Source organism: Halarchaeum grantii, assembly GCF_014647455.2.
Taxonomy (GTDB): domain Archaea; phylum Halobacteriota; class Halobacteria; order Halobacteriales; family Halobacteriaceae; genus Halarchaeum; species Halarchaeum grantii.
Window position 1 is genome coordinate 1 of the sequence record NZ_BMPF01000008.1, and the last position, 57453, is coordinate 57453.

General features: G+C 69.3%; 50 protein-coding genes (1 of these 50 only partly in view). 29 read left to right on the top strand and 21 right to left on the bottom strand.

The window, feature by feature from the left end:
* Window positions 1–122 precede the first annotated feature (122 nt).
* Both IEY12_RS15120 and IEY12_RS15125 read left to right on the top strand, forming a co-directional pair.
* Complete coding sequence (locus IEY12_RS15120; protein ID WP_188884487.1) at window positions 123–317, top strand: HVO_2922 family protein; 195 nt, start codon at window positions 123–125, stop codon at window positions 315–317.
* 175 nt (window positions 318–492) lie between these two features.
* Entirely contained in the window at window positions 493–1839 is a 1347-nt protein-coding gene (locus tag IEY12_RS15125; RefSeq protein ID WP_188884488.1) for a sodium/calcium exchanger protein, read from the top strand.
* A 112-nt stretch (window positions 1840–1951) separates the two neighbouring features.
* Here the strand turns inward: IEY12_RS15125 and IEY12_RS15130 are convergent, their stop codons facing one another.
* Together IEY12_RS15130 and IEY12_RS15135 are read right to left on the bottom strand one after the other, a co-directional pair.
* Complete coding sequence (locus tag IEY12_RS15130; protein WP_188884489.1) at window positions 1952–3025, bottom strand: succinylglutamate desuccinylase/aspartoacylase family protein; 1074 nt, start codon at window positions 3023–3025, stop codon at window positions 1952–1954.
* Window positions 3026–3050: 25 nt separating this feature from the next.
* Complete coding sequence (locus IEY12_RS15135; RefSeq protein ID WP_188884490.1) at window positions 3051–3341, bottom strand: hypothetical protein; 291 nt, start codon at window positions 3339–3341, stop codon at window positions 3051–3053.
* A 287-nt stretch (window positions 3342–3628) separates the two neighbouring features.
* Between IEY12_RS15135 and IEY12_RS15140 the strand changes: the two genes are divergently transcribed.
* Entirely contained in the window at window positions 3629–4270 is a 642-nt protein-coding gene (locus IEY12_RS15140; RefSeq protein WP_188884491.1) for an NAD(P)-dependent oxidoreductase, read from the top strand.
* An 87-nt stretch (window positions 4271–4357) separates the two neighbouring features.
* Here IEY12_RS15140 and IEY12_RS15145 read toward each other — a convergent pair whose 3' ends face one another.
* Window positions 4358–6625 carry a hypothetical protein gene (locus IEY12_RS15145; RefSeq protein ID WP_188884492.1) on the bottom strand — a complete coding sequence of 756 codons (2268 nt, stop codon included), beginning with the start codon at window positions 6623–6625 and terminating at the stop codon, window positions 4358–4360.
* A gap of 121 nt (window positions 6626–6746) precedes the next feature.
* Window positions 6747–8234, bottom strand: a complete 1488-nt coding sequence (locus IEY12_RS15150; RefSeq protein WP_188884493.1) for an aldehyde dehydrogenase family protein — start codon at window positions 8232–8234, stop codon at window positions 6747–6749.
* Between the two features lie 165 nt (window positions 8235–8399).
* Here IEY12_RS15150 and IEY12_RS15155 point away from each other — a divergent pair, with 165 nt between their 5' ends.
* From IEY12_RS15155 to IEY12_RS15165, 3 genes are all read left to right on the top strand, one after another.
* Window positions 8400–9395: an aldo/keto reductase gene (locus IEY12_RS15155; RefSeq protein WP_188884494.1), complete on the top strand. Its 996-nt coding sequence runs from the start codon at window positions 8400–8402 to the stop codon at window positions 9393–9395.
* Between the two features lie 43 nt (window positions 9396–9438).
* Window positions 9439–10320 carry a hypothetical protein gene (locus tag IEY12_RS15160; RefSeq protein ID WP_188884495.1) on the top strand — a complete coding sequence of 294 codons (882 nt, stop codon included), beginning with the start codon at window positions 9439–9441 and terminating at the stop codon, window positions 10318–10320.
* Between the two features lie 104 nt (window positions 10321–10424).
* Complete coding sequence (locus IEY12_RS15165) at window positions 10425–11933, top strand: phosphoenolpyruvate carboxykinase (ATP) (protein WP_188884496.1); 1509 nt, start codon at window positions 10425–10427, stop codon at window positions 11931–11933.
* A 270-nt stretch (window positions 11934–12203) separates the two neighbouring features.
* On the opposite strand, the gene IEY12_RS15170 is transcribed toward IEY12_RS15165, so the two are convergent.
* Complete coding sequence (locus IEY12_RS15170; protein WP_229871455.1) at window positions 12204–12983, bottom strand: SDR family NAD(P)-dependent oxidoreductase; 780 nt, start codon at window positions 12981–12983, stop codon at window positions 12204–12206.
* A gap of 176 nt (window positions 12984–13159) precedes the next feature.
* Window positions 13160–13888, bottom strand: a complete 729-nt coding sequence (locus tag IEY12_RS15175) for an IclR family transcriptional regulator (RefSeq protein ID WP_188884497.1) — start codon at window positions 13886–13888, stop codon at window positions 13160–13162.
* 118 nt (window positions 13889–14006) lie between these two features.
* Between IEY12_RS15175 and IEY12_RS15180 the strand changes: the two genes are divergently transcribed.
* Together IEY12_RS15180 and IEY12_RS15185 are read left to right on the top strand one after the other, a co-directional pair.
* The gene (locus tag IEY12_RS15180) at window positions 14007–15047 is read left to right on the top strand and encodes an NAD(P)-dependent alcohol dehydrogenase (RefSeq protein WP_188884498.1); all 1041 of its coding nucleotides are present in this window, start codon (window positions 14007–14009) and stop codon (window positions 15045–15047) included.
* A gap of 1 nt (window position 15048) precedes the next feature.
* The gene (locus IEY12_RS15185; protein WP_188884499.1) at window positions 15049–16518 is read left to right on the top strand and encodes a rhamnulokinase; all 1470 of its coding nucleotides are present in this window, start codon (window positions 15049–15051) and stop codon (window positions 16516–16518) included.
* On the opposite strand, the gene IEY12_RS15190 is transcribed toward IEY12_RS15185, so the two are convergent.
* A complete protein-coding gene (locus IEY12_RS15190; RefSeq protein ID WP_188884500.1) occupies window positions 16503–17279 on the bottom strand; it encodes an SDR family NAD(P)-dependent oxidoreductase in 777 nt (258 codons plus the stop codon). The genes IEY12_RS15185 and IEY12_RS15190 overlap by 16 nt on opposite strands.
* A 98-nt stretch (window positions 17280–17377) precedes the next feature.
* On the opposite strand from IEY12_RS15190, the gene IEY12_RS15195 reads away from it, so the two are divergent.
* The 11 genes from IEY12_RS15195 (at window position 17378) to IEY12_RS15245 (ending at window position 29445) form a co-directional block, all read left to right on the top strand.
* Entirely contained in the window at window positions 17378–18403 is a 1026-nt protein-coding gene (locus IEY12_RS15195) for an alcohol dehydrogenase catalytic domain-containing protein (protein WP_188884501.1), read from the top strand.
* Window positions 18404–18479: 76 nt separating this feature from the next.
* Window positions 18480–19907 carry an ABC transporter substrate-binding protein gene (locus IEY12_RS15200; RefSeq protein WP_188884502.1) on the top strand — a complete coding sequence of 476 codons (1428 nt, stop codon included), beginning with the start codon at window positions 18480–18482 and terminating at the stop codon, window positions 19905–19907.
* 22 nt (window positions 19908–19929) lie between these two features.
* Window positions 19930–20871 (top strand): carbohydrate ABC transporter permease, encoded by a 942-nt coding sequence (locus IEY12_RS15205; protein WP_188884503.1) that lies wholly within the window; start codon window positions 19930–19932, stop codon window positions 20869–20871.
* Entirely contained in the window at window positions 20871–21719 is an 849-nt protein-coding gene (locus IEY12_RS15210; protein ID WP_188884504.1) for a carbohydrate ABC transporter permease, read from the top strand. Before IEY12_RS15205 ends, IEY12_RS15210 begins: the two co-directional genes overlap by 1 nt.
* Window positions 21720–21774: 55 nt before the next feature.
* On the top strand, window positions 21775–22944 hold the full coding sequence (locus IEY12_RS15215; RefSeq protein WP_188884505.1) for an ABC transporter ATP-binding protein: 1170 nt from the start codon (window positions 21775–21777) through the stop codon (window positions 22942–22944).
* Window positions 22941–23594 (top strand): class II aldolase/adducin family protein, encoded by a 654-nt coding sequence (locus tag IEY12_RS15220; RefSeq protein WP_188884506.1) that lies wholly within the window; start codon window positions 22941–22943, stop codon window positions 23592–23594. Before IEY12_RS15215 ends, IEY12_RS15220 begins: the two co-directional genes overlap by 4 nt.
* 193 nt (window positions 23595–23787) lie before the next feature.
* On the top strand, window positions 23788–24942 hold the full coding sequence (dgoD, locus tag IEY12_RS15225) for a galactonate dehydratase (protein ID WP_188884507.1): 1155 nt from the start codon (window positions 23788–23790) through the stop codon (window positions 24940–24942).
* Between the two features lie 82 nt (window positions 24943–25024).
* A complete protein-coding gene (locus IEY12_RS15230; RefSeq protein WP_188884508.1) occupies window positions 25025–26146 on the top strand; it encodes a hypothetical protein in 1122 nt (373 codons plus the stop codon).
* A gap of 235 nt (window positions 26147–26381) precedes the next feature.
* On the top strand, window positions 26382–26837 hold the full coding sequence (lrp, locus tag IEY12_RS15235; RefSeq protein WP_188884509.1) for an HTH-type transcriptional regulator Lrp: 456 nt from the start codon (window positions 26382–26384) through the stop codon (window positions 26835–26837).
* A 53-nt stretch (window positions 26838–26890) separates the two neighbouring features.
* Window positions 26891–28354, top strand: a complete 1464-nt coding sequence (locus tag IEY12_RS15240; RefSeq protein WP_229871458.1) for a DUF7125 family protein — start codon at window positions 26891–26893, stop codon at window positions 28352–28354.
* Window positions 28354–29445 (top strand): ATP-binding response regulator, encoded by a 1092-nt coding sequence (locus IEY12_RS15245; protein WP_188884510.1) that lies wholly within the window; start codon window positions 28354–28356, stop codon window positions 29443–29445. The genes IEY12_RS15240 and IEY12_RS15245 overlap by 1 nt, the downstream gene beginning before the upstream one ends.
* Window positions 29446–29487: 42 nt before the next feature.
* Here the strand turns inward: IEY12_RS15245 and IEY12_RS15250 are convergent, their stop codons facing one another.
* Window positions 29488–30159 (bottom strand): AIM24 family protein, encoded by a 672-nt coding sequence (locus IEY12_RS15250; RefSeq protein ID WP_188884511.1) that lies wholly within the window; start codon window positions 30157–30159, stop codon window positions 29488–29490.
* 156 nt (window positions 30160–30315) lie between these two features.
* Here IEY12_RS15250 and IEY12_RS15255 point away from each other — a divergent pair, with 156 nt between their 5' ends.
* Entirely contained in the window at window positions 30316–31653 is a 1338-nt protein-coding gene (locus IEY12_RS15255) for an RNA-guided endonuclease InsQ/TnpB family protein (RefSeq protein WP_188884512.1), read from the top strand.
* Between the two features lie 204 nt (window positions 31654–31857).
* Entirely contained in the window at window positions 31858–32247 is a 390-nt protein-coding gene (locus tag IEY12_RS15260; protein WP_188884513.1) for a DoxX family protein, read from the top strand.
* Between the two features lie 87 nt (window positions 32248–32334).
* Here IEY12_RS15260 and IEY12_RS15265 read toward each other — a convergent pair whose 3' ends face one another.
* The 3 genes from IEY12_RS15265 to IEY12_RS15275 all read right to left on the bottom strand — a co-directional run bounded on the left by IEY12_RS15265 (window position 32335) and on the right by IEY12_RS15275 (window position 35076).
* Window positions 32335–32766 carry a GtrA family protein gene (locus tag IEY12_RS15265; protein ID WP_188884514.1) on the bottom strand — a complete coding sequence of 144 codons (432 nt, stop codon included), beginning with the start codon at window positions 32764–32766 and terminating at the stop codon, window positions 32335–32337.
* Complete coding sequence (locus tag IEY12_RS15270) at window positions 32766–34196, bottom strand: sulfatase (RefSeq protein ID WP_188884515.1); 1431 nt, start codon at window positions 34194–34196, stop codon at window positions 32766–32768. Before IEY12_RS15270 ends, IEY12_RS15265 begins: the two co-directional genes overlap by 1 nt.
* A gap of 172 nt (window positions 34197–34368) precedes the next feature.
* Window positions 34369–35076, bottom strand: coding sequence for a TVP38/TMEM64 family protein (locus tag IEY12_RS15275; RefSeq protein ID WP_188884516.1), 708 nt, complete (start codon window positions 35074–35076; stop codon window positions 34369–34371).
* 356 nt (window positions 35077–35432) lie between these two features.
* Between IEY12_RS15275 and IEY12_RS15280 the strand changes: the two genes are divergently transcribed.
* Window positions 35433–36650, top strand: coding sequence for a glycosyltransferase family 2 protein (locus IEY12_RS15280; RefSeq protein WP_188884538.1), 1218 nt, complete (start codon window positions 35433–35435; stop codon window positions 36648–36650).
* Window positions 36651–36746: 96 nt separating this feature from the next.
* Here the strand turns inward: IEY12_RS15280 and IEY12_RS15285 are convergent, their stop codons facing one another.
* A complete protein-coding gene (locus tag IEY12_RS15285; protein ID WP_188884517.1) occupies window positions 36747–39032 on the bottom strand; it encodes a hybrid sensor histidine kinase/response regulator in 2286 nt (761 codons plus the stop codon).
* Window positions 39033–39593: 561 nt separating this feature from the next.
* Between IEY12_RS15285 and IEY12_RS15290 the strand changes: the two genes are divergently transcribed.
* From IEY12_RS15290 to IEY12_RS15300, 3 genes are read left to right on the top strand one after another with little or no spacing between them, the layout of a single operon-like run.
* On the top strand, window positions 39594–39869 hold the full coding sequence (locus tag IEY12_RS15290; RefSeq protein ID WP_188884518.1) for a DUF8044 family membrane protein: 276 nt from the start codon (window positions 39594–39596) through the stop codon (window positions 39867–39869).
* A 2-nt stretch (window positions 39870–39871) separates the two neighbouring features.
* The gene (locus IEY12_RS15295; protein ID WP_188884519.1) at window positions 39872–40930 is read left to right on the top strand and encodes a DUF4350 domain-containing protein; all 1059 of its coding nucleotides are present in this window, start codon (window positions 39872–39874) and stop codon (window positions 40928–40930) included.
* Complete coding sequence (locus IEY12_RS15300; protein ID WP_188884520.1) at window positions 40923–41894, top strand: AAA family ATPase; 972 nt, start codon at window positions 40923–40925, stop codon at window positions 41892–41894. Before IEY12_RS15295 ends, IEY12_RS15300 begins: the two co-directional genes overlap by 8 nt.
* A gap of 3 nt (window positions 41895–41897) precedes the next feature.
* Here the strand turns inward: IEY12_RS15300 and IEY12_RS15305 are convergent, their stop codons facing one another.
* From IEY12_RS15305 to IEY12_RS15315, 3 genes are read right to left on the bottom strand one after another with little or no spacing between them, the layout of a single operon-like run.
* The gene (locus IEY12_RS15305) at window positions 41898–42776 is read right to left on the bottom strand and encodes a DUF7982 domain-containing protein (RefSeq protein WP_188884521.1); all 879 of its coding nucleotides are present in this window, start codon (window positions 42774–42776) and stop codon (window positions 41898–41900) included.
* Entirely contained in the window at window positions 42769–43248 is a 480-nt protein-coding gene (locus tag IEY12_RS15310; protein WP_188884522.1) for a DUF8163 family membrane protein, read from the bottom strand. The genes IEY12_RS15305 and IEY12_RS15310 overlap by 8 nt, the downstream gene beginning before the upstream one ends.
* The gene (locus IEY12_RS15315) at window positions 43245–44669 is read right to left on the bottom strand and encodes a DUF58 domain-containing protein (protein ID WP_188884523.1); all 1425 of its coding nucleotides are present in this window, start codon (window positions 44667–44669) and stop codon (window positions 43245–43247) included. Before IEY12_RS15315 ends, IEY12_RS15310 begins: the two co-directional genes overlap by 4 nt.
* Before the next feature lie 146 nt (window positions 44670–44815).
* Here IEY12_RS15315 and IEY12_RS15320 point away from each other — a divergent pair, with 146 nt between their 5' ends.
* Window positions 44816–46885 (top strand): DUF4129 domain-containing protein, encoded by a 2070-nt coding sequence (locus IEY12_RS15320; RefSeq protein WP_188884524.1) that lies wholly within the window; start codon window positions 44816–44818, stop codon window positions 46883–46885.
* Window positions 46886–46933: 48 nt separating this feature from the next.
* Window positions 46934–47920 carry a DUF1616 domain-containing protein gene (locus IEY12_RS15325; RefSeq protein WP_188884525.1) on the top strand — a complete coding sequence of 329 codons (987 nt, stop codon included), beginning with the start codon at window positions 46934–46936 and terminating at the stop codon, window positions 47918–47920.
* Between the two features lie 25 nt (window positions 47921–47945).
* On the opposite strand, the gene IEY12_RS15330 is transcribed toward IEY12_RS15325, so the two are convergent.
* The 5 genes from IEY12_RS15330 to IEY12_RS15350 all read right to left on the bottom strand — a co-directional run bounded on the left by IEY12_RS15330 (window position 47946) and on the right by IEY12_RS15350 (window position 53229).
* Window positions 47946–48233, bottom strand: a complete 288-nt coding sequence (locus tag IEY12_RS15330; protein WP_188884526.1) for a hypothetical protein — start codon at window positions 48231–48233, stop codon at window positions 47946–47948.
* A gap of 289 nt (window positions 48234–48522) precedes the next feature.
* The gene (locus IEY12_RS15335; RefSeq protein ID WP_188884527.1) at window positions 48523–49149 is read right to left on the bottom strand and encodes a metal-dependent hydrolase; all 627 of its coding nucleotides are present in this window, start codon (window positions 49147–49149) and stop codon (window positions 48523–48525) included.
* Between the two features lie 81 nt (window positions 49150–49230).
* Window positions 49231–50055: a COG1361 family protein gene (locus tag IEY12_RS15340; protein ID WP_188884528.1), complete on the bottom strand. Its 825-nt coding sequence runs from the start codon at window positions 50053–50055 to the stop codon at window positions 49231–49233.
* The gene (locus tag IEY12_RS15345) at window positions 50048–52522 is read right to left on the bottom strand and encodes a tubulin-like doman-containing protein (RefSeq protein WP_188884529.1); all 2475 of its coding nucleotides are present in this window, start codon (window positions 52520–52522) and stop codon (window positions 50048–50050) included. Before IEY12_RS15345 ends, IEY12_RS15340 begins: the two co-directional genes overlap by 8 nt.
* Window positions 52523–52683: 161 nt before the next feature.
* A complete protein-coding gene (locus IEY12_RS15350) occupies window positions 52684–53229 on the bottom strand; it encodes a hypothetical protein (protein WP_193718050.1) in 546 nt (181 codons plus the stop codon).
* A 96-nt stretch (window positions 53230–53325) separates the two neighbouring features.
* Here IEY12_RS15350 and IEY12_RS15355 point away from each other — a divergent pair, with 96 nt between their 5' ends.
* Window positions 53326–55245: a M48 family metalloprotease gene (locus IEY12_RS15355; protein WP_188884531.1), complete on the top strand. Its 1920-nt coding sequence runs from the start codon at window positions 53326–53328 to the stop codon at window positions 55243–55245.
* Here the strand turns inward: IEY12_RS15355 and IEY12_RS15360 are convergent.
* Window positions 55242–57062, bottom strand: coding sequence for a M48 family metalloprotease (locus IEY12_RS15360; RefSeq protein ID WP_188884532.1), 1821 nt, complete (start codon window positions 57060–57062; stop codon window positions 55242–55244). The two genes, IEY12_RS15355 and IEY12_RS15360, sit on opposite strands and share 4 nt — an antisense overlap.
* 107 nt (window positions 57063–57169) lie before the next feature.
* Between IEY12_RS15360 and IEY12_RS15365 the strand changes: the two genes are divergently transcribed.
* Window positions 57170–57453, top strand: partial view of a hypothetical protein gene (locus IEY12_RS15365; protein ID WP_188884533.1) — the 5' portion only. It continues 136 nt past the right edge of the window; the window shows 284 of its 420 coding nt (coding positions 1–284); it begins with the start codon at window positions 57170–57172; its stop codon lies off the right edge, out of view.

Below are 57453 nucleotides of genomic sequence, written 5' to 3' on the forward strand. Positions count from 1 at the left end.
TTTCGACTTTACTACCCTCGAGCGACAGCTGTGTCGTTCGGGGGTGGTTTGCATTCCTCCGAGCGGTAGCTGTCGCGATTCGTGGGGTGGCTATTACTGTCTGCCGTGTGAAGCGTGTCTCGATGGCTCCGAACGCGACGTTCGAGTTGTATCGGGATGCCGCAGACGAGTGGCGGTGGCGACTCGTCGCGACGAACGGGAACATCATCGCGGATAGCGGGGAGGGGTATCGCTCGAAGCAGGGTGCGGAGCGCGGTATCGCGAGCGTGAAACGCACGGCCCCCGACGCCGATATCGAGGAGGTCGGGGACGAGTGAGGGGCGGTTGCGGGACGCGTGTTCGCAGCCGCGAGCCACGCTGTCGCTCGCGTCGGCCGTGCGTCCCGCCCAGCACCGTATTTTGCACGTACAGCCCTCGATAGGGTGGATATCGACGACGTCGGCGATATCTTGTGAATTATGGGTGATCAGGTTGTCTGGTCAGAGTGAACGAATGCGCTCTTGGGTCCGTCATCCGTTGGTCGCGGTCGGTTTCGCGCTCGCCGTCACACTCCCGTGGATCGGGTTAGTGCTCTCGGCCGGAGGGTACAGCGCGATTCATCCGGGTGAGAACATTTCGGCTGTCATGGCTGTCGCCGTCGCGGGGGTCGCGATCCTCGGTGGGGCGTTCTTGCTGGCGTGGGCGGCGGAGATCGCGGAGAAGGACGTTCCGCGCGCGTTCGCGATCGCGGTGTTGGCGGTGTTGGCGGTCGCGCCGGAGTACGCGGTGGACGCGCTGTATGCGTGGCGCGCCGGTGCGGGGGACGCCCAGGCCGCGAATCTGGCAGTCGCGAACATGACGGGGGCGAACCGCATCCTCATCGGACTCGGGTGGGCGGGAATCGCGCTGTTCAGCATCTATCGCGCGACGCGGACGTCGGATCCGGCGATACGGCGCCGCGAGGGGACGCTCACGGACGCCGTGACGCTCGATCGGGACATCTCCATCGAGATCACGTTCCTGCTCGCGGCGACTGCGTTCGCGTTCTTCGTCCCGCTGAATGGCGGTATCGGCCCGCTCGACACGCTCTTTCTGGTGGGTCTCTACGTCTGCTATCTCGTCGTGGTGGTTCGCGGTGACGTGGAGGAACCGGAGGCACACGTGGGGGTCCCGGCGTACTTCCAAGGTCTCGCGAGGGTGCCGCGGGTGCTCTTCGTTCTCGCGGGATTCGCGTTCTCGGGTGCGATAATCTTCACTGCGGTGCATCCGTTCGCGGAGGGCCTGGAGACGCTCGGCCTCCAGTACGGTATTCCGGAGTTCTTCATGATCCAGTGGGTCGCACCGCTCGCCTCGGAGAGTCCGGAGCTCGTCATCGTGGCGTATCTGGTGAATAAGGCTCGCTCGACGGCCGGGTTCAACGCGCTGATATCCTCGAAGCTGAACCAGTGGACGCTGCTGATCGGCACGCTCGCGGTGGTCTACTCGATTTCGGCGGGAGCGATCGGAACGCTGCCGTTCGACGGGAAGCAGGCGGCGGAGATCTGGATCACGGCCGCGCAGAGCCTCTTCGCGGTGGCGATCCTGACGAACTTCGAGATCAGCGTCCGTGAGGCGCTCGTGCTCTTCGGGTTGTTCGCCTCACAGGTGCTCGCGGAGTTCTACGTGATTCGGACGTACGCGGAGCCGACGGCGACGTCGATCAGCGTCACGATCCTCTACGCGTACACGGCGCTCTATCTCGTGCTCGCGGTGTGGCTGTTCGTGAAGCGTCGGGAGAGCGTCCAGCGCCTCCTCCGGCGAACGCTCTCGGACGTTCGGGGGGCGTTCAGTTCGAGTGGCCGGCCGGAGCACTCCGAGTGAGGCGTGGGTGGACTGCGGTGGGCGTCGTGGCGTTTCGCGTTCCCCGTGGTCGGTCGATGGGCTGGCTTCGGGACCAGCGTCGCGTCTCGAGCGAGGCGTCCGCGCGCCTCGCTCATTCGGCTTCTTCGTCGTCGGCCATCCAGCGCTGGCCGTAGGAGCGGTAGCCGTCGAACTCGCCCTGCGTGATCTCGCGCTCGATCTCTTCGCGGGTTTCGGGGGTGATACGGACGAGGTGGCAGATGGGGTGGCCGGGGAGCGCGACGGGGTTCTCGAGGACGCCGACGATGAGGCCGGTGAACGGCGCTTCGACGACGTGTTCTTCGTCCTTGAAATGGTCGGAGATCGTGCAGATGGGGTCGCCTTCGTGGACGAGCGGGCTGGGCCCCCACTGCATCTCGACGAGGCCGCCGGTGTCGGCGCGGATCCAGCGTTTCTCTTCGGTGGGACCCATTACTTTCCGCCACGATGGCTCGCTCACGTCGCCGTCGGGGTAGACGCCGTAGTCGGCGAGGACGTTCTCGACGCCGTCGAGGGCTTTTTCGATGAGTGCGGGTTGGAAGCGGTGGGCTTTGCCCATCTCGATGGTTATCGTGGGGGTACCGTTCCGGGTGGCGACGGCGCGTAGCGACCCGTCGTCGCCTTCGCCGGAGAGGATGACGTTGGTGCCGAAGACTTCGGCGAGATGCTCGACGTCGGGGTTGCCGACGTCGGCGCGCGCGTGGTACATGGTGGTGCGGTTGCGCGTAGAGGTGTGGAAGTCGAGGCCGAGGTCGCATTTGCTGATGAACTGCTGGTAGACGTGGTGAGCCATGCGCCCGGCGGTGTTGGAGCGTTCCTTCCCGGGGAAGGAGCGATTGAGGTCTTGGTCGTAGATGGGGAGGTAGCGCTGTTGGGCCTGATAGCCCGGGACGTTGACGACGTGCAGGAGGACGAGGGTGCCGTGGATCTCGTGCGGTGTGTAGCGGTCGGCGACTTCTTGGAGGACTTTGACGCCGTTGAGCTCGTCGCCGTGGACGGCGGCGGTCATGACGACGTGGGGGCCGTCGTGTTCGCCGTTGATGACGGTGACGGGGATTTCGACGGCGTCACCGAGGTAGGTCTCGCCGACTTCGTAGCGGAACTGTCGTTTCTCGCCGGGATCGACGGCGGCGTCGTACTGGAAGGACTCGGGGTCGGTCTCGCTCATGTGTCGAGATAGGGCGCTCCCTGCATTAGTCTCGCTGCCCGTGCGGTCGATCCGGCGAGTCGTCGGGTGGGGGGATGACGGTTTCGTCGAGGCGCTGGAGGACGTCCGCGCTGACGACGTCGAGGAGGGTGGCGGCTTCCTCGTCGGGGTCGTCGATATGGAGGACGCCGTCGAGGAAGCGCCGGAGGGTCTCGTACTCCTCGTGGAGGGCGGCGGGCGAGCGCTCGACGGCGTCGGCGAGCGCGCCGGTTCCGACGCGCTCGTCTGGGTCGTCGGTGAGCCGATAGACGGCGCGCAGGTAGTGGTGTGCGTCCACGGGGAGTCACGTCCGGTGGATGGATTCGGGAATCGTTTGGTCGGGCATCGCTATCCGGAATCACCGCTGTGGGTAGTGGCCGGTGGGCCGGCGGCGGGGCTGTCGCGGCGGGTGCGTGGTCGGCCGTGTCGGTCGCTTCTCGCCATGGGATTTAGGCTAGCCTAATACTGTATAACTCCTTCGGGTTTTAGGCCACCCTAAAAATGTCCGTGTCCGGCCGGCTGTGAAAACGAGCGAGGCAGGCCGTTTGGCAAAGCGCTATCAGGTTCTCCACGAAACAGTCACGTATGGACACACTCCTCTTCGGTGCGAGCGGTCGAATCGGCCAGCGCGTCGCGACCGAACTGCTCTCTCGCGGCCACCGTGTTACCGGTGTCTCCCGGTCGGGAAGCGTCGACGGTGTCGAGGACGAGGACTTCGTCGCCGTCGCCGGTGACGCGCGCGACGCCGACGACGTGACGAAACTCGCGACGGGCCACGATGCCGTCGCGTCCGCGCTCGGGCCGAGCGGCGAGGAGGACCCGGCCGTCCTGCCGGAGATGATGGCCACCGTCGTCGAGGGCATGGAGCGGGCGGGCGTCGAGCGCCTCGTCTGGACGGGCGGCGCCGGCGGCCTCAAGGTCGGCCCCGACACTCGCCTCGTCGAGACCGACGAGTTCCCCGAGGAGTGGGAGGCACTCGCGCGCGAGGCCATCGACGCCTACGACGTCCTCGAAGCCGAGGGCGACGACCTCCGCTGGACGTACCTCGCCCCGGCCGCGATGATCGAACCCGGCGAGCGAACCGGCGACTACCGGACCGCCGCGGGCGAACTCGTCGCCGACGAGGACGGCGAGAGCTACATCTCGATGGAGGACTTCGCGGTCGCGCTCGCCGACGAACTCGAGGAGGGCAACGCGATTCACACCTACCTCGGCACCGGCTACTGAGAGCGGACACCGCGAGGAAAGATCCGCAATCCGGTTTTTCGCGACAGCGCGAGAGACCCAGCGACGTGACGGGCGTCGACCGCCGCGTCAGTCCTCCTCGGGCGTGAGTCCCTCACGGATTCCGCGAACGATGGCCTCCAAGTCCTCGGAGTCGGCGTCGATGTCGAGGTCGAGCGAGAGGGCGTGTGGCTGTGTCGCCGGTTCGGAACCGTCGGTGCCGCCGTCGTCCCCGGACGCCCGCTGTGCGACGGCCTGTGCCCGCTCGGCGGCCTCACGCGCGTCGCGTGCCGCCTCCTTGGCCTCGACGGCGGCCTCCGCGACGGCTTCGACGAGTTCTTCGGTCGACTCGACGTCCGCGAACTCCTCGACGGCCGGTCCCTCCCCGCCACCGCCGGATTCTTCGTCGGGGCTCTCATCGGCCGCTGCCTCGTCGGCCGCCGCTTCGCCCTCGGTGGCCGCCTCTGAAGCGGCCTCCGCTTCCGCAGCGCCCTCTCCTTCGGCGGTCTCACCGCCCTCCTCGGCCTCTTCGCCGGACCCAGCTGCTTCCCCGGTCTCGTCTTCGGCTCCCTCGGTGGCCGCTTCGTCCTCGGCCTCTCCCTCGTCCGCGTCGCTGACGTCGATGGTGATGCTGGGGCCGGACTCGATGTCGATGTGGACGGTTTCGTCGTCCTCGCCCAGCGATATCGTCCCGCCGTCGGTCATCGGGCTCTCGACGCCGCCGTCGGTTTCGAGGTCGGAGTCATCCGGCGACGACCCCTCTCCGGTTTCGAGTCGGACGCCCTCGGGGAGGTCGACGTCCGCGACGTCGACGTCGCGGTCGACGCGAATCTCGGCGCCGGAGTCCTCCCCGACGTCGATGGTGAGGCCGGGTTCGCCGTCGAACGTGATCTCTATCTCGCCGTCGTCACCCACGAGCTCTCGCGTCATCTCCTCGGCGGCCCGTTCGACGTCGTCCGCCGTCCCGTTCGTCGCCTCAGCGAGCGCTCGCTCCGCGAACTCGCCCGACTCCGAGTGCTCGTCGCCATCGCTCGCGGTCTCGGCGTCCGCGGCCGCGGCTTCATCGGGTGCCGGTTCCTCGACGGCCGATTCGGCACCGTCCGCCGCCTGTGCCGCCGTCTCCTCGCGCTCCTCGCTGTCCTCCGGCGTGACGCCCGCCGTCGCGGTGATTCCGCGCTCGGCGTACTGGGCGATGTCCTCGACCGCCTCGGCGGCGTCCGCGGCCGTTTCGGCCGCCCGCTCCACCTCGTCTGCCGTTTCCTCCACGACATCGTGCGCCGTTTCCTCGGCGGTCTCCCGAGCGATTTCCTCCGCCACGTCCTGTGCGACGCCGCCGGCGCGGCGTTGGGCGGCCTCTTCGGCAACCTCCCGGGCGGCGGCCTCGGCCGTCTCGCGGGCGGTCGACTGCGCGACCTCGCTGGCGACGTCCCGGGCCTCCCGCGCTGCGACCTCCTCGGCGACCTCGCGCGCGGCCGCCTGTGCCGTCTCCTCGACGGCCTCGCTATCGACGGCTTCCGCGACCTCGTTCGCCGTTTTCGCGGCGTCTTCGGCCGTTTCGGCCGCCTCTTCGACGTCGTCGGCCGTTCCCTCGACGACACGTTCGGCCGTCTCCGTGGCGACGTCCTCGGCGACGTTGCGGGCCGTCTGCTCGGCGGCCTCGGTGGCCGCTTCGTGCGCGACGTCGCGCGCCGCTTCCGCCACCGTCCGCTCGGCCACGTCCTCGATGGTCCGCTCGAGCGTTTCGAGCGCCTCCGGTGGCTCTGTGGCCGTCGCCTCCGCCCCGCCGGCCCCCTCGGCCTCGGTCGCTTCTTCGTCGACGGCCTCGCCGGGCCCCGTATCGCCCTCGCCCGACTCGACCTCGCGCTCGGGGAGGCGGTAGCGGCCGTCCGCGTCGCGCTCGAGGAGGCCCGCCCACTCGTAGAGGTCGAGGAGCGTCCCGATGCCGGTGTCCACGCGACTCGTCTCGAGGTCGTGCTCGGCGAGGTCGGCGACGATAGGTGCGAGGACCCCCTCGTCCATCGGGTTCCCTTCGAGGACGCCCCGGACGTCCTCTGTGAGCGCCCAGTCCCGGAGGAGCTCGCGCGCTCGCGCACTCGCGACCTCCTCGTCTCCGTCGCGCAGCGCCGCTGCCAGCTCCTCGCCAGCGTCGGTCAGGCGGTGTTTCTGCCGATGCGGTTCGAGCACGCCGATCTCCTCGAGGAACCGGGTCTGCCGTCCGACGGCGTCGCTAACGCTCGTTTCCTCCTCGACGTCCGACGTGTACTGTGGCTCCTCGTCGGCCCCGACCGCTCCCCAACCGGCGATGACCTCCTGAAGCGTGTCGAGGCTGACACCCTTCGGGATGTGGTGTCCGGACATGAGTGATAGGTTCGGTGAAACTACGCAAAAATGATGTGGCCGTCCGACGCCGCGAGGTGTGTGTCGGCCGCGACCGGCCGCCGCGGAGGCGACGCGCTCTCCGACGACTATCGCGTCCGCGTCAGAACGGGTAGTCGCGCGCGTCGTGCTGGATGCTGATCCACTTCGTCTCCGTCACCTCGTCGAGGAAGGCGTCGCTGTTGTAGTGGCCCATGCCGGAGGCGCCGATGCCGCTGAAGGGGACGTGGGCCTCGTCGTTGATGGGCTGGTCGTTGATGTGGACGTTCCCGGTCTCCATGCGGTCGGCGATGTCCTTCGCGACCTCGAGGTCGCCAGCGTGGACGGCGCCGGAGAGGCCGAACTCGGTGTCGTTCGCGAGCTCGACGGCCTCGTCGACGTCGCTGAAGGGGATGACGGGCGCGATGGGGCCGAAGTGCTCGTTCGCGGCGGCGGGCATGTCGTTCGTGACGCCCGAGAGCACGGTCGGCTTCACGACGAGCGAGTCCTCGACGCCGTCGAGGTCCTTCGTCTCGCCGCCGGTTTCGAGCGTCGCGCCGGCCTCGACGGTGTCCGCGACGTAGTCGAGCATCTCGTCGCGCTGGCTCTCGCTGATTATCGGGCCGACGACGGTGTCGCCGTCGTGCGCGCTCCCGACGGGGAGCTCCTCGGCGCGCTCGGTGAGGCGCTCGACGTATTCGTCGTAGACGTCCTCGTGGACGATGTGGCGATTGATGGAGATGCAGACCTGGCCCTGGTGGACGAACGAGCCGAAGGTCGCGCCGTCGATGGCGCGGTCGAGGTCGGCGTCAGCGGTGACGACGTGCGCGTTGTTGCCGCCGAGCTCCATCGCGGGCACCGCGAGGTTCTGCGCGGCGAGGCCGGCGACGTGCTGGCCGACCTCGGTCGAGCCGGTGAACGCGACGACGTCGCTCTCCGGGTGGGAGGCGACGCGGTCACCGATGTCGGAGCCCTTCCCGGTGACGACGTTGATGACGCCGTCGGGGAGGTCGGTCTCCTCGAAGAGCTTCGCGAAGAGCAACCCGCCCGAGACGGGGGAGTTCGTGGAGGGCTTGAGCACCACCGCGTTGCCGGCGGCGATGGCGGGCGCGACGGCGCGCATCGAGAGGTTCAGCGGGAAGTTCCACGGTGAGATGACGGTGACGACGCCCTTCGGGCCGCGCTGGAGGACGTTCTCCTTCCCGGGGATGTTGGAGGCGGCGTGCTCGCCCTTCAGGCGTCGGGGGAGCGTCGCGGCCTCGCTCGCGTGGTCGCTCGCGATCTGGATGGACGTCTCGCCCATGATGCGCGAGCCGCCGACCTCGTGTTCGAGGACCTCGATGATCTCCTCCTCGTGCTCGTGGAGGGCGTCGTGGAACTGCTCGATGACGGCTTGACGCTGTGCGGGCGGGGCCTCCGCCCACTCGTCTTGGGCGTCGGCGGCGACCTCGTAGGCGCGGTCGACGTCGGCCTCGGTCGCGGCCGCGACCTCGGTGACGGTCTCGCGCGTCGAGGGGTCGTCGACGGGGATGGTCTCGCCGCTCTCGCTCGGCGTCCACTCGCCGTCGATGTAGAGCTCGTCCCAGTCGGCGTCGGGTGCGATTTCGCTCATCTCTACGTGACCGAACGGCCCATTCACGGAAAAGGTGCGAGGTGGAAGCACACGCCACCGATACACACGACGCGGCGAGGAGCACCGATACTCCGGTATTCGGGTGTGTCAGCGACATCACCCGGGAGACGTAGGCTTTTGTCGCGCCGTCGGCCACCTGCGGGCATGGACGAACGACCCCTCGGCAGCACCGGCATGGACGTCACGGAAGTCGGCCTCGGCACGTGGAACGTCGGCCCCGTCTGGGGCGACGTCACGGACGAGGCGGCCCGCGAGGCGATTCGGACGGCGCTCGACGCGGGGTCGAACTTCCTCGACACCGCGGAAGTGTACGGCGACGGGCGCGCCGAGCGCCTCATCGGCGACGTCCTCGACGAACGGGATAGCGGCGACGAGCGCGTCTACGTGGCGACGAAGGCCGCACCGGACGCGGACGAACGGCACTCCGAGAGCGGCCTCCGTGAGTCCGTTCGCGGGTCACGCGAGCGCCTCGGCGTCGACACGCTCGACCTCGTCCAGCTCCACTGCCCGGAGACGGCGGCGTTCTACGAGCCGGAGACGTTCGCGGTCCTCGAGGATCTCAAGGCGGAGGGCGAAATCGCACACGCCGGCGTCTCCGTCGAGCGCGTCGAGGAGGCGCTGAAGGCCATCGAGTACGACGTCGTCGAGTCCGTCCAGATCATCTTCAACCCGCTCCGCCAGCGGCCCGCCGAGCGCTTCTTCGAGCGCGCGAAACGTGCGGACGTCGGCGTCATCGTGCGCGTCCCCCTCGCCTCCGGGCTGCTCGCGGACGCCTTCGACGGCGCCGAGGACTTCGAGGAGGACGACCACCGGCACGCGGCCGCGACCGAGGGCGTCGAGGCGGGCGTCGGCCGGAAGGGCGGCGAGACGTTCGCGGGCGCCCCCTTCGACGCCGGCCTCGCCGCCGTCGACGACATGCGACGCCTCGTCCCCGAGGAGGCGACGATGGCGCAGTTCACACTCCGGTGGATCCTCGACCACGACGCGGTGTCGACCGTCATCCCGGGGAGCACGTCGTCCGAGCACGTCGCGCAGAACGTCGCAGCCGCCGACCTCGACCCGCTCAGTCACGAGACGCACGGCGCGGTCCGCGACGCCTATGAGGCGCACGTGAAGGAGTACGTCCACCACCGCTGGTAGGCGCGGCCGAAGATTGAGGGGGCGCGCTCGCACACGTCCGCGTGTGTCCGCGCCCTCCACGCCGGACGACGACCGCGATGCGTCGTCAGACGACCACGACCCAGCATCGCCCGCCGACCACACGCCGGAGTCGCGCCCGGACCCCTCGAGTTCCACTCACTCCCCGGATCCGCCCGACGGCCGGCTCTCGCGCGCGCTCGAGACAACGCGACGCTCGCTCCCCCTCGCAGTCCTCCCCTTCCTCGCGTCCGTGCTCGCGCCCGCGAAGGTCGCGACCGTGCTCTCCTCGACGATGGACGCCGGCGTGACGTTCTCGTTCCCGTCCGGGCTGCCGACGCTCTGGTCGTTCGTGCAGGCGAACGGCATCACGCTCTCCGGCCCGGGCGGTCTCGCGCTCGCGACGTGGCTCCCGCTCGCCGCCGTCGGCCTGCTCGTCTCCGCCGTCCTCGAGGCGGCGTTCGTCGGCGGCATCTCGAACCGCGTCGACGGCGAGGACGCGTCGCTCGCGGCGAACGCACGGCGCTACGGGCCCCGGATGGTCGGCGTGAACCTCGTTCGGTTCGCCGTCGTCCTCGTGGCGCTCCCGTTCGCGCTCCTCGGTCCACTCGTCCTCCTGCCCGTTCTCGTCCTCGGCTACCTCACCTACGGACTGCCGTTCGTCCTCGTCGTCGAGGACGTCGGTGTCGGCGCAGCGCTCTCCCGGTCGGTCTCCGACGCGGTCGCCGGCGGGGCGTACGCGCGGTTCGGCGTCGCGTACCTCCTCGCGATGCTCGTTCCGTCCTTCGTGCTGACGGTGGTGGTCTACGGGTCGGGACTCCTCGGCGTCGTTCTCGGGGCGGCACTGGTCGCCGTGCCCGCCGTCTTCGTCGTCGCGTACGGCGTCCTCGTCTTCCGCGCACTCGCGTCGCCGAACGGGGCGCCGTGAGTCACTGAGAGTATTCGACGATTGACGACCCATCTGTTCGACAAACTTTACTACACATCCAGTTAGCACACTTTTATACCCTATTTTCGCCATCTGTCTACATGATGCCACGGCAGACGTCGGCGACGGAGCAGTTTGTCGCCTCGCTCCCCGACCCGGAGCGGGCCGATAACGTGGTGTACAACCCCACGACCGACGAGCTTCGGGCGTACTCCGAGCACCTCGAGACGACGACGGAGTTCGGCTCGCCGTCCTACGTCAGCGAGGACCGCTCGCGGAAGTCCGAGCAGACGAAGAACACGGTCGACGACGCGTTCGACGACGCCGACGAGGCGCTCGTCGCGGACGTCACCGACGCCGCGTCCGAGACCGACCTCGTCTGCGTCGACCGGCGGGTCGGACGCCACCCCGAGCACTCCTACGTCTGTCGCTACTACGTTCCCGAGGAGTACGGCCGCATCGCGCTCAGCCTCTGCAAGCTCCTCGAGCCCGCGCCCGAGGGCGCCGAGCCGGACTTCTACACCGTCCAGCTCCCCGACTGGGAGGAGACGGGTATTCGTGTTCTTCCCGACGCCGGCTACACCGTCGTCGCGGGCAGCGACTACACGGGCGAGGCGAAGAAGTCCTTCCTCCGGCTCTTCATGCTCGAGGCGAAGCGCGCTGGCGGCCTCGGCCTGCACGCCGGCAGCAAGCGCGTCACCCTCGAGACCGAGGACGGCGACCTCACGGACGTCGGCCAGCTCTTCCTCGGGCTCTCGGGCACCGGGAAGTCGACGCTCACCGCACACGACCTCTGGCTCGACGAGCCCGAGGACGCGACGATGCTTCAGGACGACGTCTGCGCGCTCCTCCCGGACGGGAGCGTCGCCGGCAGCGAGGGCGAGGGTCTCTTCGTGAAGACGTACGGCCTCGACCCCGAGACCGAGCCCGCGATGTACGACGCCGTCACCGACGAGACGGCGGTCCTCGAGAACGTCGACGTCGACGCGGACGGCACCGTCGACTTCGACAGCGACAAGTACACGACGAACGGCCGCGCGGTCATCGAGCGCGACCAGCTGTCCTCGGCGGGCGAGGAGATCGACCTGCCGGGCGTCGACCAGATCTTCTTCATCACGCGCAACCCCGCGATGCCGCCGGTCGCGAAGCTCACCCCCGAGGAGGCCGCCGTCGCGTTCATGCTCGGTGAGTCCGTCCAGACGAGCGCGGGCGACCCGAGCGCGGCCGGCGAGTCCATCCGCGTCGTCGGCACGAACCCGTTCATCGTCGGCTCCGAGGGCGAGGAGGGCAATCGCTTCCGCGACCTCATCGCGGACCTCGACGTGGACTGCTACGTCCTCAACACCGGCCGCGTCGGCACGCGCGACGTCGGCGTCGACGACACCATCACGCTGCTGCGCGCGATCTCGCGCGGCAGCGTCTCGTGGACGCACGACGACGCCACCGACCTCACCGTCCCCCGCGACGTCCCCGGGATGGACGTGAGCGAGTTCGACGTTGCCGCGAACCTCCCCGACCACGAGGCCGAGCTCTCGACCCTCCGCGCCGAGCGCGAAGCCTACCTCGAGCGCTTCGACGCCCTCGACGACGACATCACCGACGCGCGCTACTGACCCACCACTCGTCCCCCGCATTCCGTTTTTCCGGCCGTCTCCGAGTCACTTTCCCGCCAGCGACGCGGACCCCCGCGCTCGCGGGTCGGCCGCGACGTCTGACCGCGTTCCACAACGCACTTGTACGCGGGTGTCTTAGATGGTTGTAGATACTTCTTATTTTAAATTGTGTCCTCAACTAGAGGTCACGATTCTATTCGGTGACGTCTCGGGCCGTTCGCGCGCGACGAGCGTGGGGCGGCGGTCAAGGCCGCCGCGTCCGCCGACCGGTCAGCGGTTGTCGTACTTCCAGGAATCGATCGGGACCTGTCCGCCGTCGACGCGGAGCTCGTGGCCGTTGACGTAGTCGCTGGCGGGGGTGGCGAGGAAGGTGACGGCGTCGGCGATCTCTTCGGGTTGAGCGAACCGGTCGAACGGGTTGAGGTCGCGGATCTGCTCCTTCGTGCGCTCGGAGAACCCCTCGACCATTCGGGTGTCGACCCAGCCGGGCGCGACGGCGTTCACGCGCACGCCTTCGCGCCCGAGTTCGAGCGCGAGGCTCTTCGTGAGGCCGAGGAGGCTGAACTTCCCGACGTCGTACTCGGGGCTCATCCCGACACCGTTCTTCGTGTGGATCGAGGTGATGTTGATGATCTTCCCGTAGCCCTGTTCGACCATGTCGTCGACGACGGCGTCGGTGCAGTTGAGACTCCCCCAGAAATGGACGTCGAGGTTCAACTCGAAGCGACCGTTGTCCTCCCTCTCGAGGAACGGGCCCGCGTCGCCGACGCCGGCGTTGTTGACGAGGACATCGATAGTCCCGACTTCGCCGGTCGCCTCCTCGACCATCGCCGTCACTTCGTCCTCCTCGGAGACGTCGGCGGTGACGGCGACGGCGTCGCCGCCGGCCTCGCGTATCTCCTCGGCGGTCCGCTCGGCGGGATCCGCTTCCAGGTCGTTCACGACGACGGTCGCACCGTGCTCAGCCAACTGCGTCGCTATCGCGCGGCCGTTCCCACGGCCCGCGCCGGTCACGAGCGCCGTTCGGTCGCTGAGGTCTGTGTTCAGCATGCACGCACACCCTCGTCTCCTCACTATTTAATCGTGTAGGTTTAGCGATGGCGAACGGACGCCGCTCCCAGACGGCCCGACCGGACCGGTTCGTCTCCCGTCTCACTCGGGGATTACACGCATAACCGTGTAAACAGCCGACTGGGTTCGGCATCGCTAAACGCGAACCCGTGCCCTCAGTCCGTCTCCTCGATGGCGATCTCGATCCGCTTCACCGTGCTCAACAGCAGCCCCGTGACGTCTTCCTCGAGTCGGCGGCCGGTCAGGTGGCGGGCGTCGCCGGACACCTCGACGACGAGCGTGGGATCGGTGTCCGCGTCCACGACGGTCGCGACCCCCCGGAAGTTCTCGCCGTGTTCGGCCTTGCCAAACAAAATGCCGTTCTCGCGCGCCCGCGACACCGACTCCTCGACGGCCGCCGCATCCGGGACGTCCTCGATCAGCGCCGACACGTCGTCGTCGTCCCACCGGGAGAGCGCCACACACCCCGCGACCGTCTCGTGAATCGGGAAGCGGTCGCCGATGTCGAACCACCGGTCGGCGCGGTTCCCGTACGCGAGCGCACAGACCGTGTGTTCGTCCTCGATGGCGAGCAAACTCACGGATTCACCCGTCGCCGCCTGTAGTTCGGTGAGTTCGTCCTCGATAGCGGCGAGGGCAGGGACGCGCTCGCGCGCCCGTCGACCGAGGGCGAGAAAGCGCATTCCGAGCGTGTACTCCCCGTCGCTTCGGGTGACGTACCCCATCGCCTCGAGCGTCGAGAGGTGGTTGTACGCCGTCGCCTTCGAGACGTCGACGCGGTCGGCGAGCGCGGTGACACCGAGCGTACCGGCGTGCTCTAACTCCTCGAGAATCGCGAACGACCGCCGTGTCGCCTTCACCGGGTGTCGTGGGTCGCGTGCCATGGTCCCCTGTTGGCGAGCGTGCACCTAAATCTGTTCACCGATACAAAACGCGTTCGACGGGGTCGCGACCCCGGATGGCCGAAGATATTTACGGACCCTCGCTAGTCGGTCACGTACAATGAGGAGCGTCCTCCTGACGGACACGAACACCTTCGAGCACGTCACTCGCGAACGCCCCGACCCCGACCCGGACGAAGCGCTCGTCCGCGTCACGGACGTCGGCATCTGCGGGTCGGACGTCCACTACTACGAACACGGTCGGATCGGCGACCACGTCGTCGAAGACCCCCTCGTCCTCGGCCACGAGAGCGCGGGCGTCGTCGACGCCGTCGGCGCCGACGTCGAGGGCCTCACGGCGGGTGATCGCGTCGCCATCGAACCGGGTGTCCCCTGCCGGCGCTGTCGGTTCTGCACGCGCGGCGACTACCACCTCTGCCCGGACGTGTCGTTCATGGCGACGCCGCCGGTCGACGGCGCGTTCGCCGAGTACGTCGCGTGGCCGGCCGACTACTGCCATCCGCTCCCCGAGTCGGTGTCGACACGCGAGGGCGCGCTCTGCGAACCCCTCAGCGTCGCCCTCCACGCCGCGGAGCGCGGGGATGTCGGCGTCGGCGACACCGTTCTCGTCACGGGCGCCGGCCCGATCGGCCTGCTCGTCGCCGAAGCCGTCCGCGCCGCCGGCGCGACGGACGTCGTCGTCACCGACGTCGTCCCGGAGAAACTCGCCCGCGCGGAGGCGCGCGGCGCCGACGCCACGGTGAACGTCGCCGAGGAGGACCTCGAAGCGCGCGTCCGAACGTACACCGACGGCGACGGCGTGGACGTCGCCATCGAGGCGTCCGGCGCCGAACCCGCCGTCGCTGCCCTCCCGGACGTCGTCCGCCGCGGCGGGACGGCCGTCCTCGTCGGCCTCCCCACGGTCGAGGAGGTGCCGTTCGACGTCCACGCGGTCATCGACGGCGAACTCGACGTCCACGGGTCGTTCCGCTTCGAGAACACCTACCCGGACGCCGTCTCCCTGCTCGCCGACGGCGCCGTCGACGTCGCCGGTATCGTCGACTTCACCGAACCGCTCGACCGCCTCGACACCGCGTTCGAGCGCGCGCAGGACCCGACGACGGTGAAGGGGATGGTTCGCGTCGCCGACGTGGGGGACTGAGATGCGGCACGTCGCAGTCGACATCGGCGCGAACGGCGGAACGGTCTACGCTGGCGGGCGGGACGGCGACGCGTTCGCCGTTGAGGAGGTCGCGCGCTTCGACAACCGGCCGGTCGAACGGGACGGCCGGCACGTCTGGGACGTCGAGGGCCTCCTCGCGGACGTCCGTGCCGGCGTTCGGGCGGCCCGCGAGACGGGGCCCGTCGACACCGTCGGCATCGACACGTGGGGGCTCGACTTCGGGCTGCTCCGGGATGGCGACCTCCTGCGGGCGCCCTACGCCTATCGCGACCCTGCGGTGTCGTCGACACGAGACGCGATACTGGAGTGCGTCGAACCCCGGATGCTCTTCGAGAGCACCGGTATCAACCACTGGAACACGCCGAACACGCTCTGGCAGTACCACTACTTGGCCCGCGAGGAGCGCGACCTGCTCGAGCGCGCCGACCGCCTGCTCATGATGCCCCAGTTGCTCACCTACCTGCTCGGTGGCGCCCCCGTCGTCGAGGAGACCGTGGCGTCGACGACGCAGATGTTCGACCCCGTCTCGCGGGCGTGGACGGGTGGCCTCCTCGAAACGCTCGGCCTCCCGACCGACCTCCTGCCGCCGGTCGAGCCTGCGGGGACGCGCGTCGGCACGTACGACCCCGTCGAGCCGTGGGCGGACCCGCCGGCCCTCGTGTTGCCCGCGAGCCACGACACGGCGGCGGCCGTGGCCGGCCTCCCCCTTACGGACGAGTCGCGCGCCTTCCTCAACACGGGGACGTGGTTCCTCGGCGGCGTCGAGCTCGAGACGCCGGACCGCTCCCAGCGCGCGTTCGCGGGCGGCATCTCGAACGAACTCGGCGTCGACGGCACGGTTCGCTTCCTCCGGAACGTCACGGGGTTCTTCCTCCTCGAGGAGTGTCGGGTGGCGTGGCGCGAACGGGGCGAGCCCGTGGACTACGAGACGCTCCTCGACGCGGCGCGCGAGGCGGAGGCGTTCGGGCCGCTCGTCGACCCGGACGCGGACGCCTTCGACATCACGGGGTCGATGCCGGCGCAGTTGCGTTCGTACTGCGAGGCGACCGGTCAGCCGGTCCCCGACGACCGGGGCGAGCTCGTCCGGTGCGTCGTCGAGAGCCTCGTGGCGAAGACGGCGGTGACGCTGGAGGACGTGTTCGAGACGGCGGAGGTCGACCCCGACGCCGTCCACGTCGGTGGCGGCGGCGTGGAGAACGAGCTGTTCTGCCGGATGCTCGCCGACGCCCTCGACCGGCGCGTGGAAGCGGGGCCGGTCGAAGCGACCGCCATCGGGAACCTGCTGACGCAGGCGATGGCGGCCGACACCGTCGACTCACTCGATTCCGGGCGGCGTCTGGTCGCGGACTCCGTCGCGGTGACGACGTACGAGCCGACGGCCGACGGGGCGTGGGCGGACGCGCTCGAGCAGATGCGACGACTCGAGGGCGACGCTCAGCGGACGGTGTAGCCGCCGTCGAAGGAGACGATTTCGCCGTTCATGAACGACGCCGCCTCGGAGGCGAGGAACACGGCGACCGGTCCGAGTTCTTCGGGGCGGCCGAGACGACCCATGGGGGTGTACTCGCGCCACGTCTCCGCCATCTCGGGGTCGGATTCGAGGACGTCCTCGACGAGGTCGGTCTTCATGTAGCCGGGCGCGATGGAGTTCACGCGGACGCCGCGATCCGCCCACTCGGAGGCGAGCGAGCGCGTGAGCATGATGACGCCGGCTTTCGAGGCGTTGTACGCGACCTGCGGTTGGGGGTAGTTCGCGACGAGGCCGGACATCGAGGAGATGTTGACGATGCTTCCCGACTCCTGTTCGAGCATGTGTCTCCCGACGTGCTTCGAGCAGAGGAAGACGCCGGTGAGGTTCACGTCGATGGTGCGCTGGAACTCCTCGAGACCCATCTCCTCGGCGGGCGTGTTGGAGACGATTCCGGCGTTGTTCAACAGGACGTCTATTCGGCCGAACTCCTCGACGACGGTGTCGGCCACCGCCTCGACCTCGTCCTCGTCGGTGACGTCGGCGGCGATGGCGGTGGTCTGGACGCCGTCGTCGCTGAGTTCGTCGGCGGTCTGTTCGGCGTTCTCGGCGTCGATGTCGACGATGGCGACGTCCGCGCCGGCGTCGGCGTAGGCGCTCGCCATCTGTTTGCCGAGGCCGCGGCCGGCACCGGTGACGACCGCGCTCTGTCCGTCGAGCGAGAACTGGTCTAACACTGCCATGGCGGGTAGTGTGGTTTGACAACTCCATACATAATTGTTCCGCACCATTTATCGGGAAAGAGTTAACACGCCGGTTCCCCCTCCATAGAAACGGACGCATGAGAGCCGCTGTACTCACTGCGCAGGGCAGTATCGACGTCGAAGAACGCTCCGCCCCGACGCCGGGTAGCGACGACGTCGTGGTGGACGTCGCCGCCTGCGGCGTCTGCAAGACGGACTACCACATGTACCACGGCGCCTTCGACATCGACTACCCGCAAGTGCTCGGCCACGAGGCCGCGGGCACCGTCACGGCCGTCGGCGAGGACGTCCGGCGCGTCGAGGTCGGCGACCGGGTCGCGCTCAACCCGACGGTTCCCTGTGGGGACTGCTCGTACTGCAAGGCCGGCCGAGAGACGCTCTGCGAGGACCTCACCTCCATCGGCGGCGCTGCGGACACCGTCCTCGATGGGGCGTTTGCGGAGAAGGTGCGGGCGCCCGCGGGGAACGTCGAGCGCATCGGCGACCTCGACTTCGAGACGGCGGCGCTCGCCGAACCGCTCGCGTGCTGCGTGCACGGCGTCGAGCGCGCGGCTCTCGACCACGGCGACTCCGTAGTCGTCATCGGCGCCGGGCCCATCGGGCTCCTGTTGACGCAGACGCTGCGGGACGCGGGCGCCGGCGAGATTCTCGTCTCCGAACCGGTCGCCGAGCGGCGCACGCTCGCGCTGGAACTCGGGGCGGACTACGTGAACGACCCGACGGAGACGGCCGTCACCGACGCCGCCTCGGAGACGCTGGGCGCGGTGGACCTCGCGGTGGAGGTCGTCGGCTTCGAGGCGACCGTCCAGCAGGCCATCGACCTCACGTCGCCCGGTGGGCGGACGCTCGTCTTCGGCGTCCCGCCGGAGGACGCGACGGTCGAAGTCCGGCCGTTCGACTACTTCTACGACGAGGTGGAGCTCACGGGGACGTACTCGCTTCGGCCCGCGGACTTCGAGGTGGCGGTCGGCCTCCTCCGTCAGGGTCGCGTCGACGTCGACCCGCTCGTCACGGACGAACTGCCGCTCGCGGACCTCCCGACGGCGTTCGAGCGCATCGATAACTCCGTCGGGATGAAGAAAATCGTCCATCCGGGCGAGTGAGCTCTTCTAATTAGTATGATTAATAGGAAAAGATATAAGCCATTGTGTTTGATTGTCTGCGACGTACGCCACAACCATGCCTAGCAATACCAATCGGCGACGGTTCCTGAAGTACGCGGGCGTCGGCACGACCATCGGTCTCGCCGGCTGTACGCGCGGCGGTAGCTCGGACGCATCACCCAGCACCAACGGTAGCGACGGCGGCCAAACCACGGCCGGCAACCTCCCCGTCGACCCCGCCGAGTACACGGACGCCAGCATCGACTGGACGCAGTTCGAGGGCTCCCAGATCAACATCGGCGCGGTCAACCACGCCTGGGTGAAGAAGGTGAAGCCCCTCGTTCCCGTCTTCGAGGAGCTGACGGGTATCGACGTCGTCTGGAACGTCCTCCCGGAGCAGAAGTTCCGGACGAAGCGCCTGACCGACGTCTCCACGGGCGCCGGGAAGTTCGACGCGTTCTTCATGGGCCACGTCGTCAACCAGTTCCGCGAGGCCGGGTGGCTCCAGCCGCTCGACCCCTACATGCAGGACGACTCGCTCTTCGACGAGGAGTGGTACGCGCCGAACGACCTCACGTCGCTCGCCCGTCAGTGGGGGCACGGCTCCGGGCTGACCGACAAGTGGACCGGCCTCCCCATCACGATCGAGGTCCAGACCACCTTCTACCGGAAGGACCTCTACGAGAAACACGGCCTCTCGGTCCCCGAGACGGCGTCCGACCTGATGCACAACGCGAAGGTCATCCACGAGAACGAGGACGACGTCGTCGGCGCGCTCGGCCGCGGCCAGAAGGGGTACGGGATGAACATCTACATCATGAACAACTGGCTCCGCCAGTTCGGCGGCGAGATCTGGACGGACTACCTCACCGATTCCGGACTCGACTCCCAAGCCGCCCTCGACGCCGGCCACTACTACGTCGACATGCTCCAGCAGTACGGCCCCGACGGTGTCGCGAGCATGACGTGGTCGGACGTCCTCTCGGCGATGCAGCAGGGGCAGGCCGGCCACATCGTCTCGGACGCGAACCTCTTCTGGGGTAGCCTGACCGACCCGTCCTCCTCGGAGGTCGCCGAGGACATCGGCGTCGCGAAAGTGCCCGTCCCGGACACGGAGGGCGGCCAGTTCGGGCCGAACGGGTTCGCGTGGACGCTCTCGACGTCGAAGGCGGCGGCGAACTCGGAGGCGGCGTTCCTCTTCATGGTCTGGGCGACCTCGAAACCCACGCAGCGCTACATGGCCATCCAGGAGGAGGCGCCGTTCATGACGCGCTCCTCCATCTGGGCGGACAGCGACTACAAGGACATCGTGGGGACGGAGTTCGCCGAGGTGTCCCTCGCGTCGCTGAAGGCCGGGAAGTCCACGCCGAACGACGCGAAGTTCCCCGAATGGGGGCAGGAGTACTCGGTTCAGCTCCAGCAGGCCATCGGCGGCAGCAAGTCCGTGACGGACGCGCTCACGGAAGCCGCGAAAACAGCCGAGAGCGTCGTCTCCTCGGAGTGATGACCTCGCACCCTGAGACACCATGAGCTACGGATCCGAGAACGCGACCGGGACGACCACCAGTAGCGTGGGCAGTCGCCTCCGAGAGCTCTGGAACGACTACCTCCCGGTGTGGCTCTCCGCCCCGATGGTGCTCGTGATGCTGCTCATCACGGTCTTCCCGGGCGTCTACGACCTCTACTTGAGTCTCGTCCACTACAAGCAAACCAACCCCCAGCAGATCGGCGAGTTCGCCGGCCTCGCGAACTTCGCGGCGGTCTTCAGTGACCCATCGACGTGGCACTCCATCGGGGTCACGCTCACGTTCGTCGGCGGGTCGCTCGCGCTCGAAACCGCCCTCGGCTTCACGCTCGCCGCGCTCGTCACGAACGTCTCGAACGACTACGCCCGCGAGTTCTACCGCGTCGCGTTCATCCTCCCGATGGCGGTCGCGCCCGTCAGCCTCGCGACCATCGGCCGGATCATGCTCAACAGCCAGGTCGGCGTCATCCCGTACGTCGTCGCGACGTACACGCCGTTCGCGGCGCCGAACTTCCTCGCGGAGTTCCCGCTCGCGACCGTCATCGCGATGGACACCTGGCACTGGACGCCGTTCATGTTCATCATCTTCTACGCCGGCCTCTCCTCGGTGCCTGAGCAGCTCCTCGAGGCGAGTCGCGTCGACGGCGCGCCGCTCTGGCGGCGATACGTCCACATCGTCATCCCGTACATGAAGCCGGTCATCTTCGTGGCCGTGCTCATTCGCCTCATCGACCTCTTCCGCACGTTCGGCACCGTTTACAGCCTCACGCAGGGCGGTCCCGGGACGGCGACGCAACTCGTCTCCATCCAGATCTTCCAGACCGGATTCAAGTACGTCAATCTCGGGCAGGCGAGCGCACTCGCTATCGCCTACCTCGTGGGCATCCTCGTGATCTGTAACGTGGTCATCCGCTACTTCGGCTTCGGGGGGGTGTGGGACTAATGGCGCTCCTCGAGAGCCGACAGACCCGCGACCGCATCAAGGAAGCCGTCCGGCATCTCGTCCTGCTCTGCTGGACGGTCGCCGTGCTCTTCCCGCTCTACTGGATCGCCTCGATGTCGCTGAAGCCGCCGTCCGAGGCGCTCCAGCTCCCGCCGAACTGGCTGTTCCTCCCGACGGTCTACAACTACCTGCAGCTGTTCGGGGAGCCGTCGTTCGTCTCCGCGCTCGGGAACAGTATCCTGATGGTGAGCGCGTCCGTCCTGCTCGTCCTCTTACTCGGCGTGCCGGGCGCGTACGTGCTCTCTCGCTACGACGTCCCGAAGAAGCAGGACGTCCTCATCTGGATCCTCTCCTCGCGGATGCTGCCGCCGATCGCGGTCGTCATCCCGTTCTTCGTCATCTTCCGCACCTTCAACCTCTACGACACCCGAATCGGGATGGTGTTCATGTACCTCACCATCAACATCTCGCTGGTCGTCTGGGTGATGAAGGCGTTCTTCGACGGCATCCCCGTGTCCCTGGAGGAGGCAGCGATGACCGACGGCGCGACGCGCTTCCAGGCGTTCCGCAAGGTGATCCTGCCGTCGGCGCTGCCCGGGATCATCTCCGTCGCCATCATCAGCTTCATCTTCGCGTGGATCGAGATGCTCTTCTCGCTCATCCTCACGAACCAGCGCGCCGTGACGGTGTCCATGCAGGTCTTCAAGTTCATCGGGTCGCGCAGCATCGAGTGGTCGATGCTCGCCGCGGCGTCGGTGATCGTCATCCTCCCGAACCTGCTGTTCGTCGTCTTCGTGAACCGCTATCTCGCGTCGGGGCTCAGCTTCGGCGTGGTCCTCAAGGAGTGACCCTCATGTACGACCCTAACGATTATCCCACGACGCTCGTAAGGAGTGAACGATAATGGCACGCATCGAACTCGACGACATCCGAAAGACGTTCCAAGACGCCGGTAGCGAAATCGTCGCGACGGACGACGTCTCCCTCGACATCGAGGACGGCGAGTTCCTCGTGCTCGTCGGCCCGTCCGGGTCGGGGAAGTCGACGTTGCTGCGAATGATCGCCGGGCTCGAACGCCAGACCGACGGCGACATACACATCGGCGACACCCTCGTGAACGACCTCGAACCCCGCGAGCGCGACATCGCGATGGTGTTCCAGAACTACGCGCTCTACCCGAACATGACGGTTCGCGAGAACATGAGCTTCGGGCTGAAGATGTCCACCGACCTCTCGAAGGACGAAATCGACGAGCGCGTCGAGTCGGCCGCGGAGACGATGGGCATCCACTTGCTGCTCGATAGCACGCCCGAGCAGATGTCGGGCGGGGAGAAACAGCGCGCGGCGCTCGGGCGCGCGATCGTCCGCGACCCGAACGTCTTCCTGATGGACGAACCGCTCAGCAACCTGGACGCGAAACTCCGCTCGGTCATGCGTACGGAGATCAAGCGCCTCCAGCGCGAACTCGGTGTCACCACGGTGTACGTGACGCACGACCAGACGGAGGCGATGACGATGAGCGACCGCCTCGCCATCCTCGACGGTGGCAACCTCCAGCAGCTGGGGACGCCGCTCGAGTGCTTCTACCGGCCGGCGAACACGTTCGTCGCGGGATTCATCGGCGACCCGTCGATGAACTTCTTCGACGTCACCCACGAGGACGGCCGACTGGTCGCACAGGACCTCGACTACGACCTCTCCGAGGACGCGGCGGCGTCCGCCACGGGCCACGACGAGCTCGTCTTCGGCGTCCGGCCCGAGGACATCGACCTCCGCGAGGACCGCGGCGAGAACGACTTCGAAGTCGAGGTCGACGTCGTCGAGCCGATGGGGAGTCTGAAGTACGCCTACGTGAAGCGCCCCGGGAGCGACGACGAGGAGACGTACATCGTCGAGGTGAACGGCCAGCGCCCCATCGACGTCGGCGACACCCTCTACGCCCACGTGCCACACGGCGAGTTCCACCTCTTCGACCGCCGGAGTCGGGAAGCCGTCCACCACCGCGACCTCCGAGAGAACACGGAAGAGGAACTGCTCGAGAAGATGAACGATACGCAGGCCGCCACCTCATGACCACGACACTCCCGCACGCGGACGTCCGCGAAGAGATAGCCGAGTACGGCGTCGAGTTGCTCGAACAGGGCCTCACGGAGGGGACCGGGGGGAACCTGAGCGCGCGCGTCGACGACGACCACCTCGCGATCAGTCCGACCGGCATCCCCTACGGGGACGTCGAGCCGAGTTCGGTGTCCGTCGTGGACTTCGACGGCACCGTCGCCGAGGGCGGGGAGCCGTCCTCGGAACTGGCGATGCACTCCCAGATCTACGAGGAGCGCGACGACGTCGGTGGCGTCGTCCACACGCACTCGCCGTACGCCACCGGCTTCGCGGTGGCGAACGAGCCGATTCCGGCCTCGCACTACCTCGTCTCCTACGCGGGCGACCGGATTCCCGTCGCGGACTACGAGACGTACGGCACTCCGGCGCTCGGCCAGCGCGCGGTCGAGGCGCTCGGCGACGACTACGACGCGTGTCTGCTGAAGAACCACGGCGTCATCGCCGTCGGGGACTCGCTCGGCCGGGCGTTCGAGGTCGCGCTGATGGTCGAGTACTGCGCGCGCGTCCACCACCACGCGAGCGTCGTCGGCGAGCCGACCCATCTCTCCGAGTCGGAGATGGCGGACGCGAAGGCGAAGATCGACGACTACGGCCAGCACACGTAGCCGGCGAGCGTCGGGGCGTTCGACGACCTCCCGCGACGGCCGTTCTCGGCGCGACGCCGGTGACCGCACGAGTTATGCGCCCCGGTGGCATAGCACCCCTCCGGAGCTGCGATTCCGTCGACAGAGCGCCGAAACCGGCGATATCCTCCGTAAGCACTATGGGTGCGCTCGCTGTCCACACGAGAGATAGAGGATGCGCATCACGGACTACGAACTCTTCGAGGTGCCGCCGCGATGGCTGTTCCTCAGATTGGAGACGAACGACGGCGTCGTCGGGTGGGGTGAGCCGGTCGTCCAGGGGCGCGCGCGCACGGTTCGCACCGCCGTCGAGGAACTCCTCGACAACTACCTCGTCGGCGAGGACCCGCTCCCGATCGAACACCACTGGCAGCGGATGTACCGTGGTGACTTCTATCGGGGCGGGCCCGTGCTGATGAGCGCCATCGCGGGCATCGACCAGGCGCTCTGGGACATCAAGGGCAAGCACTACGGCGCGCCGGTGTACGAACTCCTCGGCGGATACGCCCGCGAGCGCGTGCGCGTCCACCACTGGCTCGGCTTCGAGACGGCGGACGACATCGGGACGCTCGCGCGCTCGCTCGTCGAGGAGCACGGCTTCACCGCCCTGAAGATGAACGCCACCGCGGAGCTCGAGCGCATCGACACGCCACGCGCCGTCAAAGAGGCGAGCGCACGCCTCGGCCGCGTCCGCGACGCCGTCGGCGACGATGTCGACATCGGTATCGACTTCCACGGGCGGGCGTCGAAGTCGATGGCGAAACGCCTCGTCACGGCCTTCGAGGAACACGACCCCATGTTCTACGAGAAGCCGGTCCTCCCCGAGCACAACGACGTCCTCGGTGATCTTGCCCAGCGGACGTCCGTCCCGATTTCGACGGGTGAGCGTCTCTACACGCGCTGGGACTTCAAGCCGGTCGTCCGCGAAGGCCACGTCGACATCATCCAACCGGACCTCTCGCACGCCGGCGGTATCACCGAAGTGCGGAAGATCGCGACGATGGCCGAGGCCTTCGACATCACGGTGATGCCCCACTGCCCGCTCGGGCCGATCGCGCTCGCGTCCTGCCTGCAGGTCGACGCCTGCTCGCCGAACGCCATCCTCCAGGAGCAGGGTCTCGACTTGCACCTCGAGGAGGCGAATCAGGCGCTGCGCTATCTCTCCGACCCCTCGGTGTTCGACTACGAGGACGGCTACCTCTCCCTCCCGGCGGAACCCGGCCTCGGCGTCGACATCGACGAGAGCGCGGTTCGCGACGCCGCCGACCACTCCGTCGACTGGCACAACCCCGTCTGGTACCACCGCGACGGCAGCGTCGCGGAGTGGTGAGCGTCTCCGCCGTCACAATCGTTTTACGGTCGCTCCGACGCCGTACGTGTATGGGCCACACGACGCATTCGGAGGGAGACGCATGGTCGAACTGAGCGCGGAGACGCGCGACGCCGTCGCGGCCGCCCGTGCCGGCCTCCCCGAGACCGTGGGCGGCGAGCGCGTGGTGTTCGGTTTCGACGGCTTCGTCGATCGCGTGCGGACGGTCGTCGAGGACCGCCACGGCCGCGAGGCGTTCGAGACGCTCGACTCGCTCGCCGAGTTGGGCGCGCGCATCAGCGCCTCGGCGGCGTCGAACAGCTCGCTCTCCTTCGAGTGGCTCCAAGACGATGTCCGGACGGGCGGGCACACCTGCCACCTCGCGCGTGCGTACGCGACGCTCGGGTTCGACCCCGTGATGGTCGGCCTCTACGGCGACCCCGTGCGCGACGTCTTCGCCGAGGAGTTCGCGGACGTCCCGATGCACTCGCTCGGCGACCCCGGCTCCACGGACGCCGTCGAGTTCGACGACGGCAAACTCATGCTCACCGAGTCCGGGAGCGGCACGACGCTCGACTGGGAGCGCGTCCGCGACGCGGTGGGCGTCGAGACGCTCGCCGACTACCTCGATGGGGCGTCCCTGCTCGGCGTCGGCTACGTCTCGTGGATCCCGTCGCTCCCGAGCGTCGTCGACGGCCTCCGGGAGGAGGTGTGGCCGCTGCTCGACGACCCGCCCGAGCGCGTGCTCTTCGACCCCGCCGACGTTCGCCGCCTCGACGAGGACGTGGTGTTCGCGGCGCGCGACGCCGTCGAGCGCCTCGATGCGGTCGTGGACGTCACCGTCTCCGCGAACCGCTTCGAGACGAAGGTGCTCGCCGAGCACTACGCGGGCCGCTCGGCCGAGAGCCTCCGCGCGGACGCCGAACTCGTCGCCGGGACCCTCGACGTGACGCGCTACGTCGGCCACGGCCTCCACGAGTCCGTCGTCGTCGGTGACGGAACGCACGCCGTCCGGAACCCCGTCACGGACGACCCCGCCCTCACCACCTCCTCCGGCGACCACTTCAACGCGGGGCTCGCGCTCGGCCTGCTCTGCGGCCTCGACGACGCGGCGGCGGCCGTCGTCGGGAACGCCCTCGCCGGCGTCTTCGTCCGCACCGGCGACCCGCCACGCTACGACGACGTGCGCGATTTCGTCGACGACTACGAGGCGAAGTTCGAGTAGGCCGCGTTCCCTTCGGCGCGCCTCCCGTTCCCGCTCGCGCAGCCGGTCGAGACAGGGTTTTTAGGTTTGGGGTCGATACCAACTCACGAAGCCACTGCTGTAGCGATCTACATAACTCGGCCACTCCTCGACCACGCCCCCCGCTCGTGCAAAAGTCGGCAGTAGTGGCGCGATTCGGGTGGCAAATATCCGCTCTTTCCGCCATCCTCTAATGGTCTCTCCGACCACTACGGGTGTGACCTACGAGAACCTCGACGCCGAGCTGATTAACGCGTTGCTGGGGGACGGGCGGGCGAGCCTGCGGAGCCTGGCGGAGGAGCTCGACGTGTCGGTGACGACGGTGTCGAACCACCTCTCCGACCTCGAAGACGAGGGCGTCATCCGCGATTACGCGCCCATCGTGGACTACGACAAGCTGGGGTACGACGTGACGGCGATCCTGCAGTTGAAGGTCGAGGGTGGCGCGCTCCCGGACCTCACCGACCGGTTGCGCGCGCACAAGCAGATGGTGTCAGTCTACGAGGTGACCGGCGACTACGACGTCATCGCCGTCGGCAAGTTCACCGACACCGACGACATGAACACCCTCATCAAGGAGTTGCTCGGCGACGCCGACATCAACGAGTCCGCCACCAGCGTCGTCCTCGACGCCGCCGTCGAAAACCAGCAGTTCCAACTCGACGTCGCGTAACGGCCGAACCGACTACCAGCACAGTTTTGCTGATTGCCCAACTAATCCGAGCCATGAGTGTGGAGTCCGCGCGCGAGCCAACCGGGATCGACGGCTTGGACGCGATTCTCGGCGGCGGATTACTGACCGGGCAGAACGCGCTCGTTCGGGGGCCACCCGGCGTCGGGAAGACGGTGTTCGGGCTCCACTTCCTCGCCGCCTGCGGCGACGACGAGACGAGCCTCTACATCAACCTCGGCGAACCGACGTCGTACGTCGAGCGCACCGCCGAACAGTTCGACCTCGACTCGCCGTCGCTGCGCTTCCTCGAACTCGCGCCGACCGCCGAGGCGTTCGCGGCGGACGAGACCTACTCCGTGTTCGCCGCCGCCGAAGTCGACGGGCCCTCGCTCGTCTCGGAGATTCGCGACGCCGTCGCCGAGCACGAACCGGATCGCGTCGTCATCGACCCCATCACCGAGTTCCGCTATCTGACGACGGACGAGCGGCAGTTCCGCTCGCAGATCCTCGGCCTCCTCGACTTCCTCCGGGACGCCGGCGCCACGGTGCTGATGGCCTCGCAGTCCGCGCCGGACGAACCCGACACCGACCTCCGATTCATGACGGACGTCATCATCGACCTCGACCGGCGCCGCGACACGCTCACGGTCGACGTCCCGAAGTTCCGCGGCCCGTCGCCGACGCGCGGCCCGCACACCTACGAGATCACGGCGGCCGGCGTCGACGTCTGGCCGCGCCTCCGCCCGGACGTCGCGGAGTCGGACTTCCCGGACGAACGCGTCTCCTCGGGCGTCCCCGAACTCGACAAGCTCCTCTGTGGCGGCCTCGAGCGCGGGACGGTGACGTTCTTCAGCGGGCCGACCGGCGCGGGGAAGACGACGACGAGCATGCAGTTCGTGAAGGAGGCGGCGGGCCGCGGGACGCACTCCGTCATCTTCTCCTTCGAGGAGTCCGAGCGCACGATGCTGCGCCGCTCGAAGGCGCTGAACATCGGCCTCGGGGAGATGATCGAGCGAGGGAACGTCGAAATCGTCGAGGTCCGCCCCGGCGAGTACACCGCCGACCAAGTCACGTCGATGCTGCGCTCGGCCGTCGAGGAGGAGGACGCCGGCGTCGTTCTCCTCGATGGCTTCCAGGGCTTCCAGCAGAACCTCCGTGGGTTCGACGACCACCGCGGGCCGGTCGACTACCTCGTCTCCATCGGCCGCTACCTCCGCGAGCGCGGCGTCACGACGCTCGTCACGAACGAGGTCCACGACATCACCGGGGAGTTCCGCGTCACCGAGGAGTCGACGAGCAACCTCGCGGACAACATCGTCTTCCTGCGCTATCTGGAGTACGGTGGCTCGATGAACAAGGTCGTCGGCGTGCTGAAGATGCGCACGAGCGACTTCGAGGACACGCTGCGGCGCATCGAGTTCACCGAGTACGGCGTCACCGTCGGCGAGCCGCTCACCGGGCTCACGGGTATTCTCACGGGGACGCCGCGCTTCGATGACCGCGGCGACTCGAGCTGATGTCGGCCGCTGACATCGCCGACCTGCCGGCGAGCGGGACGGTCCTGCCGCTGGTCGCGGACGCGGCGAACCGGCGCGTGCTCGCGGAGTGGCTCGCCGAGCGCGAGCGCTATACGCTCACGGGGGACACGCCCGCCGACGCCGCCTTCGACCTCTGCATCCTCGACATCCGCGCGCTCGTCGAGAACCGGGTCGTGCTCGCCCAGCGCAAGGCGTCCTCGCGTGCGCTCCTCCCCTACTTGTTGCTCGTCCCGGACGCCAAGCGCGACGCCGTCGAGGCGTTCCGACGCGAGCACGCCGACCTCTGGCGGCTCGTCGACGGCGTCGTGCGCGTCCCGATCCGCCAGTACGACCTCGGCGACCGCGTCGAGTCCCTCCTCCGGCTGCGCGCGCAGTCGCGCGCGCTCGCCGACCGCGAGCGCGAACTCGAGATCCTCAATCGCGTCCTCCGCCACGACATCCGCAACGACATGAACGTCGTGCTCGGTTGGCTCTCGATGCTCCGCGACGACGCGACCGACGACCAGCTGCCGACGCTCGACCGCGTCGAGGCCGCCGCCGACCACGTCGTCGAGCTCACGCTCGTCGCGGCGGACATCGCGAAGACGCTCACCGGCGGCGATGCGGTCGCCCTCCGGCCGATGTCGCTCACGCGCGTCCTCAGAGCGGAAGTCGAGAAGTCCCGCGAGGCGTTCGCGTCCGCGCGCATCGAGTTCGTGGACGACCCGCCGAACGTGACGGTTGCGGCGAACGACCTCCTCGGCTCCGTCTTCCGCAACCTCCTCAACAACGCCGTCCAGCACAACGACACGGCGCACCCGGTGGTGGCGGTCGACGTCGAGGTACGCGACGGCGTCGTGCGCGTCACCGTCACGGACAACGGCCCCGGCGTCCCCGCCGGCGTCCGCAACTCGCTCTTCGCGGAGGAGGTGAAGGGGATCGAGAGCTCGGGGACGGGGATGGGCCTCTACCTCGTCGCCGCGCTCGTCGACACGTACGACGGCGACGTCCGACTCGTCGACGACGACGCTCCGGGCGCGACGTTCGTCGTCGAACTCCCCGTCGTCGAGGACGCGACCGACGCGCGCTGAACCGCACTGTTCGGGCCGGTCGACTCGGTCGGCGGGTCCGCCTCAGGCCGGTTCGACGGGGCCCTCCTCGTAGGGCTGGACGACGACGAACCCCTCCTCGCCCTCGAAGACGAGCTGGTAGCGCTCGTCTGAGGAGGAGCCGACGAGGTCGCTCAGACTCCGGTTCGACTCGACGCTCGGCGAGAGGTTGCGACTCCACGCGACGGTCGCTTCGGGGTCGGTGCGGACGGGCGGCGTGAGGACGAGCGGGTCGCCGTGCGTCGTTATCGCGACCGTCCCGGGGCCGGTGAGGAAGACGTTCGTCAGCCCGGCCGCCGACGCGCCGCCGAGGCTCCCGATGACCGAGATCTCGTAGGAGACGGCGTCCTCGAACGCGAGGACGTCGGGGCCGTTCACGGAGATGGCTTCGCCGTCATCGAGTTCGAGCAACTGCACCTCCTTGCCCTGGTCGGCGAGGTAGAGGTGGCCCTGTCCGCTGACCTCCATCACGGGCGTCCCCTCGCTCGAGGCCTTCTCCTTCAGGAACCCCATCACGCCGCCTTCGGCGGAGGATTTCCCGCTGAAGGTGAGGTCGCCGTCGAAGGCGACCATCGACCCGGCTTTCGCGATGACCGTGCCGTCGACGTCGACGTCGAGGAGCTTGCCGTTCTCGAGCTCGAAGCGCTCGCCGCTCTCCCCCGGTTCGTTCGCCTCGACGAATTCGTCTACGTCCATGACTACCCGAGTCGTCGCCGCGAGAACAGAAATAGCTGTCCCTGGGTCAAAGGAGTCTGTGACGGTGCCGTGGGGTGGCGCTAGATGCTCGTCCCACACTCCCGACAGACTCACGCAGCACTGGCATTTATCACCGAATACGGTGGTACAGACCGTATGGTTGTGAAGGCGCGTCGTACCGTCCGCATTCCACTCCGACTCAGCGAGGACGATCGAGACAGCCTTCACGCCACCCACGCCCCCTACCAAGACTGCCAGAACGAGACGGTCGACTATTGCTGGCCCGACCGCCCCAAACGACCAGGCGACCTCTCCACGTCGAAAGGCGACGCCGAGGCCGCCCTCTACTACCCGCTGCGCGAGCAAACCGACGACCTCCACAGCAACCTCGTGCAGAAAGCCATCAAAGACGCCGTCTCCGCCGTGAATTCGTGCCAGAGTAACTGGACGGCGGGTCGTCGCGTCTCCAAACCACACTTCGGGGACGGGCGAGAGGCCGAGTGGACGATGCACTACGACAAGCGCGCCGCCACGTACTCCCGCTACAAAGTCAGTCTCGCTACTGTGGATGGTCGCGTGGAGGCGCGATACGTCCTCCCGGCAGAGTTAGAGGGGACGCCGTACTCGACGTACGTCCTCGACCATCGGTGGTCGTTTGCGACTTCGACGCTCGTCTACGACGGCGAGCGATTCTGGCTGCACGCCTCGATGCACCGCTCGTACACCACGGTGCCGACACCGACGATTTTCGTCGACGCCGACGTCGATCTCGAAACGCCGGAGGATACGATCCGTGTCCTCGGCGTGGATCGCAACGTCGAGGGGAGTCTGGCTGTGACGAGTACGGGCGGCTTCTACGGGAACGCCGACGCGCTGAACGACTACCGCGCCCGACAGGAAGCCTTGCGCGGCGAACTTCAGCAGACGGGGACGCACGCCGCCCACGAGCGTATCCGGACGCGTCGTGGGCAGGAGTGGCGCCACTACGACGACCTCGTGCATCGCGTGGCGAACGCGGTCGTCCAGGATGCGCTTCGCGTGGAGGCGACGCACGTAGTGTTCGAGAACTTGACGGACATCCGTAAGCGCATCTCGAACCTGCCAAAATTCCAGCAGTGGCTCTTCTCCAAGCTCTCCGACTATGTCGAGTACAAGCTGGAGCCGTACGGCGTTGAGGTCGACACCGTCAACCCCGCATACACGAGTCAGGGATGCAGTCGGCCGGACTGCGAGTGCGTCTCGGAGCACAATCGCCAGGACAAGACGTTCGAGTGCGTCGAGTGCGGGTATGCGGTGGACGCGGACTACAACGCCGCGCGGAACATCGGACTGCGGTATCTCGAGGAACACAGCCCGGCGAGCCACACGCGTTCGTCCGGGTGGGTCACGAGTCAGTTGGCCCTGATGTCGGGGACGCTCACCCCCGCCGGCACGTTTGTCGGCCGGAACTGGGAGTCCACTGACAAGCCCACGACTTCAGTCGTGGGTCACTGACAGCGCGGGCAGAACTCGGTCTGTGTCACTATCGCTCACCCGACTCTCTCTGACACACTGTAAACTGTCTTTATAATTTCCCTCTGACACCATCCGGTGATCTACCGAGTGCTCCGTAGCCACCGGCCGTCCGTGCTCGGCGTGTCCGGTGTCGCCGCCGAGGGCGCGACTAGGTTTTTGATGCTGACGCCGGAACACCCGTGTATGACGGAGCAACAGGACGACGGTGGCGCTTCGATGTCGCGACTCGGGCGGGTCGCGCTCGGCCTCGGACTCGCCCTGCAGGCGTCGGAGGACTTCCGTGACCTCGAGGGGGCCGTCGAGTACGCGGAGTCGGAGGGCGTCCCGATGCCGTCGGTGCTCGCGCCGCTCGGGTCGGGGACGATGGTGTCGGCGGGCCTCGGCATCGCGCTCTGGAAGCTCCCGCGTCTCGCGACGGGCGCCGCCGCGACGTTCCTGACGGTAGTGACGCTGACGATGCACGACTTCTGGAACGACGACCCGGACGACCGGAGCGGCGACCGCCTCGCGTTCTTCGGGAACCTCGCGATGCTCGGCGGCGTCCTCATCGCGCTCCGCGAGGCGTGGCGCTGAGCGACGCGCCCACGCTCGCGGACCGGTCCTGCAGTGTCGCCGCCGCGCGATAGGCGGCGCTTCCTCCGCACGAGCGCGGCCGTCCCGCTACGCCCCGCCCTTCCACGTCCAGCGCGTGTCGAGGGCGTACCGATAGAGGCCGCTGACGGCGATCGCGCCGACGTTCGCGGCCAGATAGGGGACGCTCTGGAGTTCGACGAGCGCCGCGAGGACCGCGAGCTGGATGGGGATGGCGCTGCCCCGGACGACGTTCGTCCGCACCAGCCCCCGGAGGTACGGCCGGAGGCTTGTGTGCTGGACCGCGCGGAACGTCCACGCGTTGTTGAGGACGTAGGAGAGGACGATCGTGATCTCGATGGCGACCGCCGCGCCGACGAGATAGTCGAGGCCGCCGACGTCGACGAACGTCCAGAGGAGCGCCATCTGGATGCCCGCGGTGAGGAGGCCGACCGTGAAGAACCGCCGAAGCTGAGTCGCTCGCGGCCCCTCGTAGAGCTGGCGGAGGTACCGACGCACCACTAGCGGTACCCGAGCGCTTCCAGACGCGTCTCCAGATCCGAATCGACCGCGTCGTCGCCGGCCGCGTCCCCCTCGCGTTCGCGGAGACGGGCCGCGTGCGCGTCCGTTATCGGGCGGTAGCGCTCGATGACCGCGCGCGCCTCGGCGGACGGGTCGGCCGTGCGGTCGTCGTGCTGGCCGGGGTCCTCGGGCCGGTAGTAGAGCTCCTCGGCGTCCGCGTCGACGTTCCGGATGTACGTCCAGTCGCGGTCCCGGACGCTCACGAGGAGGTCGCCGTCCGCGAGCGAGCGCGGGATGGGTTGGGTGGTGACGTCCTCGCCGCGGACGGCGACGGAGACGACCGGGTCGTCCGCCGGGGCGTCCCCGTCGACGACCGTCGACGCGAGCGAGTCGCCCGTCCACTCGGGCGCGGGGTCGACGTCGAGGAGGTCGGTGACCGTCGGCGGGATGGCGTCGAGGCCGACCTGTCCCTCGACGCGGCGCGCGTCCGCGCCCGGCACGTCGACGATGAGGGGGACGCGGACGAGCTCGTCGTAGAGCTTCGGGTAGTGCGCGAGGTGGCCGTGCTCCTGGAACTCCTCGCCGTGGTCGCCGGCGACGACGACGGCGGTGTCCTCGCGGTGACCGGCATCACCGAGCGCGTCGAGGAGGCGGCCGATGCTCGCGTCGACCTGCCGGGCGGCCGCCTGATAGAGCAGGCGGAGCTCGGTGAGCGTGCGCTCGTCGACGCCGAGGCCGAGGCCCGTGCGGGTGTGCGCGTGGAGCATTCGGTGCGTGCCGAGGAGGTCGTCGGAGACCTCGCGGATGTAGCGGGGCGCGGGGACGTACGGTGTGTGCGTGTCCATGTAGTGCACCCAGAGGAAGAACGGGCCGTCGGCGTCCGCGAGGAAGGACTGGGCGGCGTGCTCGACGTCGAAGAGCCGCGAGGTGTCGAGGAAGGGGCGGTCGTCGCTCGTCCCCCTGAGCCACGAGGAGAGGCGGCGTGCGGGCGTGGTCGCGAGCTGGATCCACGCCTCCACCGTGGGGTGCGTGGCGAGATAGCGACTGTAGAGCCCGGAGCCGACGCTCGTGACGAAGGCGTCGAACGCGTCGAAACCTCGGTCGTAGCCCCAGTGCGAGGTGAGGAAGCCGTTCGCGGCGTTATACCCGCCGGTGGCGACGCCGGCCTCCGAGAGCTGGGACGCGAGCGTCGGCGAGCTGGTGACGCCGATGTCGCCGGTGTCCGCGAAGACGGGGCGCGACGCGAGGATGGACGGGAAGGAGAACGGCGTCCAGTTCCCGGTGGCGAACGCGCGTTCGAAGACGGCGCTTCGCTCGGCGAGGCCGTCCAATACGGGTGTGTGGCGCGAATCGTCGTACGGGCCGATCGCGTCGGCGCGGAGCGAGTCGACCGTGATGAGGACGACGTTCGCGGCGGTTCCTGAAGCCACGGTTCGTCCCCCCGTTTGCACTCGGCGTAATTACCTTCATCGCCGTGACGTCGCCACTCGTGCCCTCGCGGTCGACCGGCCGCCGTCGACGCGTACCAGTCCGCCCTCTCGGACTTCCCTCGAACGCCTCACCTTCTCCCTCGCGGCGGCCGCCTCTCGTCCGTTTTGCGCGCTAGCTGCGTCCGGAGAGCCGGCGTTCCGCGCGCTCGACGATGTCGCGGACGGCCTCCTGCTTGTAGTAGCCGATGACGGAGAACGCGACGATGGCGCCGATGAGGACGGCGGCGGAGAGCAGTTGGCCGTTCGCCAGTTCGTCGCCGGCGTAGACCGTGATGACGTACGCTGGGAGGCGGCCGACGGCGATGACGGCGATGAACGCCCGGAGCGGCCACCTCGTGAGGCCGCTCAGGAAGCAGATCGCGTCGTCAGGGAGTCCGGGGATGATGACGAACGCGAGGAGGCCGGGGAGGCCGACGCGCTCGACGAAGCCGTCGAAGCGCCTGAGGACGTCCTCGTGGAGGATGCCCTCGACGAACGAGCGCCCGAAGCGCTTCGAGAGCGTGAACGCGACGATGCTCCCGATGAGGACGCCGGTGAGGCTGTAGACGGTGCCGGCGAGGGGGCCGAAGAGGTAGCCGGAGGTGAGCGCGAGGACCTGACCGGGGATGGGCGCGACGACGACCTGGAGGGCTTGCACGAGGACGAAGACGAGGGGGGCGAACGCGCCGAACTGCCGGATCCACGCGCGGAGCGCCTGCGGGTCGGAGAGGAACGCGCCGTAGTTGCGTACGACGACGTAGAGAGTGACGAACGCGGCGGCGACGAGACAGAGCGCGAGCAGGCCGCGACGTCGGTCACTCCGGGAGGCGAAGATCTCCATCTCGTAGTGGTGCGTCGGTGAGTGTCACATATGAGTCTTCTACATTCTTCTCGGTGAGTCGCGCGGGAATTTTCACCGGTCGTCGCGCCCACCTCGGTTTCCTCGGCGGGTTCGCGCCGGTCGGGTCGCGGAGCCGTGTCCCTGTAAAACAATAGTGAAGCAACATTTTTGGTACTGAAGTGTTTTGTGGCCACTAATGTCACGCTATCCGAGAGGGGCCCGGAGCGCACGGTTGAAATGTATCTCGTGTAATGCGCCCGCGACCGAGACCGTCGACCAATCCTACGTCTGCGTCGGTTGTGGCCGCACGATCATCGACGGCGTGGGCGACGACGTGGTCGGTGGCCGTGACTGACATGTCGGCCGAGTACACCGACGCGACCGCGTCCGACGTCGACACGGGCGAGGTGGACGCCGGCGACGCACTCCTCCTCGGGGCGGAGAGCGAGCAGGACCCGACGGTGAGCGTGATCATGCCGACGATGAACGAGGAGGAGGGCATCGCCGACTGCATCGAGATGGTCAAGCGCGCGCTCGCCGATTCCGGCATCACCGCCGAGATCATCCTCAGCGACGACTCCACTGACCGCACGCCCGACATCGCCCGCGAGATGGGCGCACGCGTCGTCAACCCGGACGACGAGGGCTACGGCTACGCCTACCGCTACGCCTTCGAACACGCCCGCGGCGACTACCTCGTCATCGGCGACGCCGACTGCACGTACGACTTCGAGCAGTTCCCCGCGCTCCTCCAGCCGGTCGTCGCCGGCGAGGCCGACATGGTCATGGGGAGCCGCCTCGAGGGCGAGATTCGCGACGGCGCGATGCCCTCTCTCCACCAGTACGTCGGCAACCCCCTCCTCACGAAGTTCCTCAACGTCTTCTACGGCGCCGGCGTCAGCGACGCCCACTCCGGCTTTCGGGTCTTCCACCGCGACGTCCTCGACACCCTCGACCTCTCCACCGACGGGATGGAGTTCGCCTCCGAGATGATCATGGACGCCGGCGCGCGCGACCTCACCATCGAGGAGATTCCCATCACCTACCACGAACGCAAGGGCGAGGCGAAACTCGAGAGCTTTCGGGATGGGTGGCGCCACGTCCGCTTCATGCTCCTCAACGCCCCCGGCTACCTCTTCAGCATCCCCGGCACGCTCCTCGGCGTCCTCGGCGTCGCCGTCATGGCGCTCGCCGCGACCGGTCTCGACATCGACGGGGTCTCCTTCGGCCCCCACTCCATGATCGCGGGGTCGCTCCTCACCCTCGTCGGGTATCAGACCGCGAGCATGGGCGTCTTCGCCACCATCGCCGCCGACCCCATCCGCCGCCCGAACGACGCCGTCACCGCCGCCATCGTCGAACACGCCTCCCTCGAACGCGCCGCCACCGTCGGCACCGCCATCGGCGTCGCCGGCGGTGCCTACGCGCTCTGGCTCGTCTACGAGTGGGCGACGAGCGGCTTCAGCACCCTCCCGCTCGTCAGCGCCGACATCGTCGCGTTCACCGCCATCGTTCTCGGCGTTCAGACGGTCTTCGGGGCGTTCTTCATGAGCGCCATCGCCAGCGAGAACTAGCCGCACACCGCCGCTCCAGCCCCTCTTTCGCGAGCGGGACTCGGGTTTTCCTCCGCGCCAATTCGTCCTCGCCAGCGGGAGCGTCGTCCCGTCGTCTCAGCTCGTTCGGACGTCCGTGAACTCGAAGCGCGCGCCGCCGCGCTCGCTCTCGGCGACGCGCACCGTCCAGCCGTGCGCGTCCGCGCAGCGCTCGGTAATCGCGAGCCCGAAGCCGGTGCCGGACTCGCTCGTCGAGTAGCCGGCGTCGAAGACCCGCTCCCGTGCCTCCGCAGGGATGCCGGGGCCGTCGTCCGCGACGACGAACCCGTCCGGGCGCGCCGCCACGGTGACCGTCACGGCCCCCTCGTCGTCGGCGCCGGTCTCGCCCTCGCGTCGGGAGTCAGTCGAGGTGTGTTCGACGGCGTGCGCCGGCGTGGGCGACGGCGGGCCGGCCGAACCGTGCTCGACCGCGTTCCGGAAGAGGTTCTCGAGGAGCTGCTGGAGGAGGCTCCGGTCGGCGTACACCGTCGTCGTGCTCGCGACTTCGAGCGTCGCGGCCCCGGTCGGGACGTGTCGCCACGCGTCCTCCGCGACGCTCGCGAGGTCGAGCGCGGTCTCCTCGCGGACGTGGTCGCCGGTTCGTGCGAGCGTCAGGAGGTCGTCAATGAGGTCGTTCATGCGCTCGTGCGCCCGTCCGACCTCCGCGAGCGCGTCGCTATCACTCGTCTCACGCGCGAGGTCGAGGTAGCCGCTCGCGACGTTCAGCGGGTTGCGGAGGTCGTGTGACACGACGCTCGCGAACTCCTCGAGGCGCTCGTTCTGCCGCATCAACTCGCGCTCGTCGCGCTTTTGCTCCGTGACGTCCTGCACCGCGCCACGGAGGGTGACGACGTCGCCGCCCTCGAGCACGGGCACGCCCTGCACGCGCAGCCAGCGCACGTCCTCGGTCGGCGTCAGGAAGCGCACCTCGATATCGAAGGACTCCCCGTCTTCGAGGCCGGCCTCGACGGCGTTCGCGACGGTGGCGCGGTCTTCCTCGTGGTAGACGTCGAGCGCCCCTTCGAGCGGCGGCTCCTCGTCGCCCTCGATCCCGAGGATGTCGAAGAGGTTCTCCGACCAGAAGACGTCCATCGTTTCCGCGTCTATCTCCCAGCCGCCGACGTCCGCGATTCGCTCCGTCTTCTCGAGGAGGTCGCGCACCCGCACGAGCTCGCGCTCGCGGTCCGTTCGCTCCGTGATGTCGCGGTCGGAGACGATGATCGCCGTCACGGTGCCGTCGTCGTCGCGCACCGGCCGGAAGGTGCCGCTGACGGTCCGCATCCGGTCGGTGCCCGTGATGTCGGCTTCGAACTCGACGTATTCGCCGGCCGCCGCGCGCGCCACCCACTCGTCGACGTCCGCCCGGAGCGCGTCATCGTCACCCCACCACGGCGTTTCCGCGAACGGTTCGCCGAGCACGTCGTCGAGGTCGCCCTCGATGTACTCCATCGCGGTCTGATTGACGTCCCGAACGACGCCGTCCGGCTCGAGGACGCCGACGAGGATGTTCGGGTCCTCGAACATCGCCCGGTACTGGCGCTCGGCGCTCGCGAGCTCGCGCTCGCGTTCCGTCCGTTCGGTGACGTCGCGCGTGAATCCGCCGAGGTGCGTGACCGTGCCCGACTCGTCCGTGATCGGCTCGCCCTTGATCCAGATGTCGCGCGTCGTCCCGTCGGGCGTGACGACGCCGACCTCGATGTCCATCGACACGCCCTCCCCGAGGGCCTCAATCGCGGCTTCGAGGCGCTCGCGGTCGCCCGGCGCCACGGGCTCGAGGAACGCCCGCGGGTTCGCTTCGAGACGCTCGCGGGGCTGGCCGAAGACGTCCTCGTAGGCGTCGTTGATGAACACGACCTCCTCCCATTCGGCGCTGACCAACCAGAGGACGTCCGTCGTCCGGTCGGCGAGCTCTGAGAAGAGCCGCTGGGCGTCGTTCATCGTCGTCTCCGCGCGCTCGTGCTCGACGAGCGTCACGATGCGATTCGCCAGCACGCCGTAGTGGTCGATGCTGCCCTCCTTCTGGAGGTAGTCGCTCGCGCCCGCCGTGATGGCGTCGCTCGCGACTTCCTCGGAACCCTTCCCCGTGTAGAGGACGAACGGCACCCGGGGGTGCGTCGCGCGCAGCACCCGGAGGAACTCGATGCCGTCCCGTCCCGGCATGTCGTAGTCGGAGACGACGCAGTCGAACGTCTCGTCCGCGAGTGCGTCCAGTCCCGCGTCCGCGCTCTGGACGGTCTCGACGCTGAGGCGGCCGTTCACGCGTTCGAGCGACGTCGCGACGAGCTCACCGAGCGCGGCGTCGTCGTCCACGTGTAGGACGCGGATCTCGTCGCTCGCCTCCCCGCCCGACACGAGGTCGTTCATCGCGCCGCCCCCGGATTGCGAGCGCTGGCGCCGTCGCCTCCTGCGATGTGCTCGACCGGTTCCGCGTGTGTGTGGCGCATGCCTCGGTGTCTCCCGTCGGTCCCAGCGCATTCACTCAGCCGCGAATGGCGGCGCCCGACTGTCTCGTACTGTACGGAGTCGATTGCGGCGTAAATACCTACCTCTGAACACGACTACCGTGTGCCGTGGCGGCCACGACCAGTCGCCCCAGCCACGCCGCGCTCCCCGCGACCGCCGAGCGGATCACCTGGCACCTCGACGACCCGGGCGACTGAGTGCCCCCCACCGACTGCGAACCGGTGCGGAATGTGATACTAACACAGCTATATGTGTTTGTGCCTTGAACACTACTCACAGGGATCAGGAGTCCGATGCCAACGTGCCAGAACTGTGGTGAATTCCTCTCTTCGGAGTTCCTCGAGCGGGTCGCGCGCGACGCCGACTCCGGGGACCCGCTCTGCCCGTACTGCACGCAGCCGTTCCTCTGACCGGCTGACCGATGCGACACCTACAAAACCCGGACTGTCGAATATCCGGCCGATGACCACGCGGCGTCGCGAGCGCTTCATCGTCGGCCACCTCGCGTGGCTCCTCGTCTCCCTCGTCGCGCTCAGCGCGCTCGACGCCCTCACGTACGAACTCTACTTCGTCGTCGGCCTCATCGGCTTCCTCGTCGTCGTCGAACTCACCGCCCCGATCGCGGTCACGCCCGCGTGGCGCCGCCGCCTCCGCTGGCTCATCGCCGTCGGCCTCCTCGTCTTCGGCTACGTCGTCGTGAAACGCATCCTCGCCATCCTCCCGCCGGGGGTGCTCTGAGCGTGGACGTGCCGTGGCGCACCGGCGCGCTCGTCGCGCTCCTCTGTGCCGTCCTCCTCACCGGCGGCTACGCCGCCGCCACGTCGACTGCGGATTTCGGCGCGTACAACCGTGGCTGGGACGGCACCAGCGACCTCCGACAGGTCGCGGCCGACGCCGGCGCGACCCCGACGGTCGTCCGCGACACCGACGAGTACGCGGGCGTCCCGGCGAACGACACCGTCGCCGTCGTGCTCTCGCCCGATCAGCCCTACACGGACGCCGAGCAGCGCACCCTCCGCCAGTTCGTCGCCGACGGCGGGACGCTCGTCGTCGCCGGCGACCGCGACGGCGAGGCAAACGCGCTCCTCGCCGCGCTCGGCGCCCGCACTCGACTCGACGGGCGCGCCCTCCGCGACCCCCGACACTACGAGCGCGGCCCCGCACTCCCTCGTCTCACGAACGTCACCGGGAGCCCGTGGACGACCGGCGTCGACACGCTCGTCTTCAACTACGGCACCGTGCTCACCCCGGCGGGCGGCCGCGTGCTCGCGACGTCCTCCCCGAACGCCTATCTCGACGCGAACGCGAACGGGACGCTCGACGCGAGCGACCCCGTCGGCCGCCACCCGGTCGTCGCCACCGAGTCCGTTCAGGCGGGACGCGTCGTCGTCGTCGCCGACGCCAGTCTGTTCCTCAACGCGATGCTCGAGCGCGGGGACAACCGCCGCTTCGCCACCGCGCTCTTCGACGATCACCGGCACGCCCTCCTCGATTACTCGCACACGGCCGCCCTCCCGCTCGCGGTTTCGGCGCTCTACGCGCTCCGCGACTCGGCGCTCGGCCAACTCGCCGTCGCGCTCGCCGCGCTCGCCGCCGTCGCCGCGTGGCCGTACCGCCGCCGCGTCCTCGACGCCCTCGCACGGTCGGCGCCGACGGAGACCGACACGCCCCCCCGCCTTGACGCCGAGGCCATCGACGCCTACCTCGCCCGCGAGCACCCCGACTGGGACGCGGAGCGCCGCGCGCGCGTCGTGCAAGGGGTTATTACGCGCCGTCGCGAATCCCCGCGCGATGACTGACTCGGCGGCCGCGTTCTACGAAGCGCTCCGCGACGAGATCGAAACCGTCCTCATCGGGAAGACGGACCTCGTCGAACATCTCACGCTCTCGCTGCTCAGCGACGGCCACGTCCTCATGGAGGGCGTGCCCGGCGTCGCGAAGACGACGGTCGCGAACCTCTTCGCTCGCGCGACCGGCCTCGACGTGAACCGCGTCCAGATGACGCCGGACCTGATGCCGGCCGACATCACCGGGACGCACGTCTACAACCAGACGACCGGGGAGTTCACCCTCCAGAAAGGGCCGGTCTTCGGGAACGTCGTCGTCGCCGACGAGATCAACCGCACGACGCCGAAGACCCAGAGCGCGCTCCTGGAGGCGATGCAGGAACGCACCGTCACCGTGCAGGGGGAGACGCTCGCGCTCCCGGAGCCGTTCTTCGTCGTCGCGACGCAGAACCCCATCGAGATGGAGGGGACGTTCGAACTCCCGGTCGCACAGCGCGACCGCTTCCAGCTCAAACTCGACGTCGGCCTCCCGACACGCGAAGAGGAACGCCGCCTCCTCGCGCGCTTCGACTCGAACCCCGACCTCGGTCCGCAGGACGTCACGCAGGTCGTCACCCACGACGACCTCGCCGCCGCGCGCGCCGACGCCTCGAACGTCTATATCGACGAGCGCGTCGTCGACTACGTCCTCGACATCGTCGCGGCGACCCGGGACTCCGCCGACGTCGACCACGGCGTCTCCCCGCGTGGCGCGCTCGCCCTCCAGCGAACGAGCAAGGCGCGCGCGGCGGTCGACGGCCGCGACTACGTCGTCCCGGACGACGTCAAGGCGCTCGCCGTCCCCGCGCTCAACCACCGCCTCGTGCTGAGCACGGACGCCGAAATCAGCGACGTCTCCTCGGTCGCGGTCATCGAGGACGTCCTCGACTCGGTCACTCCACCCGGTGCCGAGGACGTCCGCCCGAACGCCGCCTGAGCGTCACTCGCGTCGACCGCCCGTTGCCTCGTCCGCCTCGAACGCCGGCCAGTCGAGGACGACGCGCTCGTCGGCGCGCTCACCGCCGTCCGTGACGCGGAGTGCGACCGCTTCCCCGCAGTCGCGCGCGACGCCGACCGCGAGGAAGCTCGCGACCGGGTGGTCGAACGTCTCCCCGGGGCCGAACTCGACGCCGGAGAGCGCGACGGCGAGGCGGCCGTCGCCGACCTGCTCGACGTCGCCGCTCTCGACGAGCTCGAACTGGTTCGCGAGGGCGTCGACGAGCGACTCGCCGAGGCGCTCCGGGTCGCCGTCCGCCGACGTGGTGCGCGCGCGCTCGTACTCCTCGAAGAGGCGGTCGCCGCTCGCGTGCAGGGAGACGCCGCGTTCGCGGTCGTCGTCCGTCGCGACGAAGACGGTGGCGAGCGCGTCGTCGTCGGGGCGACGCGCGGTCGCGTGCTGTGGCACGAACAGTCGCGCGCCCGCGTCCGGGTGCTCGACCGGGACGTAGTAGCGGTGGTCGGTGAGCCCGAGTTCGCGCGCGATGTCGGCTTCGTTCTCCGCGAGCGCGCTGAACGCGCGCTCGCCGACCGTGACCGGGACGACGTGCTCGGGCGTCAAGTAGTACGTGAGCACGCCCGCGAACACGCCGGTGCCCGCGAGCGCGAACAGCACCGTTCGCGCGTCCGCGAACGCGACTCCGAGCAGTCCGGCGAGGACGCCTAGCGCGCCGAACGCGGCGGCGCTCCGCCGATAGGAGACGCGTTTCGAGCGGGCGTACTCCTCGCGGAGGCGCCGGTTCTCCTCCTCGACCAGCTGGAGGCGCGTTTCGAGGACCGCATCGTCGTCGGCCGACTCGGCGTCGATGTCTGCATCACTCATGTGTTGAATCGGGGACGAGATCGAGCATGACTAGTTCGTAGCGGTGCACGCCGTAGCCGAGGAGCGCGACGGTCCCGAGGACGAGCGCCGCGAGCGTCCACGTCGGCAGGGACGCGCTGAGACCCGCGCCGAGGACGGCGAGGGCGGCGCCGCTCGCGACCGCGAACGTGGCGAGCGTGCGGACGGAGCGCGTCGCGCGCAGGAGGTGTGCGCCGAGGCCGACGCTCACGCCCCCGACGACGAGGACGAGCGTCGCGAGCGAGACGGGGCCGAGCGCGCCGAGCGCGACGGCTGCGAGGACGGTTGCGACGCGCCCGTCACGGAGGAGCCAGCAGACGCCGACGGCGAGCGCGGCGACGACGCCCGGCCCCCCGTGTCCGGTGGCGAAGCCGATGGCGACGAGGAGGAACCCGATCGCGGGGCCGGTCGCGCGCTCGGCGCGTCCGAGCAGGCGCGTGCTCGTCGCACTCATGCCGGTCGCCTCCGCTCGCGTCGCGCCGTCAGTAACGCTTCGAGCCGCTCGCCGGGCGTGACCTCGTACGCCTCGACGCGCGCGGTCTTCGCGAGCGACTCGCGGAAGGCGACGAACTCACTGTACGCCGCGTACGCCGACTCGAGGTCCGCGAGCGCGTCCGGTTCGTAGAGCGCGCGCGGCGCGATGAAGACGAGGACGTGGTCGTCGCCGTGCTGGAGGAGGTTGACCGTCCGCTGCAGCTCCGCTCGATGTGCGTCGTCCGTGAACACGACGTGCCAGTGCTGGCCGCCGTGGCGTGTCGTGAACGTCTTCGCCGCCCGATAGAGCGGGTCGTCGGCGGTGGCGTGCTGGTGGCGGGTCGCGGTCGTGACGTAGGGGCGGAGGGTCGAGGCGTACGTGCTGTCGTCGCCACGGAGCGCCCGCGTGAGCGCGCCCGCGCCACCTCGCTCGGTCTTCGGCCACGCGACGCCGTCCCCGGTCGTCGGGGTGAGCGCGTGGAGTTTCCGCTCGATGATCGGGTACTGCGTGTGCGCGGTCGCGCTCGCCACGCGGTCGGTGACGCCGTCGTCCCCGACCGCGTAGTAGGAGAGGGGGTCCTCGGCCGCCGCTGCGCTCTCCACGACGGCGAGCGCGGCCTCCCGGAGGTAGTCGAAGGCGGTCACGCCGCTGCGGCCGACGCCGGTCGTCGCGCGGTGGTCGACGAAGACGGCGGTCTGTCGCTCTGTCGTCGCCTCCGCCTCGCGGAGAAACGGCTCGTTCAGTCGCGCGGTCGTCAGCCAGTCGATTCGGGTCGCCGGGTCGCCGGGCTGGTACTCGCGGATGTCCGCCGGGTCGACCCCGGCACCCCAGCGCTCGGCCGTGTGACTCCCGTACGGCGTCGTCATCCGGACGTCGCCCGCGCCGACCTGCACGTCGCGTGGGAGGCGTGGCTCGACGGTCAACGCGACGGCCTCACCGATGGGGAGGGTTTCGCTGAACAGGCCGAACGCGCCCCGAACGGTCACCGTCGGGCGCGAGACCGTGTGCCGGCCCGCGACGGGGACGGTGAGCGAGAAGACGGTTCGTGCCGCGTGCTCGGCGTCCGCGAGCGAGAGCGACGCCGCGTCCGCCTCGACGTCGGCGGCCGCCGGTGGCGTGACCGCGATTTCGAGGGGGACGTCCGTCTCCTCGCGTGTCGCCGTGAGGACGACCGGCACCGATTCGTCGGTCATGAGCGTCTCTTGTGCGGGGACGATGCTGACCGAGAGGTCGCTCGTGAGCGTGCGGAGCGTCCGGACGAACGCGAGTTGCGCGGCGAGCACCCAGCCGCCGAGCAGGCAGAGGCCGAGCAGGACGAGTGGGCGGGCGAACACCACCGCGAACCCCGCCAGAAGCGCGAGCAGGAGGAGGGCTTCGCGGCCGGTTCTGGTCACCCGCATCACCGTATCGACGTATCGCGGGCCAATTGAACCTACTGATACATTCGCGTACGCGAGCCGGTCCGTCCGTGAGACACGCCCCCATCCCGGACGTCGGCTCTCGGCTGTAGAAAGGGGTTTGTACGTCCGTGGGATACGTCACGGACGTGACTTGGGTCACGCGACGGCGCGCCCGGCTCGTCTTCGCCGTGGCCGCGGCGTTCGCTCTCTGCGTCTCCGGCGTGCACGCGGGCCCAGCGGCCGAAAGCGCGGCCGCCACGCCGACCGCACAGGTGAGCGGACCCGACAACGACACCGCGAACAACTCCTCGGTGCCACACCACCGCGACCCCGCGACGTACGAGGAACCGGGTGAGATCCGGGGGCTCGAGTCGTGGCTCGATTCGCACCTCGGCGCGCGACTCGCCGCGAGCACGCGCAACGTGAGTCAGGGCCAGTACGAGGCGGCGCGCGCGGTCGTCGGCGACGCGTACAGCGACCGCCTCGACCAGTACGTCGACGTCGCCGGCGCGACCGACTACGAGAGCGACGACCGGGCCGCCGACGAGTTCGCGCGCGCACAGGACGCCCAGCGCGAGTACGTCTCGAGCACGAGTCGCTACGAGCGCGTCCACGAGCAGTATCAGCGCGCCCGCGACGCGGGCGACGAATCGCGCGCGCGGCGCCTCGCCCGCGAGCTCCAGCGTCTCGCCACCAACGTCACCGAGCACCGCACCGCGGTCGTCGAGTCGTACCGCGCGGTCGGCAACGGGACGGCGGTCGACCTCACGGCGGCGATGCAGCGCACGAACCGGAGCACGGAGGCGGTGCTGTCGACGCAGTCGAGCGTGCGCGGCGAGACGTTCACGCACACGCGCGTGACGCTCACCCTCGACGACGCGACGCTCACGCCGACGCGACAGAGTCGCGCCACGGGCGTCCTCCGCACCGCCGACGGCGCCCCGATTCCGAACGGCACGGTCGTCCTCCGGGTCGGCGCGGACACGCTCACGACCACGACCGACGCGGACGGCCGATACGCGCTCACGTATCGCCCGGTCGACCTCTCGACGGCGACCGAATCCGCCCGCGTCCGCTATCGGCCCGCAAGCGCGTCGCCGTACCTCGGTGCGAACGCCACCACTCCCGTCGACGTCGCGTCCGCTCCGGCGACCGTCACGCTCACGTCGACGCCGCGAGCGGCCGCGTACGGTGAGTCACTCCGCGTTACGGGCGACGTCGACGTCGCCGGTGCGCAGTTCGCCGGTGTCCCCGTTCGCGTCACGCTCGGTGGCGATGTCGTCGCGCGCACCACGACGAACGCGAGCGGCGGCTTCACCGCCACGCCCCGTCTCGGCGCGCGACCCGCTGCCGGCACGGCGCCACTCACCGTCGAGGCCGGTCGCACGGACACCGCCATCGAACCGGGGCGCGCGGCGACGACGCTCACCGTCCGCGAGACGGCGACGTCGCTTTCGCTCACCGCGAACGCGTCCCCGTCGACGCTCGACGTCGCGACGCGACTACGCACTCCTGACGGCGGCGTCGCCGGCCAGCCGGTCGTGGTGCGCGCGAACGGGACGCGCCTCGCGACGCTCACAACCGACGGCGACGGCACCGCGAACGCCACGCTCACGCTCCCGTCGCGTCTCCAACCGACGACCGGGGCGCGCACGCTGACGATAACGGCCGCGTACGCGGCGTCCGGAACGAACCTCGAGGCGGCGTCCGCTCGCACGGCCGTCACCGTCTCGCCACCGCCCGCGTCGTCGAGCGGCGTCACGCTGACGCAGGCGTGGATCCTGCTCGGCGCCGTCCTCGTCGCGAGCCTCCTGTTCGCGCTCGCGTACGCGCTCTGGCGTCGCGACCTCGAAGCCGACGACGACGTGCCCGAGCCGACGCCGGACCCGGAGCCCGACCCGGCGACGCCCGCGCTCGCCGACCGCCTGCTCGCCACGGCGCGCGCCTCGCTCGACGACGCCGAGGCCGCGACGACGGTCGAGACGGCGTACGCCGCCGTCCGTCGCGCGTTCGACGAGGACGACGCCCGCCTCCGCCAGCGCACGCACTGGGAGTTCTACACGACGCTCAGCGACACGCTCGGGGAGGACGAACGCGCCGCGCTCGAAACGCTGACGTCGACCTACGAGCACGCGACCTTCGCCGGGCGTCCGGTCTCGCGCGCGGACGCCGAGGCCGCGCTCGCCGCCGCCGAACGCCTCGTCGAGGACGCGTAATCGCGGTTCCGACTGCCTTTTCACCCTCTATCGCCAACCCCGGCACGCATGAGCGACGCCCCGGACTGGACGCGCCTCCTCCCGCGGCCGCTGCGCCGCCTCCCGGCGGACATCGCGGCCACCGTCGCGCTCACGCTCGTCGGCGTCCTCCTCCCGGTTCTCCCCGTGCTGAAGGAGACGCCGCTGCGCGTCCTCTTCGGCCTCCCGCTCGTCCTCTTCCTCCCCGGGTACGCGCTCGTCGCCGCGCTCTTCCCCGAGGCCGGGAGCGACGACGCGGGCATCGACGGCGTCGAGCGCGTCGCGCTCTCCTTCGGCCTGAGCATCGCCGTCACGCCGCTTCTGGGACTGGTGCTCAACTTCACGCCGTGGGGAATTCGACTGATCCCGATTCTCGTCGCCGTCGGCGGGTTCACGCTCGTCGCGGCCGGTGTCGCGGCCGTCCGCCGCTGGGAGACGCCGAGCGAGGAGCGCTTTCGCGTTCCCTATCGCGAGTGGGCGAGCGACGCGCGCGTCGAACTCCTCGAACCCGACACCACGACGGACGCCGCGCTGAACGTCCTCCTCGCGGTGAGCGTCCTCGTCGCCGTCGCGAGCGTCGGCTACGCCGTCACCGTCCCCCAGCAGGGCGAGGCGTTCACCGAGTTCTACTACCTCACGTACGGCGAGGACGGCGACCTCGTCGCGGACGACTACCCCTCCGAGATGGTCGTGAACGAGTCCGCGCCGCTCGTCGTCGGCGTCGGCAACCACGAGCACCGCGCGCAGAACTACACGTGGGTGCTCCTCGAACAGCAGGTGCACGTCGAGAACAACACGACGCTCGTGGACCGATCGGTGCGACTCGAGACGCATCGCCTCCGCCTCGCCGCCAACGAGACGCGCCACACGAACGTCACCATCACGCCGGCGTTCGCGGGCGAGCGCCAGCGCTTCGCCTTCGTGCTCTACAAGGGCGAACCGCCCGCCGACCCGAGTGTCGAGAGCGCGTACCGCGAGGTCCACCTCTGGGCGAACGTCACCGAGGCGTCCGCCTAGACGACGCGCGTCCTCCCGCGCTCGGTCACTCGTGGCCCTTCGACGGCGAGGCGTTCGCGGACGCGCTCGGCGTCGGGGCGCGCGATAGCGCCGCCTCGGCAACCGGCGTCTTCGTGAGGCCGCCCTGACAGCCCTGACAGAGGTCGTCCTGCCACGCGACCGTCGAGACCGTCTCCCGCTCACCCCCACAGTACTGACAGTACTGCGTCGTCGTCGGCGCGATTCGCGACGACAGCTCGGCCGGGCCGTCAGCGTCGTGCGCCGATGGGACGCCGGTCCCGCAGGTCCGGCAGATGTCACGTTGCCAGCCCACGGTCTTCGCTACTTCCCGCTCCGAGTCACAGGTCGGGCAGTATGACCGCTCCGCTCCCCCTCTCATACATAAACGTACTGGCCAACTCAGTAACTAAAACTGGTTTATCGTTCACATAATCAACACCAGGAAGAAAAGTTGACTTACGAACAGGTGTCCTGACTAACTACCACACGCCGGTTTCCCGTGCCCCGCTCACCATCGTCGCGCGTCGCTCACGCCCGTCGACGGCCGTCCGCTGACCAACTTCATCGCTGACGGTGCGACCCGCGAGCAACGCCCCACTGCCTCACGCGTCACCCCGTTGCGACACGAGGGCGCGAACGCGCCCGCTGTACTCACGGTGGAGGCCGTCCGCACCGAGGTGGCTGAGGAACCCGAGGAGGAACGCCGCGCTCTCGGTGAGCGCCACGGCACGAACCGGCGCTCCGACCGACCCGTCCGTGCCGAGGAGGAGGCTCACGACTGCGCCGACGCAGAGCGCGACGACGACGCCCGTCGAGAGCCGGTGCGTGACCGTTCGATGCGTCGGGCGCAACACCGGGAAGAGCCGCCGCGTCCCGACCCACGCGCCCCACGCGAGCGACGCGACGACGACGCCGCCGAGGAACGCCCCCGGCCGCCCGGTCGCTCGCGTGACCGTCGCCGCGATGGCCGGGCGATAGCGGAGGCCGACGACGAGCGCGACCGCGGCGACGAGCACCGGACAGACGTCCGCCCCGTAGCGATGCGGGATCGACGCCGGGTGGTCGAGGTCGGGGAAGAGCGCGCCGGCGAGCGTCGCCGGGAGGCTCACACACACGAGCGCGAGCGGGCCGAGCGAGCACGCGCCGAGGAGGTAGGCGCTCGCGGTCGCGGCGACGAGGACGGCATGGGTTGCGAGCCCCCATCGGAGATGCGTCTCGAAGCCGCTCATGCGTGCCCGGCACACCCCCGTGAGTCTCGCGGCCCCTGCTGGGCTGCGCTCGCGCGCGACCGCCAGCGGCGCGTCGACGTCTCAGTCATCGAGATCGAGCGCGATGCTCTCGGTGCCCGGGTCGTCGCCCGTCCCGGTCGTCGTCTTCGTGGCGCCCGACCGGTCGTCGCGCGTCGACCCGCCGAGACTTCGGATGGCGTCCGCGACGGCGCGCTCGGCGCTGGCGGTGAGCGGCTGGTCGGCGACCGACTGGAGCGTCGAGCGCGTGGCCGCCCGGAGGCGGCGCCGATAGATGGCGCCGGCGACGAGCGCGAGCGCCCCCATCGATGCGGCGCCGATGGCGCCGCTGGTCAGCGGGGAGAGCGTCGGCGTGATGCCGTAGGCGGCGTGCTCGGCCGTGACGGTGGGCGCGACGCGCTTCGAGGTCTCGACGACGCGCTGCGTCCGCGCGAACTGCGTTTCGACGTGGACCGTCGCGAGCGTCTCGCCCTGCGGGAGCACGGACTTCGGGTAGACGCGGAAGCTGATGGAGGCGGTCTCGCCGGGTTCGAGGCGACCGAGGTCGAAGGTCGGCGGCCGGTCGACGGTTCGGTCGATGACCTGCTCGCCACCCGTGGTCTCGCTCGTCGAGATGGACGACGGCGCGATGAACGCCGCGCGGTCGGTGGCGAGCGTGAGCTCGGTGGCGTTGATGGGGCCCGTGCGCTCGGTCGGCGCGACCGTCACCGTCACCGCGACCGCGTGGTCGGCGTCGGCCGAGGTCCCGACGAACGTCTCCTCGACGCCCACGGGCGCGTCCGGCACGCCCTCGCTGGCGCTGGCGTCCACGCTGACGATGGCGACGCCCCCGACGACCACCGCGACGACGAGGCAGGCGGCGACGAACGCGCGGGTGCGCTCAGTCATCGTCCTCACCCCACTCGGGGAGGGTCGCATTCTCGATTTGGCTACGCATCGACACCGGGTGGCTGGCCGGCAGGAGCTCCGGGTAGGCGTAGCACTCGGCGAGCGGGATGGGGGTCCCCCAGAGGGTGGGCTGGCCGCGCTCGAGCGACGCCCGGAGCGCGCCGTGGTCGAAGTCGTCGAGCGCGAGGCCGCCGTGGTAGGCGAGCAGGCCGATTCGCTGGTCGTCGTTGCAGACGACCGCCCGGGACTGTTTGTCGAACTCGTCTTCCGCGACCGTCTTCGGGGCGTTCCCGGTGGCGCCGTCCTGCCAGATGCGCTCGCGGACGGCCTGCGTGCAGAAGACGACGGGGCGGTCGCGACTCGGTGTCCGCGACTCGTTGCGGGTCTCGAGGCGCGCGCCGAGGACGCCGTCGTCGTGGTTGTCGAGCGTCTCCCGGAGGAGCGTCGCGACGCGCTCGCTCTCCATCACGCCGTCGTCGATGAGCGCGGTGATGCCGGCGTCCTCCGCGACGCGCTCGCCGTCGAGTTCGACCCCGCTGGCGACCGGGAGCGTGACGAACCGGCCGAGCGGCGCTTCCCGGATCACCTCGATCTTGTCCTCCATCTTCGACTTCGCAGCGTCTCGCTGTTGCGTCGCGGTCCCCCGGTTGCTTACCGCCGTCTCGCGGGCGTCGTCCAGCGCCGCACGCCGCGCCTCCAGCGTCTCGATGACGTCGTCGCGTTCGGCCGCGATGTCCTCGGCGAGGCTCGCGAGGCGGTCGCGCTCTTCGAGGGCCTCGCGGAGCCGCTGGAGGTTCTCGCGGGTGCGTTCGAGGTCCTCCTTGCAGTTGGTGTACGTCGCGCGGTCGGTGATGCGCGCGCTCATCCCGAGGTCGTCGAGCTCGCTCGACAGTGACGCGACCTGGTCCTCGAGCATCGGCTCGATGGTCTGGACGAACTGCGTCTTCGCGCTGTCCGTCTCGTCGAACGCGGGGTCGAACGCCTCGATCTCGTCCCCGCGACGCTCGACGTACTGGTCGACGAGCGCGCGGAACCGGTGGCTCCGAAGCTCCATCGCGGTCTCGCGGTACATCGCGGCCATGAAGACCGCGCGCTGGATGCGGTCGGCGTCCACGCGGTCGTGGAACGTGTGCGTGCGGCGGTTCTGGTGCTCGCCGAGCTCGGTCTCGATACCGTCGAGGCGCGTGGAATGCGGGTCGATGTTCCCGGCGATCTGGCGCGCGCGCTCGAACTCCGTGACCATCGCTTCGGGAACGGCCGTCACGTCCTCACCGTCCGCGTTCTCCGCGACCTCGGCGACGAGGTCGCCCTCGCCACGGAGGTGGTCGTCGGCGTCGATGGCGGCGTCGAGCTGTGCGCGCGCCGCGTCGAGCGCCTCGATCTCCGCGCTCAGTTCCTCGACGGTTTCGTCGTGCGCCTGGTAGTCGCGCTTATCGTCGAGGAGCGTGTCGATCTTGTCGACCGGGACCTCGAAGTCCGCGCCGCGCACCTCGTAGAAGGTGTGTTCGAGGGCCTTGGCCTCGTTCTCGACGTCGACGAACTGGGGTTGGCCCTTGCGCATCCACTCGACGACGACGCGGGCCGCCGTGCGGTCGACGCCCTCGCGGTATTCGGCGTCGTCGCTGCGGTCCTGGTCGTAGCGCAGGAGGAAGACCCCGGAGAAGGGGTTCTCGGTGATGGTGTAGGCCGAGCGTCGGTTGTTCGCTTGGTCCCGCGAGGCGAGCAGCGGGATGCGCAGCGGGTACTCCGTGTCGCCGTCGTAGTCGGTGATGGCGCGCAGTTCGTCGAGGAGCGCGAGCGAGTTCGCGGGGTAGCGCCAGTGGACGTCCGGGGCGTCGCCGCCGCCGTCGAAGTCCTCGGTGCTGGCGAGGCTGCAGACCGCCCAGTGCTCGAAGCCGGGCTGGACCTCCCCGTCGAGGTCCTTCAGCACCTCGTGGAGCAGGCCGGTGACGAGCGGGGCGATTCCGGAGCCGGTCCCCCCGCCTGCACCGACGAGGTGGAAGACGTTGACCGCGCTCGGGCCGCTGACGTCCGGATCGGACTCGAAGTGCTCGACGAACTCGCTGATAGCCCGGCGGATCTTGTCCTCGTGGCTGCCGACGCGCTCGGGGTTGTCGAAGTAGTAGCGCCCGAGGCAGGGGTCGCGGCCAGCGCCGTCGCCGCCGTCGATGGTGATGTCGTCGCGGAGGTAGTGTCGGTTGCGTTTGTCGTGGTCGTGGAAGCGCCGGTCGGGCGTCTTCAGCGTGACCGTCTCGATGTCGTCGCCGAGGTCGCTGAACTTCTCGGTGCCGGAGTTGATGGCGACCATCCGCACGCGCTCGGCGATGCCCTCGCGCTCGGCGAGGTCGAGCACGGCGTTCCCCATCTCGATGCCGCCGTCGCCGCCGCAGACGAGGACGGTCGGGGTCTCGGTCAGGATCGATTCGTCGTCGTCGTCCGGGATGCTGACTGTGGTGGTGTCGGGCATGGTCGGGGTCGAGAGCGACGCGGGGCCGCGCCGCGCCGTTCTCACTCCCAACAAGCGCCCCCTATATCACCATCCTATCACTTTTTCCGGGCGCGGTGTGCGCTCTCGCGAGGGGAGGCGTTCCACGCGTGGAATCGGTCCCGGCGCTCCATCGGCCGCCTTCAGAACGGCGAGGACGGCATGAAGCCCGGATTTCGGGACACCAGCTCGCCGACGTCCTCGTCCGGCCCCTCGTCGTCTATCTCGGGGAACATCCGCATGAACTGCGTCCACGAGAGCACCCACGCCGAGGGGTTGTCGTCGCTCAGCATCTCCGCGCTCGCGAGGAAGACGACGTGCGTTCCCTCGACCTCGAAGCGCTCGACGACGGCGTCCGGGAGTTTCCCCGGCGCGCGAATCCGGGCGTTCTCGCCCGGATAGCCGTCGACGACGTTCCAGTCCGCATACCGGTACTCGGACTTGCGCGCGGGCGAGCGCGAGATGAAGACGAACTGCGAGCCCGCGTCGTAGTTCCAGTGGACGATTGCGTCCTCGCCGTCGTCGACGACGTACTCCTGTGCGAGTTCCGGCAACTGCACGCGGCGGTTGCTCTGCACGGCGCGTGGCTCCTGAAGCGGCCACGGCTCGTCGAACGCCGCCGCATCTATGGGGCTCGCGTCTCCACCCGACCCGTCAGTGGCCGCTCTCCCGGCCTCGTCTCCGCGCACGTCTGCTCACCTGTCAGCGCGTATCCACGGCATCGGTATAATCCCACCGCCGCCTGCGGGCGAACGCTTTAGTCGCCCTCGCCGATAGCACGCCGTGTGCGCTCGCCAGTCGCCCTCACAGGACTCCTCGCACGCCTCCGCGACCCCTTCGACGTCTACGAGATCCGGTGGGCGACGGCCCTCCCCCGCCCCACCGTCGAGTCCCGCCTCGACGACGCCTTCGAGCGGACCGCTGACGACGCGACCGGCTGGCGACACGACCACACGCTCGTCTACACCGACCGCCTCTCGGTCACGGACGACGGCGAGGTCCGCATCGTCCGCCGCTGGCCCGCCGCCGTCCGCCTCGCCGTCCTCGGCCTCGTCCTCCTCGCGCCGCTCGTCACCGCCTCCGTCTGGTCGGTCTTCCTCTACTTCGGCCTCGCGGCCCTCCTCCAAGGACATCCGGACACCGACCCGCCCCTGCAGGGCTGCGTCGAGACGACACGCGAGGCCGCCAACGGGCTCGTCGGCGTCACGATGCTTCTCTCGGTCGTCGCGGCGCTCCGGCACTTCGACGCCACGGTCGATTCGTGGCTCGTCACACCGCTCGCCGTCGCCGTGCTCCTCCTCGTCCTCGTGAACGCCTATCTGGAGGACTCCCTCCCCTTCGTCACGCCCGACCTCAGCAAGCGCGTCCTCCTCATCCCGTACAACTTCCTCGCGCTCGCCGGCCCCGTCCTCATGCTCTTCTTCCCCATCGTCGTGTTCTCCGCGTGGGTCTCCCGGACGGGCGACCGACTCGCCGCGTACACCTCGGAGACCCTCAACCGCGCGTCGCGCTCAGTGCTCTCCGACATGCTCGGCACCAGCCTCCCCGCGACCGGGCAGATCGACGCGGAGACGATTCGCCACCTCGTCATGCAACTGTTCGTCCCGTACGCGCGGATCGCCCTGCTCGCCGCCGCCATCTCGCTCTTCCTCTGGGTGCACACGTCACGCACGACGGTTCGCGCGCTCCACCGCTATCGCCTCGACCGCTTCGCCTCAGACGCGCGACGCGCGGTCGTCTTCCTCCTCTACGCCGCGTTCACCGCGCTCCTCTACACCGTCACCGCCGTCGCCGTCGCCATCCTCGCCTTCGGCGTGACCGGCGTCTACCCCCTCCCCGACGCCACGCTCCAGCCGCTCCTCACGCTCCTCCCCGCCGACACGCAGCCGACGCCGACCGCCTTCCTCGTGGACCTCTACCGCACCCTCGACTACACCTTCCGCGACGCCGGCCTCCCCGCCCGCGCCGTCGGCATCGGCTATCTCTGCCTCCTCCTCTGGCCGTTCGTCTTCGTCGCGCTCGGCACTGTCACCGAACTGCTCGCCCGCCCGATCCGCGTCGCGACCGTCTTCCTGCGCTCGTCGTCGCTCCCCGAAGACGACGGCCAAGACCTCCTCCCCGACGCCGTCGAGGTCCGCCGCATCGACCGCGCCGGCTTCCCCGCCCTCCGCCCGCTCTCGCTCCCCCTCGGTCTCGGCCACTACGTCTTCGTGAGCGACGTCCTCGTCGCGGAATGCAGTCGCGCGGAACTGCACGCGCTCCTCGAGCACGAACACTACCACATCCGCGAGCGCAGCCTCGGCGTCGGCGCGACCGTCCTCTCCTCGCTCCTCGGTGGCACCACCCTCCTCCCGGCCTTCTACGACTACCGCGAGAGCGAGCGCGCCGCCGACGCCGCCGCCGCTGCCGTGCTCGACGCACGCACCGTTCGCGACGCCATCCGGCGGATATACGAACTGCGCGCCCGCACCGACGGTACGCCCCTCGCGCTCCCCCACCCCGGTATCGTCGGTGCCGACACGCGCACGCCGCAGGGCGACGCCACCGCCGTCGACTCGCTCCGCGACGCCGTCGAGCGCCTCCGCACGACCGTCTACGCGTACGGCACGGCACCATATCGGCTCTACTTCGGGAGCGTGCTCGTCGACACCGCGCACCTCCGGAAACGCGAGCGGCTCGACGCGCTCCGCGACCTCGAGGACTAGCCGTCGTCGCGCTCGAGGCGACGCACCGCCGCGATCCGCTCCTCGTTCGACGGATGCACCCCACCAGCGAAATACCCGAAGAGGAAGTCGAACACCCGATTCAGGCCCGCGACGGCGCGGCTATCGCCCATCTGCATCGTTGGGAGGAACGTGACCGCCGACTCCTCGAGTACGTCCCACTCCTCGCGGGCGAACCGCTCGAGCACGCCGACGAGGACGTCCGCGCCATCGGCCCCCGGGACGGCCTCGTCGACGCGGCGCACCGCACGCTCGTCCGCCGTCAGCTCGCGCGCGTGGAAGTCGTAGATGCTGTACACGACGTTCTTCCCCATCAACGCGAACGTCGGTAGGCACGCGAGCACGAACTGGAGGTACGCCCCACGATGCTCGAAGTGACTCTCCTCGTGTGCGATCACCGCCGCGCGCTCCGCCGGGTCGAGCGCGGCCAGCGCCCCCTCCGAGAGCACGATCGCGCGAGCACACGGGTCCCAGTACGCCCCCGCGTAGAACTCCTCGCGCGGCAGCACCCACACGGGATACGCGGGCTCGAACGGCACGGCGTCCGCCGACAGGCCGCTCCGGTCACAGCGGCGTCGCACCGCCCACACCATGCCGGCCAGCCGAGCGAGCTGATAGCCGGCCCCGCAGACCAGATAGACCGTCGGCAGCGCGAGCGAGACGCCGAGCAGCCAGACGCTCGGCGATGCGCCCGCCGTCGCGAGCCGCCACCCGAGCACGACCGACCCGAGCACCACCGCGAGCAGCGTCCCCGCAGCCGTGATCATCGCGTACGCCGACACCGCCGCCACGCGTGTCGACACCGTCCGCCCCTCGCTCGTGAACCGACGCCGCGTCGCGTCGCTCGACGCGAACAGCCAGCGCCAGCCAGCGACCCAGACACCGCTCACCGACACCGCGCTCGCGACGACGGCACCCGAATCGACGAGGGACGTCACGGGGAGCGGCCGAACCGTGATGGCGAGGTGCCACGGGACCGAGAGCACGAGCAGCCCCGTGAGCGCCGCCGCCGTCACGACCTGTAGTGGCACGAGCCGCCGCGACCCCTGTCGGCCGAGCAGCACCGCGACGAGCAGAGCGCCGCCCCCGAAGACGCCACACGACACCAGCGGCCGACGCACCGTGACGGCCGTGTTCAGCGCGGCGAACGCCACTAGCCCCACGCTCGCCGCCGCCGTCACCGCCACGTACCGGCTCGCCACCGGCGGCAGCGTGCGCAGCCACGCCGTCCCCACGGCCGATACGCCAGCGCACACCGACTCGACCCGCCGTGTCCAGCCGTGGACCGCCCACAGCACACACCCCACGCTCGCACACAGTACACCGACTCGCCCCCCGCCGGCCAGCGAGCCAGCGACACAGAGCCACACGACGGCCAGCGGCCCCACCTGCGGGTACCGCGTCCGCGACACCGACACCTGTCCGTCCGGCAGTCGACTCCCCGCCACCGTCGCGCTCGTCCCACCAACCACACCGAGGACGCCCAGCGCCCACAGCCACAGCGCGCCCGTCCCACCGCCCAGCCGCGACGCCAGCGCGCCGAGCAGCACCGCGACGACGCCGGCGAGCACGCACAGATACCACGCCCGCGTCATCCGAACCGTCTCCGTCACCCGCGTTTCCGCCGCGCCGCGCTCGACCGTCCACGTCGTCCGCCGCGCTAGGAGCCCCGCGAGCGGCTCCGCAACGTGCTCGTACGCGACATCAGCGTCCCCCTCGTCGTCGAGGTTCCGCGAGAACACGACGGCGGGCACCCGAAGCGTCCCCGCCCGTTCGGCGACCGCGAACGACTCCCGCATACCTCGCGCTGACACACTCGACGCCCAAAGCCGTTCGCCGTCCGGCGCACGACACGCGACCCGCACCGATGCTTTACCCGTCCGGGCACCCAAGTCGGAGAGACACGATGCCTCCGGGTGATGGTCCAGCGCGCCAGCACGAGCACCGAGCCGACCATCCGCCGGTCGCGTGTGACGCCTGTGAAGACGTCCTCCGCGCCCGTGGCTCGCACTCGCCCTCGTTTCTCCTGCTGGACACGCTCAGAGTCCCCGTCCTCGGCTGCGACGACCACCTCGAACAGTTCACGACGATCTGTGGCTACACGACCACCGAGACGCCCGCGCTCCTCGACCATCGCCCGGCCGGCGGCGTCTCCTGTCCGAGTTGCGGGCTCGCCCCGCACACCCCCGG

Bases quoted from the DNA above. Each gene is read 5' to 3' on its own strand.
- IEY12_RS15200 (WP_188884502.1), top strand. From the start codon at position 18,480: ATGCCTAGCAATACCAATCGGCGACGGTTCCTGAAGTACGCGGGCGTC.
- IEY12_RS15280 (WP_188884538.1), top strand. From the start codon at position 35,433: ATGTCGGCCGAGTACACCGACGCGACCGCGTCCGACGTCGACACGGGC.
- IEY12_RS15345 (WP_188884529.1), bottom strand. From the start codon at position 52,522: ATGCCCGACACCACCACAGTCAGCATCCCGGACGACGACGACGAATCG.
- IEY12_RS15170 (WP_229871455.1), bottom strand. From the start codon at position 12,983: ATGCTGAACACAGACCTCAGCGACCGAACGGCGCTCGTGACCGGCGCG.
- IEY12_RS15255 (WP_188884512.1), top strand. From the start codon at position 30,316: ATGGTTGTGAAGGCGCGTCGTACCGTCCGCATTCCACTCCGACTCAGC.
- IEY12_RS15130 (WP_188884489.1), bottom strand. From the start codon at position 3,025: ATGAGCGAGACCGACCCCGAGTCCTTCCAGTACGACGCCGCCGTCGAT.
- IEY12_RS15175 (WP_188884497.1), bottom strand. From the start codon at position 13,888: ATGGCACGCGACCCACGACACCCGGTGAAGGCGACACGGCGGTCGTTC.
- IEY12_RS15260 (WP_188884513.1), top strand. From the start codon at position 31,858: ATGACGGAGCAACAGGACGACGGTGGCGCTTCGATGTCGCGACTCGGG.
- IEY12_RS15230 (WP_188884508.1), top strand. From the start codon at position 25,025: ATGGTCGAACTGAGCGCGGAGACGCGCGACGCCGTCGCGGCCGCCCGT.
- IEY12_RS15325 (WP_188884525.1), top strand. From the start codon at position 46,934: ATGAGCGACGCCCCGGACTGGACGCGCCTCCTCCCGCGGCCGCTGCGC.
- IEY12_RS15315 (WP_188884523.1), bottom strand. From the start codon at position 44,669: ATGCGGGTGACCAGAACCGGCCGCGAAGCCCTCCTCCTGCTCGCGCTT.
- IEY12_RS15145 (WP_188884492.1), bottom strand. From the start codon at position 6,625: ATGTCCGGACACCACATCCCGAAGGGTGTCAGCCTCGACACGCTTCAG.
- IEY12_RS15305 (WP_188884521.1), bottom strand. From the start codon at position 42,776: ATGAGTGATGCAGACATCGACGCCGAGTCGGCCGACGACGATGCGGTC.
- IEY12_RS15300 (WP_188884520.1), top strand. From the start codon at position 40,923: ATGACTGACTCGGCGGCCGCGTTCTACGAAGCGCTCCGCGACGAGATC.
- IEY12_RS15245 (WP_188884510.1), top strand. From the start codon at position 28,354: ATGTCGGCCGCTGACATCGCCGACCTGCCGGCGAGCGGGACGGTCCTG.
- IEY12_RS15285 (WP_188884517.1), bottom strand. From the start codon at position 39,032: ATGAACGACCTCGTGTCGGGCGGGGAGGCGAGCGACGAGATCCGCGTC.
- IEY12_RS15290 (WP_188884518.1), top strand. From the start codon at position 39,594: ATGACCACGCGGCGTCGCGAGCGCTTCATCGTCGGCCACCTCGCGTGG.
- IEY12_RS15220 (WP_188884506.1), top strand. From the start codon at position 22,941: ATGACCACGACACTCCCGCACGCGGACGTCCGCGAAGAGATAGCCGAG.
- IEY12_RS15240 (WP_229871458.1), top strand. From the start codon at position 26,891: ATGAGTGTGGAGTCCGCGCGCGAGCCAACCGGGATCGACGGCTTGGAC.
- IEY12_RS15310 (WP_188884522.1), bottom strand. From the start codon at position 43,248: ATGAGTGCGACGAGCACGCGCCTGCTCGGACGCGCCGAGCGCGCGACC.
- IEY12_RS15275 (WP_188884516.1), bottom strand. From the start codon at position 35,076: ATGGAGATCTTCGCCTCCCGGAGTGACCGACGTCGCGGCCTGCTCGCG.
- dgoD (WP_188884507.1), top strand. From the start codon at position 23,788: ATGCGCATCACGGACTACGAACTCTTCGAGGTGCCGCCGCGATGGCTG.
- IEY12_RS15205 (WP_188884503.1), top strand. From the start codon at position 19,930: ATGAGCTACGGATCCGAGAACGCGACCGGGACGACCACCAGTAGCGTG.
- IEY12_RS15195 (WP_188884501.1), top strand. From the start codon at position 17,378: ATGAGAGCCGCTGTACTCACTGCGCAGGGCAGTATCGACGTCGAAGAA.
- IEY12_RS15125 (WP_188884488.1), top strand. From the start codon at position 493: ATGCGCTCTTGGGTCCGTCATCCGTTGGTCGCGGTCGGTTTCGCGCTC.
- IEY12_RS15360 (WP_188884532.1), bottom strand. From the start codon at position 57,062: ATGCGGGAGTCGTTCGCGGTCGCCGAACGGGCGGGGACGCTTCGGGTG.
- IEY12_RS15185 (WP_188884499.1), top strand. From the start codon at position 15,049: ATGCGGCACGTCGCAGTCGACATCGGCGCGAACGGCGGAACGGTCTAC.
- IEY12_RS15335 (WP_188884527.1), bottom strand. From the start codon at position 49,149: ATGAGCGGCTTCGAGACGCATCTCCGATGGGGGCTCGCAACCCATGCC.
- IEY12_RS15210 (WP_188884504.1), top strand. From the start codon at position 20,871: ATGGCGCTCCTCGAGAGCCGACAGACCCGCGACCGCATCAAGGAAGCC.
- IEY12_RS15190 (WP_188884500.1), bottom strand. From the start codon at position 17,279: ATGGCAGTGTTAGACCAGTTCTCGCTCGACGGACAGAGCGCGGTCGTC.
- IEY12_RS15180 (WP_188884498.1), top strand. From the start codon at position 14,007: ATGAGGAGCGTCCTCCTGACGGACACGAACACCTTCGAGCACGTCACT.
- IEY12_RS15340 (WP_188884528.1), bottom strand. From the start codon at position 50,055: ATGACTGAGCGCACCCGCGCGTTCGTCGCCGCCTGCCTCGTCGTCGCG.
- IEY12_RS15250 (WP_188884511.1), bottom strand. From the start codon at position 30,159: ATGGACGTAGACGAATTCGTCGAGGCGAACGAACCGGGGGAGAGCGGC.
- IEY12_RS15155 (WP_188884494.1), top strand. From the start codon at position 8,400: ATGGACGAACGACCCCTCGGCAGCACCGGCATGGACGTCACGGAAGTC.
- IEY12_RS15150 (WP_188884493.1), bottom strand. From the start codon at position 8,234: ATGAGCGAAATCGCACCCGACGCCGACTGGGACGAGCTCTACATCGAC.
- IEY12_RS15165 (WP_188884496.1), top strand. From the start codon at position 10,425: ATGCCACGGCAGACGTCGGCGACGGAGCAGTTTGTCGCCTCGCTCCCC.
- IEY12_RS15140 (WP_188884491.1), top strand. From the start codon at position 3,629: ATGGACACACTCCTCTTCGGTGCGAGCGGTCGAATCGGCCAGCGCGTC.
- IEY12_RS15215 (WP_188884505.1), top strand. From the start codon at position 21,775: ATGGCACGCATCGAACTCGACGACATCCGAAAGACGTTCCAAGACGCC.
- IEY12_RS15120 (WP_188884487.1), top strand. From the start codon at position 123: ATGGCTCCGAACGCGACGTTCGAGTTGTATCGGGATGCCGCAGACGAG.